General features: G+C 66.0%; 47 protein-coding genes (2 of these 47 cut by a window edge). 25 read left to right on the top strand and 22 right to left on the bottom strand.

All coding sequences use genetic code 11. The annotated features are described in order from the left end of the window. Window positions 1-1,097, top strand: the 3' portion of a protein-coding gene (locus ACQR1F_RS28100) for a GMC family oxidoreductase (protein ID WP_434914239.1). 523 nt of this gene lie to the left of the window's left edge; 1,097 of the gene's 1,620 nt are visible here — the last part of the coding sequence; its start codon lies off the left edge, out of view; it ends in the stop codon at window positions 1,095-1,097. 352 nt (window positions 1,098-1,449) lie between these two features. Here the strand turns inward: ACQR1F_RS28100 and ACQR1F_RS28095 are convergent, their stop codons facing one another. Further along, window positions 1,450-2,622, bottom strand: coding sequence for an acyltransferase family protein (locus ACQR1F_RS28095; protein ID WP_434848254.1), 1,173 nt, complete (start codon window positions 2,620-2,622; stop codon window positions 1,450-1,452). Between the two features lie 223 nt (window positions 2,623-2,845). Between ACQR1F_RS28095 and ACQR1F_RS28090 the strand changes: the two genes are divergently transcribed. From ACQR1F_RS28090 to ACQR1F_RS28075, 4 genes are all read left to right on the top strand, one after another. Next, window positions 2,846-3,790 (top strand): metallophosphoesterase family protein, encoded by a 945-nt coding sequence (locus ACQR1F_RS28090; RefSeq protein ID WP_315801254.1) that lies wholly within the window; start codon window positions 2,846-2,848, stop codon window positions 3,788-3,790. Between the two features lie 12 nt (window positions 3,791-3,802). Then, window positions 3,803-4,117, top strand: coding sequence for a cupredoxin domain-containing protein (locus ACQR1F_RS28085; RefSeq protein WP_316218557.1), 315 nt, complete (start codon window positions 3,803-3,805; stop codon window positions 4,115-4,117). Window positions 4,118-4,214: 97 nt separating this feature from the next. Further along, entirely contained in the window at window positions 4,215-4,763 is a 549-nt protein-coding gene (locus ACQR1F_RS28080; RefSeq protein ID WP_316183628.1) for a sigma-70 family RNA polymerase sigma factor, read from the top strand. 2 nt (window positions 4,764-4,765) lie between these two features. Further along, the gene (locus ACQR1F_RS28075) at window positions 4,766-5,548 is read left to right on the top strand and encodes an anti-sigma factor family protein (protein WP_434914238.1); all 783 of its coding nucleotides are present in this window, start codon (window positions 4,766-4,768) and stop codon (window positions 5,546-5,548) included. A 197-nt stretch (window positions 5,549-5,745) separates the two neighbouring features. On the opposite strand, the gene hpnO is transcribed toward ACQR1F_RS28075, so the two are convergent. Further along, on the bottom strand, window positions 5,746-7,137 hold the full coding sequence (hpnO, locus tag ACQR1F_RS28070) for an aminobacteriohopanetriol synthase HpnO (protein ID WP_315714885.1): 1,392 nt from the start codon (window positions 7,135-7,137) through the stop codon (window positions 5,746-5,748). Window positions 7,138-7,238: 101 nt separating this feature from the next. On the opposite strand from hpnO, the gene ACQR1F_RS28065 reads away from it, so the two are divergent. Further along, window positions 7,239-7,865, top strand: coding sequence for a DUF2147 domain-containing protein (locus ACQR1F_RS28065; RefSeq protein ID WP_409997886.1), 627 nt, complete (start codon window positions 7,239-7,241; stop codon window positions 7,863-7,865). 68 nt (window positions 7,866-7,933) lie between these two features. On the opposite strand, the gene ACQR1F_RS28060 is transcribed toward ACQR1F_RS28065, so the two are convergent. Continuing rightward, window positions 7,934-10,534, bottom strand: coding sequence for an MMPL family transporter (locus ACQR1F_RS28060; RefSeq protein WP_315801258.1), 2,601 nt, complete (start codon window positions 10,532-10,534; stop codon window positions 7,934-7,936). A 486-nt stretch (window positions 10,535-11,020) separates the two neighbouring features. Here ACQR1F_RS28060 and ispH point away from each other — a divergent pair, with 486 nt between their 5' ends. After that, window positions 11,021-11,947, top strand: a complete 927-nt coding sequence (gene ispH / locus ACQR1F_RS28055; RefSeq protein WP_315801259.1) for a 4-hydroxy-3-methylbut-2-enyl diphosphate reductase — start codon at window positions 11,021-11,023, stop codon at window positions 11,945-11,947. A 34-nt stretch (window positions 11,948-11,981) separates the two neighbouring features. Further along, window positions 11,982-13,130, top strand: coding sequence for an adenosyl-hopene transferase HpnH (gene hpnH / locus ACQR1F_RS28050; protein WP_316183626.1), 1,149 nt, complete (start codon window positions 11,982-11,984; stop codon window positions 13,128-13,130). A 271-nt stretch (window positions 13,131-13,401) separates the two neighbouring features. Here the strand turns inward: hpnH and ACQR1F_RS28045 are convergent, their stop codons facing one another. The 5 genes from ACQR1F_RS28045 to ACQR1F_RS28025 form a co-directional block, all read right to left on the bottom strand. After that, a complete protein-coding gene (locus ACQR1F_RS28045) occupies window positions 13,402-14,166 on the bottom strand; it encodes a phosphorylase (protein WP_410051467.1) in 765 nt (254 codons plus the stop codon). A 344-nt stretch (window positions 14,167-14,510) separates the two neighbouring features. Further along, window positions 14,511-15,761, bottom strand: coding sequence for a hydroxysqualene dehydroxylase HpnE (gene hpnE / locus ACQR1F_RS28040; RefSeq protein WP_316183367.1), 1,251 nt, complete (start codon window positions 15,759-15,761; stop codon window positions 14,511-14,513). After that, window positions 15,761-16,600: a presqualene diphosphate synthase HpnD gene (gene hpnD / locus ACQR1F_RS28035; RefSeq protein WP_315801263.1), complete on the bottom strand. Its 840-nt coding sequence runs from the start codon at window positions 16,598-16,600 to the stop codon at window positions 15,761-15,763. The genes hpnE and hpnD overlap by 1 nt, the downstream gene beginning before the upstream one ends. After that, window positions 16,597-17,475, bottom strand: a complete 879-nt coding sequence (hpnC, locus tag ACQR1F_RS28030; RefSeq protein WP_434914237.1) for a squalene synthase HpnC — start codon at window positions 17,473-17,475, stop codon at window positions 16,597-16,599. The genes hpnD and hpnC overlap by 4 nt, the downstream gene beginning before the upstream one ends. A 224-nt stretch (window positions 17,476-17,699) precedes the next feature. Further along, the gene (locus ACQR1F_RS28025) at window positions 17,700-17,936 is read right to left on the bottom strand and encodes a hypothetical protein (RefSeq protein WP_315801265.1); all 237 of its coding nucleotides are present in this window, start codon (window positions 17,934-17,936) and stop codon (window positions 17,700-17,702) included. 477 nt (window positions 17,937-18,413) lie between these two features. On the opposite strand from ACQR1F_RS28025, the gene ACQR1F_RS28020 reads away from it, so the two are divergent. After that, window positions 18,414-18,908 carry a hypothetical protein gene (locus tag ACQR1F_RS28020; protein ID WP_315801266.1) on the top strand — a complete coding sequence of 165 codons (495 nt, stop codon included), beginning with the start codon at window positions 18,414-18,416 and terminating at the stop codon, window positions 18,906-18,908. A 319-nt stretch (window positions 18,909-19,227) separates the two neighbouring features. On the opposite strand, the gene ACQR1F_RS28015 is transcribed toward ACQR1F_RS28020, so the two are convergent. Further along, window positions 19,228-21,585, bottom strand: a complete 2,358-nt coding sequence (locus ACQR1F_RS28015; protein WP_316183365.1) for an efflux RND transporter permease subunit — start codon at window positions 21,583-21,585, stop codon at window positions 19,228-19,230. A 380-nt stretch (window positions 21,586-21,965) separates the two neighbouring features. After that, the gene (locus ACQR1F_RS28010; RefSeq protein WP_434914236.1) at window positions 21,966-23,552 is read right to left on the bottom strand and encodes a B12-binding domain-containing radical SAM protein; all 1,587 of its coding nucleotides are present in this window, start codon (window positions 23,550-23,552) and stop codon (window positions 21,966-21,968) included. A 583-nt stretch (window positions 23,553-24,135) separates the two neighbouring features. On the opposite strand from ACQR1F_RS28010, the gene ACQR1F_RS28005 reads away from it, so the two are divergent. The 9 genes from ACQR1F_RS28005 to ACQR1F_RS27965 all read left to right on the top strand — a co-directional run bounded on the left by ACQR1F_RS28005 (window position 24,136) and on the right by ACQR1F_RS27965 (window position 34,850). Beyond that, window positions 24,136-25,872: a methyl-accepting chemotaxis protein gene (locus tag ACQR1F_RS28005; protein WP_316183363.1), complete on the top strand. Its 1,737-nt coding sequence runs from the start codon at window positions 24,136-24,138 to the stop codon at window positions 25,870-25,872. A gap of 91 nt (window positions 25,873-25,963) precedes the next feature. Next, the gene (gene folE, locus ACQR1F_RS28000) at window positions 25,964-26,584 is read left to right on the top strand and encodes a GTP cyclohydrolase I FolE (protein ID WP_315714899.1); all 621 of its coding nucleotides are present in this window, start codon (window positions 25,964-25,966) and stop codon (window positions 26,582-26,584) included. A 205-nt stretch (window positions 26,585-26,789) separates the two neighbouring features. After that, window positions 26,790-27,335: a sigma-70 family RNA polymerase sigma factor gene (locus ACQR1F_RS27995; RefSeq protein ID WP_315772520.1), complete on the top strand. Its 546-nt coding sequence runs from the start codon at window positions 26,790-26,792 to the stop codon at window positions 27,333-27,335. Next, the gene (locus ACQR1F_RS27990) at window positions 27,332-27,982 is read left to right on the top strand and encodes a ChrR family anti-sigma-E factor (RefSeq protein ID WP_315749232.1); all 651 of its coding nucleotides are present in this window, start codon (window positions 27,332-27,334) and stop codon (window positions 27,980-27,982) included. Before ACQR1F_RS27995 ends, ACQR1F_RS27990 begins: the two co-directional genes overlap by 4 nt. A 161-nt stretch (window positions 27,983-28,143) precedes the next feature. Further along, window positions 28,144-28,737 (top strand): RNA polymerase sigma factor, encoded by a 594-nt coding sequence (locus ACQR1F_RS27985; RefSeq protein WP_315801270.1) that lies wholly within the window; start codon window positions 28,144-28,146, stop codon window positions 28,735-28,737. Window positions 28,738-28,767: 30 nt separating this feature from the next. Beyond that, entirely contained in the window at window positions 28,768-30,294 is a 1,527-nt protein-coding gene (locus ACQR1F_RS27980; RefSeq protein ID WP_434914235.1) for a cryptochrome/photolyase family protein, read from the top strand. A gap of 115 nt (window positions 30,295-30,409) precedes the next feature. Then, on the top strand, window positions 30,410-31,693 hold the full coding sequence (gene nhaD / locus ACQR1F_RS27975; RefSeq protein WP_434914234.1) for a sodium:proton antiporter NhaD: 1,284 nt from the start codon (window positions 30,410-30,412) through the stop codon (window positions 31,691-31,693). Window positions 31,694-31,702: 9 nt separating this feature from the next. Beyond that, window positions 31,703-33,748, top strand: coding sequence for a PQQ-dependent sugar dehydrogenase (locus ACQR1F_RS27970; protein WP_434914233.1), 2,046 nt, complete (start codon window positions 31,703-31,705; stop codon window positions 33,746-33,748). A 199-nt stretch (window positions 33,749-33,947) separates the two neighbouring features. Beyond that, window positions 33,948-34,850 carry an SMP-30/gluconolactonase/LRE family protein gene (locus ACQR1F_RS27965; RefSeq protein ID WP_316238762.1) on the top strand — a complete coding sequence of 301 codons (903 nt, stop codon included), beginning with the start codon at window positions 33,948-33,950 and terminating at the stop codon, window positions 34,848-34,850. Window positions 34,851-35,200: 350 nt separating this feature from the next. On the opposite strand, the gene ACQR1F_RS27960 is transcribed toward ACQR1F_RS27965, so the two are convergent. The 4 genes from ACQR1F_RS27960 to ACQR1F_RS27945 form a co-directional block, all read right to left on the bottom strand. Continuing rightward, window positions 35,201-35,581, bottom strand: coding sequence for a hypothetical protein (locus ACQR1F_RS27960; RefSeq protein WP_315801275.1), 381 nt, complete (start codon window positions 35,579-35,581; stop codon window positions 35,201-35,203). 102 nt (window positions 35,582-35,683) lie between these two features. Next, window positions 35,684-36,562, bottom strand: coding sequence for a transglutaminase family protein (locus tag ACQR1F_RS27955; RefSeq protein ID WP_434914232.1), 879 nt, complete (start codon window positions 36,560-36,562; stop codon window positions 35,684-35,686). Continuing rightward, on the bottom strand, window positions 36,559-39,093 hold the full coding sequence (locus ACQR1F_RS27950) for a circularly permuted type 2 ATP-grasp protein (protein WP_434914231.1): 2,535 nt from the start codon (window positions 39,091-39,093) through the stop codon (window positions 36,559-36,561). The genes ACQR1F_RS27955 and ACQR1F_RS27950 overlap by 4 nt, the downstream gene beginning before the upstream one ends. 30 nt (window positions 39,094-39,123) lie before the next feature. Beyond that, window positions 39,124-42,438, bottom strand: coding sequence for a DUF2126 domain-containing protein (locus ACQR1F_RS27945; protein ID WP_434914230.1), 3,315 nt, complete (start codon window positions 42,436-42,438; stop codon window positions 39,124-39,126). A gap of 434 nt (window positions 42,439-42,872) precedes the next feature. On the opposite strand from ACQR1F_RS27945, the gene ACQR1F_RS27940 reads away from it, so the two are divergent. Further along, on the top strand, window positions 42,873-43,070 hold the full coding sequence (locus ACQR1F_RS27940; RefSeq protein ID WP_008964013.1) for a hypothetical protein: 198 nt from the start codon (window positions 42,873-42,875) through the stop codon (window positions 43,068-43,070). A 236-nt stretch (window positions 43,071-43,306) separates the two neighbouring features. Here ACQR1F_RS27940 and ACQR1F_RS27935 read toward each other — a convergent pair whose 3' ends face one another. From ACQR1F_RS27935 to hpaR, 4 genes are all read right to left on the bottom strand, one after another. Then, the gene (locus ACQR1F_RS27935) at window positions 43,307-44,830 is read right to left on the bottom strand and encodes a UxaA family hydrolase (protein ID WP_316218542.1); all 1,524 of its coding nucleotides are present in this window, start codon (window positions 44,828-44,830) and stop codon (window positions 43,307-43,309) included. A gap of 117 nt (window positions 44,831-44,947) precedes the next feature. Further along, window positions 44,948-45,727 carry an HpcH/HpaI aldolase family protein gene (locus ACQR1F_RS27930; RefSeq protein WP_316183352.1) on the bottom strand — a complete coding sequence of 260 codons (780 nt, stop codon included), beginning with the start codon at window positions 45,725-45,727 and terminating at the stop codon, window positions 44,948-44,950. A gap of 131 nt (window positions 45,728-45,858) precedes the next feature. Next, window positions 45,859-46,944, bottom strand: coding sequence for a malate/lactate/ureidoglycolate dehydrogenase (locus ACQR1F_RS27925; protein WP_316183351.1), 1,086 nt, complete (start codon window positions 46,942-46,944; stop codon window positions 45,859-45,861). Window positions 46,945-47,101: 157 nt separating this feature from the next. Further along, window positions 47,102-47,557, bottom strand: coding sequence for a homoprotocatechuate degradation operon regulator HpaR (hpaR, locus tag ACQR1F_RS27920; RefSeq protein ID WP_409997893.1), 456 nt, complete (start codon window positions 47,555-47,557; stop codon window positions 47,102-47,104). 176 nt (window positions 47,558-47,733) lie between these two features. Between hpaR and hpaH the strand changes: the two genes are divergently transcribed. The 5 genes from hpaH to ACQR1F_RS27895 are packed head-to-tail and all read left to right on the top strand — an operon-like array spanning window position 47,734 to window position 53,035. Then, window positions 47,734-48,540 carry a 2-oxo-hept-4-ene-1,7-dioate hydratase gene (hpaH, locus tag ACQR1F_RS27915; protein WP_315801283.1) on the top strand — a complete coding sequence of 269 codons (807 nt, stop codon included), beginning with the start codon at window positions 47,734-47,736 and terminating at the stop codon, window positions 48,538-48,540. A 24-nt stretch (window positions 48,541-48,564) separates the two neighbouring features. Further along, complete coding sequence (locus ACQR1F_RS27910) at window positions 48,565-48,963, top strand: 5-carboxymethyl-2-hydroxymuconate Delta-isomerase (RefSeq protein WP_315801284.1); 399 nt, start codon at window positions 48,565-48,567, stop codon at window positions 48,961-48,963. Next, window positions 48,956-50,494, top strand: coding sequence for a 5-carboxymethyl-2-hydroxymuconate semialdehyde dehydrogenase (hpaE, locus tag ACQR1F_RS27905; protein ID WP_434914229.1), 1,539 nt, complete (start codon window positions 48,956-48,958; stop codon window positions 50,492-50,494). Before ACQR1F_RS27910 ends, hpaE begins: the two co-directional genes overlap by 8 nt. 12 nt (window positions 50,495-50,506) lie before the next feature. After that, window positions 50,507-51,379, top strand: a complete 873-nt coding sequence (locus tag ACQR1F_RS27900; RefSeq protein WP_434847494.1) for a fumarylacetoacetate hydrolase family protein — start codon at window positions 50,507-50,509, stop codon at window positions 51,377-51,379. Window positions 51,380-51,400: 21 nt separating this feature from the next. Then, window positions 51,401-53,035 (top strand): thiamine pyrophosphate-dependent enzyme, encoded by a 1,635-nt coding sequence (locus tag ACQR1F_RS27895; RefSeq protein WP_434914227.1) that lies wholly within the window; start codon window positions 51,401-51,403, stop codon window positions 53,033-53,035. Between the two features lie 6 nt (window positions 53,036-53,041). Here the strand turns inward: ACQR1F_RS27895 and ACQR1F_RS27890 are convergent, their stop codons facing one another. The 3 genes from ACQR1F_RS27890 to ACQR1F_RS27880 all read right to left on the bottom strand — a co-directional run bounded on the left by ACQR1F_RS27890 (window position 53,042) and on the right by ACQR1F_RS27880 (window position 55,737). After that, window positions 53,042-54,265, bottom strand: coding sequence for an MFS transporter (locus ACQR1F_RS27890; protein ID WP_434914226.1), 1,224 nt, complete (start codon window positions 54,263-54,265; stop codon window positions 53,042-53,044). 74 nt (window positions 54,266-54,339) lie between these two features. After that, entirely contained in the window at window positions 54,340-54,990 is a 651-nt protein-coding gene (gene alkB, locus ACQR1F_RS27885) for a DNA oxidative demethylase AlkB (RefSeq protein WP_434914225.1), read from the bottom strand. 3 nt (window positions 54,991-54,993) lie between these two features. Beyond that, the gene (locus ACQR1F_RS27880) at window positions 54,994-55,737 is read right to left on the bottom strand and encodes a 2OG-Fe(II) oxygenase (RefSeq protein WP_434840186.1); all 744 of its coding nucleotides are present in this window, start codon (window positions 55,735-55,737) and stop codon (window positions 54,994-54,996) included. 191 nt (window positions 55,738-55,928) lie between these two features. On the opposite strand from ACQR1F_RS27880, the gene ACQR1F_RS27875 reads away from it, so the two are divergent. Further along, a complete protein-coding gene (locus tag ACQR1F_RS27875) occupies window positions 55,929-56,726 on the top strand; it encodes a transglycosylase domain-containing protein (RefSeq protein ID WP_434914224.1) in 798 nt (265 codons plus the stop codon). A 15-nt stretch (window positions 56,727-56,741) separates the two neighbouring features. Here the strand turns inward: ACQR1F_RS27875 and ACQR1F_RS27870 are convergent, their stop codons facing one another. Continuing rightward, window positions 56,742-57,671 carry the 3' portion of an amidase gene (locus ACQR1F_RS27870; RefSeq protein ID WP_434914223.1) on the bottom strand. Its footprint extends 423 nt past the window's final position, so 930 of the gene's 1,353 nt are visible here — the last part of the coding sequence; the start codon falls outside the window, past its right edge; the stop codon is at window positions 56,742-56,744.

Below are 57,671 nucleotides of genomic sequence, written 5' to 3'. Positions count from 1 at the left end.
TCCCCGACTTCAACACCGGCGACAATGAGGGCATCAGCTATTTCCACGTCAACCAGAAGCGCGGCCGGCGCTGGTCCTCCGCGCGGGGCTTCCTCAAGCCGGCGCTGAGCCGGCCGAACCTGCGGCTGGAAACGCAGGTGATGGTGGATCGCCTGATCATCGAGAACGGCCGCGCCGCCGGCGTGCGCTTCCGGCAGAACGGCGAGACCATCGAGGCCCGCACCAGGGGCGAGGTTATCCTCAGCGCCGGCTCGATCGGCTCGGTGCAGGTGCTGCAGCGCTCGGGCATCGGCCCGGCCGAGTGGCTCGGCGCGCTCGGCATCGACCTCGTCCTCGACAGACCGGGCGTGGGACGCAACCTGCAGGACCATCTGCAGCAGCGCGCGATCTACAAGGTCACGGGCGTGAAGACGCTGAACGAGACCTACTACTCGCTGGTCCGCCGCGGCCTGATGGGTCTCGACTACGCGTTCCGGCGCCGCGGGCCGCTGACCATGGCGCCGTCGCAGCTCGGCATCTTCACGCGCTCGGATGCGACGCGCGACCGCGCCAACATCCAATTCCACGTGCAGCCGCTGTCGCTCGACAAGTTCGGCGATCCCCTGCATCGCTTTCCCGCGATCACGGTCAGCGCCTGCAATTTGCGTCCGACCTCGCGCGGCAGCGTCCGCATCCGCTCCGCAGCAATCGATGAAGCGCCATCGATCGCGCCGAACTATCTGGCGACCGAGGACGACCGCCAGGTCGCGGCCGACGCCATCCGCGTCACCCGCCGGCTGATGAAACAGAATGCGCTCGCCGCCTACAGGCCGGAAGAATATCTGCCCGGCCCATCGGTCGGCGATGACGACGCGGCGCTCGCCAAGGCCGCCGGCGACATCGGCACCACCATCTTCCACCCCGTAGGCACGGCGAAGATGGGCTCCCCCGATGATCCGATGGCCGTGGTCGACGAGCGGCTGCGCTTCCGCGGCATCGACCGCCTGCGCATCGCCGACGCCTCGATCATGCCGACCATCACCTCGGGCAACACCAACACGCCGACCGCGATGATCGCAGAGAAGGCGGCGATGATGATCCTGGAGGATGGGCGGTGAAGCGCGCGCATGCGATCCCGCTCGTTTTGCGCCGAACTCGCGCGCGCAATTCTCACCATCGGCATCGATGGCGTTGACACAGGGCGCTGTACGATACAGCGCCCTCTCCCCTTGTGAGAGAAGGCATCTTCGGCCTATCCACGCGCGCGGTTGGGTGAGGGTATATCTCGGCGAGCGACGCTCGTTGAGGCATACCCCTCACCCAACCGAGCTTGCTGCACTGTCCTACATGCCCTCTCCCACAAGGGGCCCACAAGAGGAGAGGGCGCATTCACCCGCACCGCGCCTCGTCTTATTGACGCCAAGTGTCACCGTAACGAGTTCGACGGCAGCCACCGCCGCGCGCAACGGATCAGACGATCCGCGCCACCAACGGGATTCGGCGCAACAGCACAGTCGCCAGCCAGCTCACCGACAGCGTGCCCGCCAGCACGATCGCGAACTTCACTCCCGCCGGCCACGCCGGGTCGTAGACCAGATATTGCAGCCACAGCAGCGGCAGGAAGTGCAGCAGATAGATGCCGTAGGCCGACGGCTGCAGGCGATCCATCAGCGCCAGCGGCGCCTTCGCCCAGCGCAGGAAGAAGGTCGGCACGCCGAACGCCATCGCAGCACAGAAGCTTGCCACGGCGCTGCCATAGGCCGCACGCCACCATAGCGGCGGCGAGTCGAAGTCGGCGATCCAGTTGTGATGGGCGTAGGCCAGCAACAGGATCGCGCCATAGCAGCCATAGGAAAGACCGAACCAGATCCACCAGCGCCGCACCAGCGCGCCGTCGGCCGCGAACGGGCCCGCTCGCAGCCCGGCGGCACCGATCGCGACGCCGCCGACGAAGAAGGCCGGATAGAGCAGCACCCGGCTCGCCTGCAGCGGCAGCGGAAAATGTCCGGGCATGAACCAGAAACCGTCACCGAAGCCGAGATGCGGCGGCAGATAGGCCAGGTTGGCGATCACGAGGAAGATCAGGAAGCCAGTGAGCGGATAGTGCAGCAACGTCCCGGCCCAGCGCCCGACTGCGCCGATCGCCTGCGGCGCCAGGACGCAGACGAGCGCAGCCAGTATATCAAACCCCAGCAGCACGCCGAGAAACCAGGCCGAGCCGGACGGCCACGGCCCTTCGCTGATCATGCGCCACCACACCGCGGCGAACTGATCCTCGGCCACGTAGTATCGGTAATAGGCGATCGGCATGATCACGAGGATCGACACGATGTAGGGCACGCCGAGCCGCAGCGCGCGGCGCCCGACATAGTCCGACGCGCCCCGGCCCGCCAGGCTTGCCGGCACGAACAGGCCGGAGATGAAGAACATGCACGACATGAAGTAGCTGTCGTTGAACAGCGCGACGAGGTCGAAGCCGAGCCAGTGCATGCGGTCGCCGCCCTGGCCGAAATGGGTGTAGTTGATGGCGGAGTGATAGAGCACGACCGAGAGCGTGATGAACGTCCTGGCGCGATCGAGCGGCACGATCCGATCGGCAGACAGCTCGGTTCGTTGCAGGTTGGGGATCACGCGCTCATGCATCGACGTCGCATCCATTCCATCAGCCGCCCTTCGGCGGCGCACGCCGCTTGTATATTTCGCGCGGCCCTGCTCCGACATCCTGCGCGAGCAGGTGAGCCGCCGGCCATGGCCGGCATGATCACGAACACGTCATCGCGTTTCGATCGCGAGAAGCCGGGAATAAAACCGGGCCGCCATCGCTCTTCTCACCCGCAAGCCCGATGACGGGCAACGGGAGATGACGATGAGCCTTGGTGATCACGACGAGAACGGCGTCAGCCGTCGCAAGGTGCTGGAGTGCATGACGTGGGCAGGCACCGGCGTGCTCTGGACGCTGTCGGGCGGCGTGCCGCGTTCGCTCGGCCTGGTCGACGCCGCGCGGGCGGCCGAGCAGCCCGCCTCCGGCCTGACCTTCCTGCAGATCAGCGACAGCCATGTCGGCTTCGACAAGCCGGCCAATCCCAACGCGCTCGGCACGCTCGAGGAGGCCGTCAACCGCATCAAGGCGATGCCGGTGAAGCCGTCCTTCATGATCCACACCGGCGACATCTCGCATCTGTCGAAGGCGGCCGAGTTCGACGACGCCGATCGCATCATCTCGCAGACGCGGCTCGACGTGCACTACGTGCCCGGCGAGCACGACTTCCTCGACGAGGACGTCAAGCTCTACAAGGAGCGCTACGGCAAGGGCACGCGCGGCTCCGGCTGGTATTCGTTCGACGCCAATGGCGTACACTTCATCGGGCTGGTCAACGTGGTCGATCTCAAGGCCGGCGGGCTCGGCAATCTCGGCGCCGAGCAGCTCGCCTGGCTGGAGCAGGATCTCAAGGGCCGCTCCAAATCGACCCCGGTCGTCGTGTTCGCGCACATCCCGTTGTGGACCGTATATCCGGAATGGGGCTGGGGCACCGAGGATGGCGGCCGCGCGCTGGACAGCCTGAAGGGGTTCGGCTCGGTGACGGTGCTGAACGGCCATATTCATCAGGTGATGCAGAAGGTCGAGGGTAACGTCACCTTCCACACCGCGCGCTCGACCGCCTTTCCGCAGCCGGCGCCGGGCACGGCGCCCTCGCCCGGCCCGATGAAGGTCGAGGACGCAAGGCTGCGCAGCCTGCTCGGTATCGCCAGCATCGACTTCAAGGTCGGATCCGAGCGGCTCGCCATCATCGACACGCCGCTGGCCGGCTGAGGGACAGACACGATGAGCCAGTCCGTTGTTCGCGGCGCCTGCCTCGCCGCCGCGCTGCTTCTCGCCACGCCGCTGCGCGCCGAGACCATCAAGGTCACGATCGACAACTTCACCTTCACCCCGGCCGCGGTGACGGTGAAGGTCGGCGACACCGTCACCTGGACCAACCACGACGACATCCCGCACACGGTGGTGTCGGCCGGGAAATACCGGTCGAAAACGCTCGATACCGACGACAGCTTCTCCTTCACCTTCGCAGCCGCCGGCGACTACAAATATTTCTGTTCGCTGCATCCGCACATGACGGGGCTGGTCAAGGTTGAGTAGCATCGCGAACCAGGGCATGAGCATCGTCGCATGGACCGGTCGGCGGCGTAGCGCCGGCCGCGCCGTGCGACCGCGAACCGGGCCGGAGACCACGCCGGTGACGACAGCCAGTGACGATCCCGAGAGGGCGCGACGCTTCCGCGAGGCGGCACTGCCGCATCTCGACGATGTCTACACGCTGGCGCGCTATCTGCTGCGCAACGCCGCCGACGCGGAGGACGCGGTGCAGGAATGCTACCTGCGCGCGCTGAAGCATTTCGACACCTACCGTGGTCCGGCGATGAAGCCGTGGCTGTTCGCGATCCTGCGCAATGTCTGCCACGCCGAATTCGCGCGCCGCGCCGGCGCGCCGGTCAAGGCGCTCGACGATGCGCCCGAAGCGGCCGAGCAGCCGCCGCTGTGGCAGGAGAGCACCGAGACGCCGGAAGGCGCCGTGCTGCGCGAGCGCGATGCCTCGGCGATCCGGCGAATGATCGACACGCTGGCCGAGCCGTTCCGCGAGACGTTCGTGCTGCGCGAGGTCAACAATCTGTCCTATCGCGAGATCGCGGAGGCCGCCGACGTGCCGGTCGGCACCGTGATGTCGCGTCTCGCCCGCGCCCGCGCGATGCTGCGCGCCGCCTGGCTCGCGCAGGAGGAGCTCTAGCCATGACCTGCGATGAAGCCGAGATCCTGATCCACGCGCTGGCCGATGGCGAGCTCGACGCCGGCCACGCTCTCGAGGTCGAAGCCCATGTCGCGACCTGCCCGCGCTGCGCTGCGGAGCTCGCTGGAATCCGGGAGATGAAGCAGGTGCTGGCCGGCGCCGACCTCGGCTACGCGGCGCCCGTCGCCTTGCGCCAGCGCATCGAAGCCGCCCTGCCGGCGGCTGAGGCGGCCGTCGTTACTCCGTTTGCCGTCCGGCCGAGCCGCCGCTCGCTGCTGAAGGGCTTTGCGATGGGCTCGGCCGTGTCGGCGCTGGCCGCCACCGGTCTCGTCGCCATCGTGCTGCGCAATGACGACCAGCAGCGGATCGAGGCCGAGATCGTCTCGGCGCATCTGCGCTCGCTGCAGGCGGGCCACCTGACCGACGTGATCTCGACCGACCAGCACACCGTCAAGCCCTGGTTCAACGGCAGGCTCGACGTGGCGCCGCCGGTGATCGACCTCACCGCTGAGGGATTCACCCTGATCGGCGGGCGGCTCGATTATGTCGATGCCCGCCCGATCGGCGCGGTGGTCTATCGCCGCCGCCAGCACGTCATCAATCTGTTCGTGGCGCAGACCTCGTCCACCGAGCGCCGCGCCGCACGGATGGACACGATCCAGGGCTTCAATATCAGGAGTTGGCGCGACCGCGGCCTCAGCTATTGGGCGATCAGCGATATCGGCGGCGACGAGCTCGAGGAGTTCGGCGAGCGGTTCGAGCGGAAGATGGGTGGGAGCAGCTGAGTCGCTCTCGCGCGCTCCGTCATTGCGGGCGAAGCGACGCAATCCCGAGGCGCGAAGGAAGGCTGGATTGCTTCGCTCGCCATGACAAGCCCTTCGTAGGGCGGGCAAAGCGTAGCGTGCCCCACCAAAGGTCCTGCGAGGATCGAGATGGTGGGCACGGCGCGTCGCGCCTTTGCCCACCCTACATGTTCGTCAGCTCACGCCGATTTGCGGATGGCGTTGTCGACCAGGGTCTTGCCGAGCGACCAGATCGCGCCGGGGACCTTGTGGCTCTGCGCGATGACGTCGTCGAAGGCGCGCTCGATCCAGGCGCAGTCCTCCTCGGTGATGGTCAGCGGCGGCAGCAGCTTGATCGTGTGCAGGCCGTGACCGGCGACCTGGGTCAGGATCTTGTGATCCTTGAACAGCGGCACCGTGATGAGCTGGCAGAACAGGCCCTTGTTGGCGCTCTCCAGCATGGTCCACGACGCCTTGAGGCGCAGCGATTTCGGCGGACCGAACTCGACGCCGATCATCAGCCCCTTGCCGCGGACTTCCTTGAGCAGCTCGTAGCCCGGCACCATCCGCGTCAGCGCCAGCCGCAGCTCGGCGCCGCGCTTGGCGGCGGCCTCGACCAGCTTCTCGGCCTTCATCACCTCGAGCGTGGCAATGCCGGCGGCCATCGCGAGATCGTTCTTGGCGAAGGTCGAGCCGTGCACGACGGCGCGGTCCATGCGGTTGAAGATCTTGTCGAAGATCTGCTTGCGCGTCAGCAGCGCGCCGACCGGGACATGGCCGCCGGACAGCGCCTTCGACAGCAGCACCATGTCGGGCTCGACATTCCAGTGTTCCACCGCGAGGAACCGGCCGGTGCGTCCCATGCCGGTCTGGATCTCGTCGGCGATGAAGATGGTGCCGTATTTCTTGCAGAGCGCAGCGGCACCCGGCAGGAACTCGTCGGAGGGCATGTTGACGCCCTTGCCCTGGATCGGCTCGACGATGAAGGCTGCGATCTCGCGCGACGACAGCGCCTGCTCGAGCGCGGCGAGATCGTTGAAGGGGATCGCCGTGCAGCCCGGCAGCAGCGGCTCGAAGCCGTTGCGGAAGTTCGAATCATCGGTCAGCGACAGCGCGCCATAGGTGAGACCGTGATAGGAGTGCCCGCAATAGACGATGCCGGGCCGGCCGGTCGCGCCACGCGCGAATTTGATCGCGGCTTCCACGGTCTCGGCGCCGGAATTGGCGAAGAACACCTTGTCCAGATACGGGACATATTCCAGCAGCCGCTCGGCAAGAACGCCCGCCAAGGTCGAGACGTCGAGCTGAACGAGATTCGGCAGGTCGGTGTCGAGGACGCTTTTCAGCGCGGCGCGCAGTGTCGGATGATTGCGGCCGATTGCAAAGACGCCAAAACCGCTGAGCAGGTCAAGATAACGGGCCCCATCACGATCGTAGAGATATTGCCCTTGTCCCTTCTGGAACCCAACATCATATCCAATCGTTTTGAGAACGCGGACAAGCTGCTCGTTCAGATGCCGAGAGTGCATCGTGCTGCGCTGCGCTTGCCGCTCCACAAACATCTCGGAAACGTCTAGATTGGGTTTTAGCATCGGCTACATACTTCGGTTGATGGACGTGACGTCAACTGAAAACGCGCAATGCGGCGTTTTGCCCTCATTCGCACCATCAAAGCAAGCACGGGTTTCTGCCAATGTTGCATCGCCTTAGATATCTCATGTCGACGACACTAGCATACTCCGCAGTCGTGTTCGCAGCAGGAATTTCTTCCGCGCTCGCGGCCGACCCCACCGGCGACTGGCGGGTTGCCGACGGCGTCGCGAACATCCGAGTCGCACAATGTAATGGCAGCATGTGGGGCGTCGTGGCCTGGGAGAAGACCCCGGGCGGACGCGACAGCAACAACCCCGATCCGGCCCGCCAGAGCCGGCCGACGCTCGGCATGCCGATCCTGATCGACATGAAGAAGAAGCCCGGCGCAGACGCGTGGGAAGGCCAAGTCTACAACGCCAAGGATGGGCAGCTCTACAGCTCCACCATCACGCCGGTCGACCCCGATCACCTGGAGATCAAGGGCTGCGTGCTCGGCTTCCTGTGCGGCGGCGAGACCTGGACGCGGGTTGCTCCGCCGATTCCGTCGAGCCCTGTGAACAGCATGGCCAAAGGTACACAGAAACCAATCGCGCCGGCCCCTGCTCCGGCGGCCAAGACGACCACCGGCGTCGGCAGTGGCGCAACCGCATCGGCCAAGCCGGGACACAAGCCCGCGGACCAGGTCGGCGATATCTGCCTGCTGCCCGAGATCGCGCGCCCCCGCTAACTAACGGGCGTCCGTCACGCGAACAAAAAAAAGCGGCCGAGAGATCGGCCGCTTTTTCTATTCCGTGATCACGAGCCCTCTTGCTCCTTGATCTCGCGAGGCTTGCCCATCAGCGCCGGCTGGAACAGCAGCACGGCGGCGAGCGTGGTGACCAGCGACAGCGCCAGCAGCTTGCCCATGCTGGACGTGCCGGGATGGCTCGACAGCCACAGGCTGCCGAATGCGGTCGCCGTCGTCAGTGCGCTGAAGAAGATCGCCCGGGTCAGGCTGGTCTGGAGCAAATTTGTGCGGCCGCCGCGCCACGCCACCACGTAGTAGATCTTGAACGCGACGCCAATGCCTAGCAGGAGCGGCAGGGCGACGATGTTGGCGAAGTTCAGCGGCAGCTTGATCAGCACGCAGATCTCCAGCGTCACGGCGCCCGCAACCAGCAGCGGCACGATCGTCATGAGCACGTCGCTGAAGCGCTTCAAGGTCACCCACAGCAGGAGGCTGATCACGACCAGCGAGTAGATGCCGGCGTGGATGAATGCCTTCACGATCGTGTCACCGGACTTCAGGATCGAGACCGGACCGCCGATCGCGTTGGGCTCGGCCGTCAGGACGGCGTTGGCGAATCGCCTGAGATTGTCGTTGTCGTTCGGATCGCCCTTGGGCTGCGCCTCGACCCGAATCAGTCCGTCCTTGCTCTTCCACTGCGACACCAGTTCCGGCGGCAGGTTCGCGAGGCTGACCGGCTGCGCCTGGAGAGTGGCGCTGAGCTGCGTCAGCGTGATCTTCCACGGCTCGACGAACACCGCCTGCGCCTTGTTGCGAACCGTTTCGCTGGCGCCCGCGAGCCTGGCAAGCGCGTCGGCGAGCCGCCGCGACGCGACCGCGCCCGGCCCGTTGCTCTCGCCCGCGGTGCGCCGGAGATTGTCGACGGTCGAGTTCAGGGCGTCGACATTCTCCTTGTCGCTCGGCGCCGCATCGACCTGATCGGGGTTGAGTGCAGGCCCCAGCACCTTCGCGCCCTGCGCGATCAGCTTCAATTTGGCCGGCTGGTCCTCGGGGACGAAGCTGTCGAGCGACATCACGCGCGCCACCTCGGGCAACTTCGCCAGCTTGGCCTCGATCGCCTTGGCCTCGGTCTCGGAGCGCGTCAGCACGTCGATCGCATTGGCGCCCGTGTTCGGATCCTTTCGCAGGTCGAGATAGGTCGCGATCGACTCGGCGCGCGGATTGCGCAGGTTCATCGGGTTGAAGTCGAACTTCATGTAATAGAGCAGCGGCAGGCCGGCGACGACCAGGCCGAGCGTGCCGACGATGATCGGCACGCGGTGCTTCTCGAGGAAATGATCGACCGGCGCCAGGAAGGCGTAGCCGACCGGCTCCTTCTCGCCGGGCGGATTGAGGATCCTCAGCAATGCCGGCAGCACCGTGATCGACGACAGGAACGCGATGATCATGCCGGCGCCGGCGATGGCGCCGAGCTCGGAGATGCCCTTGTAGTCGGTCGGCAGGAAGCACAGGAAACCGGCAGCCGTCGCCATCGCCGCGAGCGACAGCGGCACCGCGGAGCGGCGCGCGGCTTCCGCCAGTGCCTCCGGAAGATTGTCGTTCTTGAACCGCTCGGAGCGATAGCGCACGCTGAACTGGATGCCGAAATCGACGCCGAGGCCGATGAACAGCACGGCGAACGCGACCGACAGCAGATTGAGCGAGCCGACCATCATCAGGCCGACGGCCGTGGTGAGCGCGAGGCCGATGAACAGGTTGATGAACACGGCCGAGATGATCTTGGCCGAATGCAGCGCCAGCCACAGGATGATCAGCACGACGACCACGGTGCCGATGCCGTTGACGACGGCGCCTTCCTGCACGGTGGCGTATTCCTCGTTGGCGATCGGCACCGGCCCGGTCAGCCGCACGCGGGCGTGAAAGCGGTGCGGGAAATCGAGCTCGGCCGCCGCCTGACGGATCGCATCCGTCGCCGCCTTGCCGGGCTCCAGGGCCTGGTAGTCGAGGATCGGCTTGAACTGGATGAAGGCGCGCTTGTCGCTGTCTTCGAGCGGCTTGTCGGAGATCAGCTGGCGCCAGGAGAAGGTCGCATCGCCCTTGTCGAGCACGGTCTCGACCGTCTGAGAGATGTAGTCGAACGGCCGCGCGGCATTGTCGAGCTTGACCTGGCCGCGCTTGACGCCGGCAAGGCCGGTCTCCAGCGCACCGGTCAGGCCGCGGATCGAGGGGTCCCCGGCCATGATCTCGACCAGCGGCGCCGCCGCCGTGAACTGGTCCGTGAGCTGCTTGACCTCCTCGGTCGGCAGGAACAGCAGGCCGTTCCTGGCGAAGAACTCGCCGCCGCCGAGCAGCTCGACCGATGAGAAGTTCGCGGTGTCGCCCTTGAGCTTCTTGGCAAGCGCATCAGCCGCCACGCCGGTCAGCTCTGGTGTCGCCGCCTCGACCACGCCCAGGATCATGCGATCGCGATCGAACGCCTGCTCATATTGCTGGTCGCGCTTGCGCCAGTCGAGATCAGGCGAAATCAGCTTGTTGATGTCGGTATTGATCGAGAAATGACGCGCCGTATAGAAGCCCGCGCCGACGGAGAGCAGCAGGGCCGCAATCAATGTCGGCCAGGCAAACCGGGTGCAGGCCTTGACGATCGAGACGACAAACGTGGTCAGCACTTCGTGACTTTCTAATGTTTAGAGAGCTGGGCGGAAACGTCCGCTTCATGGCGGAGTTCCCCGATCAGGGCGAGCCCCGGACGCACACATCCTGAGCGCGCCCCGACCCGGCCTGGCCCAACCTTGAAGACGAGGATGGTCCCTCGACGGCGGATCAAGTTGAACGATGCACGGAACCGTCGGGCCGGCTGATATAGCGGCTGTTCTCGGCGGTAAAGTGACGAACGAGTGAGAGCATAACCAACTCAATTGATTGATCTAATTTATAATTACTAAATTACCTGCAACCTCTCGGGGGCTGCGTGCGACGCATCACATGCGAGCGACTTGCAGACCGGCTTTTCTCTTCGCTCGATTTTTGACACAAAGCCCTGCGTTTCCATCCGTGTGGCGGGCCATTGGGGCACTCGCTGGTGCGATTATTGCAACCCTGTCGCACGCACGGAGGTGCCGGGTCGAAAGTGAGGCAACGTGGCTGGACGTCCCATGCAGGTGTATCTCGCGCAGCCGCGCGGTTTTTGTGCTGGAGTCGTGCGTGCGATCGAGATCGTGGAGCGCGCGCTGGAGAAGTATGGCCCGCCGGTCTACGTGCGTCATGAGATCGTCCACAACAAGCATGTGGTCGAGAGCCTGAAGGCCAAGGGCGCCATCTTCGTCGAGGACCTCTCCGAGGTCCCCCCGCGCGCCGTCACCGTGTTCAGCGCCCACGGCGTCGCCCGGACGGTCGAGGAGGAAGCGGCCGCCCGCGGGCTGCCGGTGCTCAATGCCACCTGCCCGCTGGTGACGAAGGTTCACAACCAGGGCAAGCGCTACATGTCCAAGGGACGTACCCTGGTACTGATCGGTCATGCCGGCCATCCGGAGGTGGAGGGAACCATGGGCCAGGTTCCCGGCCCGGTCTACCTCGTGCAGAACGTGGCCGATGTGGCCGCCCTGCCTCTGCCGCTCGACACCCCCTTGGCCTATATTACCCAGACCACGCTCAGCGTGGACGACACCCGGGACATCATTTTAGCCCTTCAAGCCCGCTTTACAGACCTTCAAGGTCCCGATATCCGGGATATCTGCTATGCGACACAGAACCGCCAATCTGCGGTAAGGGACTTGAGCAAGCTGGTGGACGTCATCCTGGTGGTGGGCGCCGCCAACAGCTCCAACTCGAACAGACTGCGCGAGATCGGCACCGAGGCCGGGGTCGCAAGCTATCTGATCGCTGATGGCAGCGAGCTCGATCCGGTTTGGCTGAAGGGGGCCAAGGCCGTCGGCATCACCGCCGGCGCCTCGGCTCCCGAAGTGCTCGTCGACGACGTCATCGAAGCCCTGCGGCGCATCGGACCGGTCGAGGTCGCGGTGGTCCCGGGGCGGGAAGAAAACATCGAATTCCGCCTGCCGGCCGAGCTGGTCGCGGGCTGATCGGTCCTCGTTTGGTCCAGAAAGAAGAGACGTAATGGCAATCCCCTTCCATAAGGAACTGCGTATCGGGGCCTATCTGATGAAGCAGAAGCTTCTCGGCCGGAAACGCTATCCGCTCGTGCTGATGCTGGAGCCGCTGTTCCGCTGCAACCTGGCCTGCGCGGGCTGTGGCAAGATCGACTATCCCGACGCGATCCTCAACCGCCGCATGAGCGCGCAGGAGTGCTGGGACGCCGCCGACGAATGCGGCGCGCCGATGGTCGCGATCCCCGGCGGCGAGCCGCTGATCCACAAGGAGATCGGCGAGATCGTGCGCGGCCTCGTCGCGCGCAAGAAGTTCGTCTCGCTCTGCACCAACGCGCTGCTCCTGGAGAAGAAGCTCGACCTGTTCGAGCCGTCGCCCTACCTGTTCTTCTCGGTGCATCTCGACGGCCTGCGCGAGCATCACGACAAGGCGGTGTCGCAGAAGGGCGTGTTCGACCGCGCCGTCTCCGCGATCAAGGCCGCCAAGGAGCGCGGCTTCACCGTCAACGTCAACGCCACCGTGTTCGACGGCCACCCGGCCGAGGAGATCGCCAAGTTCCTGGACTTCACCACCGAGCTCGGTGTCGGCGTCACCATGTCGCCCGGCTATGCCTATGAGCGCGCGCCGGACCAGGAGCACTTCCTCAACCGCACCAAGACCAAGCAGCTGTTCCGCGACGTCTTCAAGCTCGGCAAGGGCAAGAAGTGGAATTTCATGCATTCCGGCCTGTTCCTCGACTTCCTCGCCGGCAACCAGGAATTCGAGTGCACGCCCTGGGGCATGCCTGCGCGCAACATCTTCGGCTGGCAGAAGCCCTGCTATCTGCTCGGCGAAGGCTACACCAAGACCTTCAAGGAGCTGATGGAGACCACCGACTGGGATTCCTACGGCACCGGCAAGTACGAGAAGTGCGCCGACTGCATGGCGCATTGCGGCTATGAGGCGACCGCCGCCAATGCGGCGCTGACCAACCCGATCAAGGCGATGTTCGTGTCGCTGCGCGGCATCAAGACCGAAGGCCCGATGGCGCCGGAGATCGACCTCTCCAAGCAGCGCCCGGCGCAATACGTGTTCTCGTCGGAGGTGCAGAAGCGCCTCTCCGAGATCCGCAAGGACGAGGCCGTCGAAGCCCAGCAGAAGGCCTCGACCGCGGCCTGAGGCCGCTGAGATCAGTCCACAACGAAACGGCCGCCGGGCACCGGCGGCCGTTTTTCGTTGAGGTGCTATGGGCTCGTAGGCGCCGCTCCGTTTCGGTGCAGGGATTGCGCCTCTGAGCGAAGCTCTTTCCACACGTCATTGCGAGCGCAGCGAAGCAATCCAGGGCTCCGCACACCACTCTGGATTGCTTCGCTGCGCTCGCAGCGACGGAGCAAGCGGGATTATCGGAGCCTTAGCCGATAAAGCCGACGATCATTCGCCAGCCGGCGCCTTACGCTTCGGCGGCGGCCAGCGTCTCGGTCTCGAGGAAATGCTCGGCCGCCAGCAGGCCGCTCAGCAGCAGGTCGCGGGCGCCGCGCAGCGAGCGCAGGGCGCGATTGAACTCGATGCCCGTCGACACCAGACCACGCAGCACGGCCGGATTGCGGGCGACGCCGCGCAGGATCATCGGCAGGTCGATGTCGCCGTTGGGCTTGATGGCGTCCTTGGCGAGCGACGGGAGGGTGCGATGGGCGGGATCGGAGATCACCCGCAGCGCCGCGAACGGCAGCCCGTACTCGGCGGCATAGGCGGCAGCGATGTGGCTCTCCATGTCGACCGCGGCCGCGCCGGTCTTCATGCGCAGCGCCGCCTTGCGGGCCTGCGCCACCACCACCTCTTCGGCCCCGGCGAGCACGCCGCGCACGACGCGGCGCTTCTTCAGGGCGGCGCGGGCGATGTGCTCCTCGCGCAGCGACAGGCCCGACAGCCAGCGGGCATCGCCGGCGGTCACCTCGGTGGCGACGACGATGTCGCCGGCCTTGAGGGTCGGATCGAGGCCACCGGCCACGCCGAAGCTGACGACGCCGCGGATCGAGGTCGGGTCGAACACGGTGAGCAGCGAGCGCAACTGTCTGGGGTCGCTCGAGCTGCAGATCACCATCATGCCGGGCCCGGCAGCAATCCGGGCCTCCTGCACCAAGCCCGTCACGACCAAGACCGGCCGCGGATCAATCGGGCGATCCGCGGACGTGTCGTCCCCCATCCCCAACTTCACAATCCGACCCCTGACACCTTCTCGGACGTCGCGTGATCCGACGTCTCCGTCTCTTGTTCCAAAGCCTCAGCCGCGGCGGCGCCAGAGCGGAAAGACCTTAACAAACCGAGGATTACGCAGAAAATTTCCACGAGGAAACCCCGTTTGCGCCGCACTGCACCCGCACCCGATGCGTTTTTTGCCGGGTGTTGCCATTTGGCCCCGCCGACCCCTGTTCCGCCCTGGAACAGATCGCGTCAGCGCCTCCGTGCGTGGAACTTTAAGCAAGAACTACGCCACGAAAATGTGAGACTCGCGGCGCAGGCGGCCTGACGGCGCGTCCAGATTCGGCAGCCCTGCGCCCGTCAGCCGTGCCCGAGCAGGAGATTCGCGGCGCGGTCGCCGGAGCGCACCGAGCCTTCGATGGTTGCCGGCAGGCCGGTATCGGTCCAGTCCCCCGCCAGAGCGAGATTGCCGAACGCCGTCTTCACTCCGGGCCGGAGCGCGTTCTGCTCCGGCGTCGCCTCGAAGGTGGCGCGACGCTCGCGCACGATCTGCCACGGCGGCAGCTCGCCCGAGATCCCGGCGGCCTTGCAGACGTCGGCCCAGATCGCGGCGGCGAGTTCCTCGCGCGGCATGTCGACCAGGCGATCGCCATTGCTGATGGTGACCGAGAGCCGCTGCGGGAAGGCGAACAGCCACTCGACCAGGCCGCCGACCACTCCGAGCAGAGCTGGTGCATCGCGCGGCGGCGTGATGCGGAAATGGGCATTGACGATGGCACGATATTTCGTCGGCCCCGTGAGTCCCGGCAGCAGCGCCATCGCCGGCCGCGGCGGCACGGCGAGCACCACGACGTCGGAGGGACCGAGCGCGACGGTTTCATCACCGCCGAACCTGAGCCCGGTGACGCGACCGCCTGCATTGTCGAGGCCGCGCAGCTCGCGGCCGATCCGGACGCTGCCGCCCTTGCCTTCCAGGAATTTCACGGCCGGATCGATCAGCACGCCCGACAACCCGTCGCGCGCGATCAGCGGCCGGCAGGCCTGACCGCCGGCCAACAGCGTCTCGCGGACGATGGCGCCGGCGAGCCCCGCCGAGCCCTCCGGCGGATCGCAGTTCAGCGCCGCGAGCAGCAGCGGCTGCACCAGCCGGTCGTACAGCGCGCCCTTGCAGGGAATCGTGCTGCCGATGGTCTTGGACGTGCCGGCCCAAATCAGCGGCGACAATGCGAGATAGTCGCCGAGCTTGGTATCCGGCACGCGGCGGCCCTCGTCGAACACCCACAGCGGCAGCCGGCCGTTGCCGAGATCGAGCAGCCAGCGCTGGCCGCTCCGGATGTCGACGAATGCGAACTGCGCCTTCTCCGGCCCGACCAGCCCCGCTTCCGAGCCGATCGCACGGGCATAGGACAGCACGTGATGATTGGCCGACAGCAGCAGATGGTTGCCGTTGTCGATCACTAGGTCGGTCGCGGCGTCGTAATAGGACCGGCAGCGGCCGCCGAGCTGCTGCGTGGCCTCGTGGACGTGCACGATGTAGCCCGCGTTGGCGAGCCGCACGCCGGCGGAAAGGCCGGACACGCCGGCGCCGATGATGTGAGCTGTCTTCTGCATCAGATGATTGCGTAACGGAGGATGATGCCGATCTTCGTGAGCTTGCTCACGCGGACGGGCTCGCGCGGCAGCGCGAAGCCGCGTTCGAGCAGGAGGTCGAACACGGCGCGATAATATTTCGACATGATCCGCGGCGCCCGCACGGCGCGCCGACGATTTCGCCGCATGATCTCGTCGGCCTTCTCGAAATGCGTCTTGGCCCTGACCGCTACCGAGTTGCAGACCTTGGGCAGCGCCCGCTCCTGCATCACCTTGACCGGATCGTCGCTGGTGATGCCGGCGAACAGCAGCGCCTCGCGCGGCAGGTAGAGCCGGCCGATGCCGGCATCCTCGTCGATGTCGCGCAGGATGTTGGTGAGCTGCAGCGCGCGGCCGAGATGGTGCGCGAGCAGGATGCCGTCCTCCTCGGGCATGCCGAAGATGCGCACCGAGAGGCGGCCGACCGCGCTCGCCACGCGGTCGCAATAAAGGTCGAGCGTGGCGAGATCGGGCGCGCGGATCTCCGCCGGCACGTCCATCTCCATGCCGTCGATGATGGCGAGGAAGTCCTCGCGCTTCAGTCCGAAGGTCTTCACCGACGCGACATAGTCGCGCAGCCGCGGCGGCGGGTTGCCCTGGTACAGCGCGTCGATGTCGTCGCGCCATTTCTGCAGCGCTGCCAGCCGCTCGGGCCGCGGGCCGTCTGAATCGGCGATGTCGTCGACCTCGCGGCAGAAGCTGTAGACCTGGAACATCGCATCGCGCTGGGCGCGCGGCAGGATGCGCATGGCGGCATAGAACGAGCTGCCGGAGGCCGCCGTGCCGTGATCGACGTTATCCGCGGTCGCCTCGAGGGTCATGCGCCGGCTGCCGATTTGGTCTGGGGATGACGCCCGGCCACGCGGCGGCCGATCTCGCCCATCACCGAGGTGAAGGTGAGACCGAGCATGCCGATGGGCGACAGGTGCACGCGCTCGCTCAGCGGATCGCGCACCTTCAGCAACGCCACGATGCGGTCGGCGAAGGCCTGGATCACGGCGATCTCCAGTCCGAAGCGGAAATCCTTGACGCCGCTGTTGAGGTCCCTGCCCTCCTCGAGCAGCGCCGCATTGCGGACGGCGAGCTTCTGCAGGCAGCTCAAGAGCTGCGGCGACGATTTGGCTGCGCCGAGCATCTCGACCGTGGCGCCGGCTTCGGCCAGCGCGTCGCGCGGCAGATAGACGCGGTTGAGCGCCTTGTAGTCCTTGCCGCAGTCCTGCAGGTGGTTGTTGATCTGAAGGCCGGCGCAGATCGCGTCCGAGGCCGGCCAGGTCGCGGTGGACTCGCCGTGCACATCGAGCATGAAGCGGCCGACCGGCATCGCCGAATAGCGGCAGTAGTGGATGACCTCGTCCCAGTTCTCGTAGCGCAGCTTGGTCACGTCCATCCGGAAGGCAACCAGCAGATCGAGCGCGTGCCGGGGCGACATGCCGCGCCCGGCGAGCGCCCGGCGCAGGCTGACGGCGATGTCCTGGGTCTCGCCCGTTCCCGTCAGCTCAGCCTCGAGCAGGTCGAGCAGCCGCAGCTTCTCGTCGCCCGGCAGGCTCGGATGGTCGGCGATGTCGTCGGCGGTGCGCACGAAATTGTAGAAGGCGAGGATCAGCGCCCGATGCTCAGGACGGATGATCCACGACGCCACCGGAAAGTTCTCGTCCCGGTGTGTCTTGCCGGATCGCAAATCGCTCGCGGTGGTCATGGACGAAACAGCTATCAGGTTGAAGGGGCGCTACCGAAAACAATGCCCGCCGCTTCGCTCATGCGAACGGATTGCTCGCCCCCATATAGGCGAAGATCCCGCCAAAACCAATGCAATCGATGTCGGGCAGCCCATAGAAGCGAACCGCCGTCCTGCCCCGAGGGGGCGGGCCGGCGGTCGTTAACCAAGAGAGTTCGGAAACAACCGTTCCGAACGGCAACCGCTTACTGGTTGTGGGTCTTCAGCACCTGATCGCAGGCCGAGCTGATCTTGGGGCGGTTCTCCTTGAGGCACGCCAGAATCGTGAAGTCACCCTGATCGATGACGGCACGGCAGAACTTCTGAACGTCACGCGTGCAGGCCGCCTGCTCTTCGGGCGTGCCGCCGCGGCCTTGCGCGAACGCACCGGTGGAAACGGACACCGACGACAGCAGGGAAAGTGCCAGGAAAATCTTACGCATCGTGTTCCTTCATTTTGACAGCAGAGGAGACCTCCCGGATCGCCGATGCTGCCCGGGAAACACCTGTTTGGTTTGGCAAGGACCGCAAGCCCCCCAGCGCCGGAGGTACGCTGCCAAATGCGGCCAAATTTGCGCCCTATGATCCCGAGCGGATCAAGCTCGGAGATCACAGCTTTGGCACAAACAAGGCGTTGATACTAGGGCGTTATTCTCGGAACACGTTTTTCGCATTTGGCTGTTGCAAGCATGCCGCGCGGACCGTTAGATGCGGGCGCCGTCGAGGCGGCTTGCGTGCAGCCGTCTTGCGAGGACGACCATTCGGCGCCGACCGGTCGCACGGTATCGGCGGGCATCATGGCATCCGGTCGCAGCGCCCGACCGGCCGTCATTTGAACCTAACCTTCGGCGAGAACACCAAGTGTTCGAAGCGGCGGCATACGCCGACACAGCGGTGTCATTTTGGATGGGAAACTCGATATGAAACTGTTCGGCTCACCTTTCTCTGGGCACGTCGTCAAGGCCGCCGGTCTCGGAGCGGCACTGTTCGTGGCGGCGACCGCAGTTCAGGCTCAGTCGGGCCCGTTCGCCGGCTTCGACGGCTCGTGGTCGGGCAACGGCACGGTCGCGCTGTCGGACGGCACCACCGAGCGCATCCGCTGCAAGGCCAGCTACAAGGTGGCCGGCGCCAATCTGAAGCAGAGCCTGCAATGCGCCAGCGACAGCTACAAGTTCCTCCTGTCCAGTGACGTCACCAGCCAGGGCGACCGCATCTCCGGCAACTGGAGCGAATCCAGCCGCAACGTGAACGGCGAGCTGCAGGGCACCGCCGGCAACGGCCAGATCGACGTGTTCGTGCAGGCCGCCGGCTTCGCCGCCAGCATCACCCTGCGGACCAGCGGCAACAAGCAGGTCGTGCAGATCTCCTCCAAGGGCGAGATTCGCGGCGTCAACATCACGATGTCGAAGACCTGATCTTTGGACCGGAGCGCGTCGCGCGCTCACGGGCAGTCGAATGCGCAAACGGCCCTGACAATGTCAGGGCCGTTTTGTTTTGCGGTGCTTCCGCAGCCGTCGGATACGAATGAGACCCACCGTCGTCGTCGCCCGGCTTGCCGCCTTCGCTCACGCTTCGGCACGCCCCCGAGGTGTTTAGCCGCGTCGAAGCCGAAGGCGCAGACAGGACCGGGCGCCCAGTGTTCCAGAGGCTGTCGTAGTTGAACCGATAGGCCACGGCGTACTGGATCACCCGCTTTCGCGGGTATAACGGCCCTGGTTTACGCAACAGCCTGGGCTAGAGCGGCTTGCGCTTCAGCTTCTGCGACAGGTTGATCAGGAACATCGCGGTCGGGCGGAGGATGAAGAGGTCGGCAAACAGCGCCGCCACCATCGAGAACGCGCTGAGCCAACCGAACAGCCGCAGCGACGGCAGATCCGAGAACACGGTGACGACCAGGCCGCAGGCCAGCACCACGGTGGTGAGGATCAGCGCCGGTCCGACCAACACGGTGGCCCGCTCCACTGCGACCGCGGCACTGACGCCGGGCGCGCTCTCCATCCGCAGCCGGTTCAGGAAGTGGATGGTGGCCGACAGGCCAAGGCCGAAGGAGACCGTGAGCGCCACCACGCTGGCGAATTGCAGCCCCTCCCCCATGGCCCACAGCACGGTGCCCGACATCACGACAGGGAAGATGCCGGGCAGGATGCAGGCGAGCATGACGACCCAGGACCGGAAGGCCAGCCCGATGAACATCGCCACCAGCGCGAACTCGATCGTCAGCCCATGGTTGAGCTTTTCAATCATGCCGGCCGAGTTGCGCGCGGCGATGGCGGCGAGACCGGTGACGGCGATTTCATAGCCGGGATGCTTCTTTCTCACCGCATCGAGCTCGTGGTCGAGCTTGTCGACCACCGGCAGCAGCTGGCTGGAGTCGACATCCGGCACACGGCCGGCGACCACCACCGCATCCTGCTCCTTGTCGATGAAGCGGCGCACGAGGTGCTCGGGGATCAGATTGACGTATTCCTGCAGGGTCGCGGTATCCGACGAGCCGGCCTTCTCGGCCAGCCAGCGCCGGAGCGTCTCGACCGACCAGACGTTGCCGACGCCCGCGGTCTTCTCGACCGTGGCATGGACGTCGGCGATGGTCTGCAGGGTCTCCGGGGCATACAGCGAGGCGCCCTTCGGAAACTGGATGAGCACGTTGACCGGATTGGCGCCGGTCAGCTTGGCATCGAGCCGGTTGCTCGCCGCAACCGCCTGCTGCTTGTCCGGCACCTGGTCGGCGAGGCGATAGCGCGGCTCCAGGGTCGAATACACCACCGCGAGCGAGCCGACGAACAGCACCGCGATCAGGCTGAACAGGCCGGGACGGCCGACCATGCGCACCGCGATCCAGTAGCAGAAATTGCGCAGCGCCTGGACGCCGGCGTCGGCGCCCTGGAATTTGACCGCGAACGTCTTCTCGTTGCGCACCAGCAGCACGCCGAACACCGGCACCAGCGACAGCACCGCGACCAGCGCGATGATGGTGGCGGCGAGCCCCGCCTCGCCGAACTTGCGGATCAGGTCGCTGTCGGAGAACTGCAGGGCGATGAAGGAAATGCCGGCGGTGGCGTGGGTCAGGACGCAAGCCGGGCCGACGACCAGCACGGCGTTCTTGAACGCCGTCACCTTGTCCTGCCCCGCGATCAGGCGGTCGCGAGCGGCGAAGGTGAGCTGCATCGAATCGGAGAAGCTGATGACCATGATGAGCGGCGTCATCACGTTCAGGAACATGTTGAGATTGAAATTGGCCCACCCGAGCGCGCCGAGCGCGAGCATGATCGCGATCAGCGGCGGAAACGCCGCCGCGATCATGAACGAGACCTTGCGGAAGAAGATGATGGCGATGACGCAGCCGGCGAGAATGCCGAGAATGTTGTAGGTTAGCCCGTCACGCTCCACCGCGTTGCGGATCTCGAGCTGCATGACCGGCACGCCGGAAAGCTGGACATTCAGGCCGGTGTCGCCGAGGTCCTCCGCCATCAGCTTCCGGATGTCGCCCACCACCTTCCCGAGATCGTTCGAGGCGACCACCTTGGGCTCGAGCGACAGCACGATCAGGGCCAGCGTGCCGTCCTCCGACAACAGCTTGCCACGGATGATCTCGTTGGACTTCACCGTTTCGATGAACTTGTCGTAGGCCTCGCCCTCCGGCAGATCCGACGGAAACAGCGCGGCCGGCAGCTTGCCGGGCGCCGGCGCCTGACGGGCCGAGAACAGCGACACCAGGCCCCGGGTGCCCTCGACCAGTTGCAGGTCGGTCACGAAGTCACGAAGCTTCTCGAGGTTTTGGCGGGCCAGCAGGGTCTTGCCCTCGACCACGACGAGGACGTCGAATTCCTCGGCCGGGAACTTCTTCGTCACCTCCTCGTACTGGTGGAATTCCTTGCTGTCGGAGCGAAACAGCTGGCTGAGCGAATCGTCGATCTGGATGCGCTTGATGCCGAACACCGCCGCCACAATGAGAACGAGCAGGACGACGCAGGAGAAGATCGGCGCCTTGACCGCGAGGAGGCCGAGCCGCTCGATGCCAAAGGCGATGCTGTCGGCCGGCCGGTGCTCGACCTTCTCGACATGGACTTCGTTGTCGTGCCTGACTTCCAGCATGCGGTGTCCAGTGGTTGGGGCGCGGCCCAATTCGGAAGGCCTGAGCGCATAGGGCAGAAATAAGGCCGCTCAGCGAAGCAGAGATGACCGCATTGTGGCCCGCAGCCGAAGCTAATCCTTGAAAACACGTGAAAATTCGTCGAGGCGGTCTAGCAGGGTTCACTCCCCGGCCGCAACCATGCGCGGCCACACAAGACGGCGAGCCGCGACGGCTTCCGATCACGCCACGATTCTGCCGTGCTTGAAAAGAGGTGGACGGCCCCGACGGACGCGGGGCTCGAAACCTGAACGACTCAAGGACCGGTATCCGACTGAGCCGTCCTTGCCGGAGCAGGCCGCGGCGCCGGCGAGCGCCCCGCTGCCCTGCCCCGGCGAGGCCATCACCCCGCAGGAAGGGCGGCCTCGCGCAGCCGGATCGAGTAGTTCGACGCGTTCTGATGCCCGCGCGAGGCGGCGCGCGCAAACATGATGAGGTGATGCGCGATCAGCGTCACGGCGATGAAATTCTCGATCTCGCCGCGCTTGAGCTGGCTCCAGGCAAAGCGCCAGAACGGCCGCTTGTAGTCGCCGAGCACGCCCACCTTCCAGAAGATCTTGCCCATCATGACCAGGCCGCGCCTGACGTTCGGCCAGCTCTTCATCTCGTCGCTGACCGGCACCTCGATGCGGTTGGCGTAGGTGGTGTCGCATTGGTGCTTGTAGCGCGCGAACAGCCGCTCCGGCTCATAGGCCACCTCCATGCAGCGCCGCCACGCCGTGACCACCTCGTCATAGGGCATCAGGAATTTCACGTTGGAGTCGCGACCGTCGTCGTGGACCAGCCTGCCCTCGCGCTCGAGGCGATCCCACAGGGGCGTCTTCGGGAGCGCCTGCAGCAGATTGATCGTGAGCAGCGGGATCCGGCTCTCCTCGACGAACTGCAGCAGCGCGTCCGCGGTCTGCGGCGTGTCGGTGTCCAGCCCCATGATGATACCGGAGACGACCTCCATGCCGTAGCTGTTGATGGTCCTGATCCCCTCCAGGATCGGCACCATCATGTTGTGATCCTTCTGCATGGCCGTCAGCGCATCCGGATCGGGCGTCTCGATGCCGCAGAAGATGGTGATGAAATAGGCCTCGCGCATCTTCTCCAGGATCTCGGGCCGCTTGGCGATGTTGAGCGTGGCCTCGCAGGCGAGCCGCATCACATAGCCGGTGCGCTTCTGCCATTCGATCAGATGCGGCAGCAGCTCCGTCGCGGCTTTGCGGTTGCCGATGAAATTGTCGTCGACGAAATAGACCGAGCCGGTGACGCCGCATTCCCTGAGCTTGTCGAGCTCGGCGATGATCTGCTGCGGCGACTTGATGCGCGGGTTGCGCCCATAGAGGCCGGGGATGTCGCAGAACTCGCATTGATAGGGACAGCCGCTGGAATACTGGATACTGCCGAGAAAGTACTTCTTCACCTCGGCGAGCTCATAGGCCGGCACCGGGAAATCGGTCATCGCCACCCGCTCGCTGGTCCGCAGCACGACCTGCCGCGCAGGCCGTGACGGATCCCGCGCCAGCCGCGCGATCAGCTCGTCGGTCGCATCGCCAAGCTCGCCGACATGCAGATAGTCGAAGCTCGGATAGTAGTCCGGGCAGGCGCTGACCGAAGGGCCGCCGAGCGCGACCGGCAGGTCGAACGCGTGCGCCCGCTGGCAGATGTCGTTCATCTGCTGACGCTGGATGTGCATGCCGCTGACGAACACCGCTTCGGCCCAGGAGAAATCCTCGTCCCGCGCCGGGCGGATGTTCTCGTCGATGAAGCGCACCTGCCAGGAGCTTGGAAGATAGGCCGCGATCAGCAGCAGCCCCTGCGGCGGCATGAAGGCCTGGATGCCGTCGGTGAGCGGATAGGCATGCTCGAAGGTTCCGAACGACGAGGTGTAGCGCGGAAACACACAGAGAATGCGACGTACCGTTTCGATGCCCTCGAATCTCATCGACTGCCCCTCGCGACAACCCGCTAACTGGTTACCTTACGGCCGAAGACAAGGCTTCGCCACCCCTTCCGGAAAAGTTGAGGTGCGATCGAGTTTTCCGCTCCTGTCGCAAGGCGCGACGTCCCCGCCGCGTGCCCGATGCTCACGCTGCCAGGCATGATCAGACGCGACCTGATGAGGCGACCTGATCCAATGTATCGCAATACGGGTGGCGGAATGCGACGGGCGATCCAAGGTTCCAATCAGATGGATCATCGATCGGTCGAGCGCGACGACCGCTCCCGCCTGTCTCCGATCGGCGACCAATTGCTGAGCGCGCGTGCGCGCGGTCACTGGTTTGCAATGCATTTGCAAGGGAACGAGGGGCCTCGAAAGGGCGCATGCCCTCCGTAGTCAACCGGACGCCCCGGCGCGCGCCCCTGCTGCGGAGCACCAACTAATCGATTGAAACGCCAAGCAAAGTACGCTGTGGTTGTATAATACTGACGGTGTCCACTTAACGCTTTCTCCATGAAGGTTTTGCATAACTATTAACAATCAAGCGCCTCCTCCGTCGCAGCAAAAACTCGCGGTGTCTCACCTCATGACCTCACGCCCGACGTCAACGAAGACGGCCACGCGCCGATCCATCGCAGTCAAGCTCTATGCAATCTTCGCGTTGTTTGCGCTATTGACCGCCGCAATCACCTGGCTGTCCGACTACAACTCGCGGCGGGCCACGGAGCTCATCAAAGCCATCGAGACGGCCAATCTCGCCGCTCACAACGTTCAGCTGGTCAACGGCCTCGTCTATGCCGTCGTGATGGAGTCGCGTGGCGTCTACATGTCGACAGATCCGGCCGTCGTGAAGCAATACGGCAACGGCTTGCTCAAATTCAACGCCGAGATTCTGAAGGTCGTCGACAAGTGGCAGGCGATCGTACAGGCCGACGACGCCCAGCAATTCGCAACGTTCAAGAAGCGGATCGAGCAATTCGTCGAATTCCGCGCCGAACTGGTCCGCCGCGCCAATGAAATCAGCCCGGCTGCGGGACGCGAGTGGGGCGACAACGACGCCAATCGCTCCGTGCGCAAGGCGCTCAACACGGACCTCGAAGCGCTGTCCAAAGTCTATGTCGAGCGCGGAGGAAAGATCGCCGAGAAAGCGGCGCTGAACAACAAGCTCTCGCTCATGCTGACAGGCCTTGGCGGCTTGATGTTGGTTCTGGTCGCAGCCGGCGTGGTGATCATCGCTCGCTCGATCGCTCGGCCGCTGTCTCAGATCACCGAGACGATCCGCCAGGTCGCCACCGGCGCCGAGAACGTCGAAGTGCCGTATGCCGGGCGCGCCGACGAGGTCGGCGAGCTGGCCCGCGCCATCGGCGTGTTCCAGCAGGCGATGGCCCACAACCGCGACCTCAATGTCCAGGTCTCGCAGGACTCCGAAATCCGCGAAGCCCGGGCCCGCCACATCGAAACCGCGGTCGAGGAATTTCGCACCGCAATCGGCAGCGTGATGCGGACCGTCACCGAGAACGCCGCCGCGATGCGCGCCACCGCCGAGGCGATCACACGGCTGACGGCGGACGCCAACGAGCGCGCGGTCACCGCAGCCGGCGCGACGTCGCAGGCCTCGACCAACGTTTCCGCCGTCGCGAGCGCCGCCGAGGAGTTGTCGACGTCCGTCGAGGAGATCGGCCGGCAGATCCGGCAGTCGGCCGGCGCCGTCGAGCAGACCGGCCAACGCACCGAGAAGTCGGTCACGGAGATCGAGGGCCTTGCCGCCGCCACCCAGCGCATCGACGGCGTATTGACCCTGATCCAGACCATCGCCGAGCAGACCAACCTCCTCGCTCTGAATGCGACCATCGAGGCCGCCCGCGCCGGCGAGGCCGGCCGCGGCTTTGCCGTCGTCGCTCACGAGGTCAAGGCGCTGGCCGGGCAGACGGCCAAGGCGACCGAGGAGATCAGCCAGAACGTCGGCCTGATCCAGGCCTCGACCAAGACCGCGGTCGACGCGGTCCGCGAGATCGGCCAGGCGGTCCGCGGCATCAACGAGATCACCTCGAACATCTCCAATGCCATCCAGCAGCAGGACCAGGCGACGCGGGAGATCTCGACCAACGCGCAGTCGACCGCCCAGGGCAACCAGACGCTGGTCATGAACATCGGCTCGCTCCGCGACGCCATCAGTGAGACCTCGACGGCCGCCGCCTCCGTCCTGTCGGCGTCCGGCGACCTCAACGCGACCGCGCAGACGCTCGCCAACGAGGTCGAGAAGTTCTTTCAGAACCTGCGCTCGGGTCCGTCCGCGGAGATGCGGCTGCGCAAGGCGAGCTGACCGGGGCGAGCCCTCGGTTGCGGAAATCGCCCCCCGCAAGACGTGATCCGTTCCGACACCGGAACCGTTTCTTGGTTTTTGGAGAGCCGTCGTGCGCCAGACAGCCAAGAAACTTCCGTTCGCCTGCGACCCGGTCGCGGTCACCCAGGATGACGTCGAGGACGCCATCCGCACCATCCTGACCTGGATCGGCGAGGATCCGTCACGCGAGGGTCTCTCCGAGACCCCGGCCCGCGTGGCGCGGGCCTACAAGAGCTATTTTTCCGGCTATGAGCAGAACCCCGAGGAGTATCTGCGCAAGACGTTCGAGGAGACGGCCGGCTACGACGAGATGGTGCTGTTGCGGAACATCCCGTTCCAGAGCCATTGCGAGCACCACATGGCGCCCATCATCGGCCGCGCCTGGGTCGGCTACGTGCCGCGCAACCGCGTGGTCGGGATTTCCAAGCTCGCCCGGGTCGTCGAGGCCTATGCCAGCCGGCTGCAGATCCAGGAGCGCATGACCGCCGAGATCGCCAACATCATCGACGAGGTGCTGCAGCCGCAGGGCGTGGCGGTCGTGATCAAGGCAGCCCATCACTGCATCAGCTCGCGCGGCGTCAAGAAGCACGGCGTCGATCTCACCACCAGCCGCATGCTCGGCTGCTTCCGCACCGACCCGATGAGCCGCCAGGAGTTCCTGGCGATGGTCAATTCCGACCTGAAGGATTGAAGGGGCCGGAAAATCCTCCGCCCACTGTGATCCAGCCGTCCATGGTCCACGTTATCCAGGGTCAAGCAGCGTGCCGGGGACCATGACCACGCGACTGAGAGCGACTGGATTAGCGCAATGGAACGTGGCATCGTCCCGGCATCGATTTGCACGGGCCTTCAGTGCCCGTACCAGGGTGAATGTGAGCAGAGGGCCGAAGGCGACTGTGGACTGGGCTGAATTGATCGGACGCGTCGCCGCGCGCGGCGATCGCGAGGCATTCAAGGCCCTGTTTGCGCATTTTGCGCCCCGCATCAAAGGTTTCCTCATCAAGACCGGCTGCAACGCCGACGACGCTGAGGAAATCGCCCAATCCACCATGGTGGCGGTGTGGACCAAGGCGGGTCAATTCGATCCGTCGACGGCCGGCGCGGCCGCCTGGATCTTCACGATCGCGCGCAACCAGCGGATCGACGCCGCGCGCAAGGCCGCCCGCGACAGCCGGCTGAGCAGAGAAGTGGGGCGGGACGAGGAAGCCGATCCGACGCCCGCAGCCGACCAGATCGTCTCGCGTGTCGAAGATGCCACACGGGTGGCGGCCGCGATCGAAAGATTGTCGGTGGAGCAATCCACCGTGATCCGCCTGTCGTTCGTTGAAGAACGACCGCATTCGGAAATCGCGGCGGTGCTCGGCCTGCCGCTGGGTACGGTAAAGTCACGAATCAGATTGGCGATGAATCGCCTGAGAGACCTGTTGGACGACGCGACATGACGATCAGCCACCACCCGCCGGAAGACCTGCTGGCCGACTTCGCCACTGGTGCGCTCGACGAGGCCGAGCGGCTGGTCGTCGGTGTCCATGTCGCCGATTGCGGCCGATGCCAGCGCTTCGTCCGCGCCATCGAGCAGCTCGCCGGCGCCTCGCTGGATGCGGCCGAGCCGATCGCGACGGGCGCGGATGCGTTCGATGCCGTGATGGCACGCATCGATCGACGCCCGCAGGCGGCGCCGCAGGTGAGCGAGGTCGCCGAGCACGATCCCGAGCTCGCCGACCTCCCCGAGATGGTCAAGCGCTGCAAGATCGGCAAGCGCCGGCGTGTGGCGCCCGGCATCAGCATGCGCCCGATCCTGCTGCCGGGCACCGGCAAATCGCGCGCCTTCCTGCTGCGCTCGGAGCCTGGGGCGCGGATGCTGGAGCATACGCATTCCGGCAACGAGCTGACCTGCGTGCTGAAGGGCAGCTTCAGCCATCTCGGCGGCTATTACGGACCCGGCGACTTCGACTATGGCGACGACGAGGTCGACCATCGTCCGGTGGTCGGTGACGAGGGCCCCTGCCTCTGCCTCGTCGCCATGACCGGCGACCTGCGCATGCACGGCCTGCTCGGCCGGCTGATCAGCCCATTCGTCCGGCTCTGAATTGCTCCGCCGTCATTCGAGCGCCGCGAAGCAATCCGGAGCGACGCGGAGGGCCTGGATCGCTTCGTCGTTTCGCTCCTCGCAACCATGACCGCAAGCATTCGGGTGATCCGCATCGGACTCTGACCCGTTTCCGCTCAGGAAGCGCATGGAGGAGACAGATGCGATCAGCAAGCGCGGATAAGGGGTACGTCGCGCATCTCGGCGGCTTGCTGGCCCGTGCCGGACGCAACGACGAGCAAGCCTTTGCCGAGCTGCATGCTGCAACGATCTTGAAGATGCGGAAGACCGTGCGCGCCTTGCTGCCCTCCTCGGCCGACCTCGACGACATCCTGCAAGATGGCTACCTGAAGATCTGGCGGCATGCCGCGAGCTTCGACCCGGCGCGCGCCTCGCCCATCACCTGGATGTGCACCATCATGCGCAACACCGCGATCGATGCGCTGCGCGCCACCGGCGTGCCGACCTCGGAGCTCGATGAGGCGCTCGCGATCCCTGATCCCGCTGACAGCGCCGCCGACGACGAGTTCGACTACGCGCTGGCGGAACCGATCGCCCGCGAGGCGCTCGAGCGGCTGCCGGAGGAGCGCCGACGGCTGCTGGCGCTCGCCTATCTCGAGGGCGAAAGCCGGACGCGGCTGTCGGAACGGTTCGGCGTGCCGGTCGGCACCATCAAGACCTGGCTGCATCGCAGCCTGCTCACGGTGCGCAAGGATTGTCTCGGCCAGGCCCACGCGGTTACCGTGGCGGCCTGATCGTCGGCATGGCGCGATGACCAACGTATCATGATCAGGACACGTCCCGTCAGACATCTCGTCGTCGTGCTGGGCGACCAGCTCGATGCGGACTCGGCGGCCTTCGACGGCTTCGACCCGGAGCAGGATGCCGTGCTGCAGATGGAGGTCACCGACGAGGCGAGCTACGTGCCGCAGCACAAGATGCGCATCGCCTATTTCTTCGCGGCGATGCGCCACTTCCGCGCCGATCTCGAGGGCCGCGGCCGTACCGTCCACTATGTCCGGCTCGATGATCCCGCCAACACCGGCACGCTCGACAGCGAGATTGCGCGGCATCAGGCCGCGCTGCAGCCGGCGGCGACGATCGTGCTGGAGCCCGGCGACTTTCGCGTGCGCGAGGGCTTGCGCAAGCTGCTGCAGCGGATCGACATCCGCGCCGACCGCCACTTCCTGTGCACGGCGGACGAGTTCGACGCCTTCACCGAGCGCCATCCCCGCCCGATCATGGAAACGTTCTACCGCGCGATGCGGCGCAAGACCGGCATCCTGATCGACGACAGCGGCCGCCCGGTCGGCGGCAGCTGGAATTTCGACGCCGAGAACCGCAAGCGGTTCGGCAGGAGCCGCCCGCCTATTCCCGTGCCCCGATCCTATGCTCCCGACGCGATCACGCGCGACGTGCTCAAGCTGGTCGCGGCGCGCTTCTCCAACAGTCCCGGCAAGCTCGACCGCTTCGACCTGCCGGTGTCGCGCGTCGACGCGCTGACGGAGCTGTCGGACTTCGTCACCTGGCGCCTGTCTTTGTTCGGCACCTATCAGGACGCGATGCTGAGCGACGAGCCGTTCCTGTATCACTCGCGGCTGTCGGGCGCGCTGAACCTGCACATGCTGAACCCGCGCGAGGTGGTCGCGGCCGCGCTCGAAAGCCGCAACGCGCCGCTGAACGCACTCGAAGGCTTCGTCCGCCAGATCATCGGCTGGCGGGAATTCGTGCGCGGCATCTATTGGCAGCGCATGCCTCACTACGCCGATGAGAACGCGCTCGACGCCAGCCTGCCGATGCCGCGCTTCTACTGGACCGGCGAGACCGAGATGCGCTGCCTGGCGCAGGCGATCGGCCACACCATTGACCATGCCTATGCGCATCACATCGAGCGGCTGATGGTGCTCGGCCTGTTCGCGATGCTGCTCGGCGTCCGGCCCTACGACGTGCACCTCTGGCACATGTCGATGTTCCACGACGCCATCGACTGGGTGTCGCTGCCCAACACACTCGGGATGAGCCAGCACGGCGATGGCGGCGTGGTCGGCACCAAGCCCTATGCGGCGTCGGGCCACTACATCGACCGCATGAGCGACCATTGCCGCAATTGCCGCTACGATCCGAAGCAGGCGACCGGCGACAGCGCCTGCCCGTTCACGACGCTGTATTGGAGCTTCCTCGCCAAGCACCGCCGCCGCTTCGCCAATAATGGTCGCATGCGCAACCAGTACGTCAATCTCGAGCGCCGCAGCGCGGCGGAGATCCGCGCCATCCGCAACCACGCCGACGCGATCGTGTCGGCCCTGGTGTAATCCGGCGTTCGCCGGTCTGAACAGCGCTCACGGCTTGCTGGCCGGACGCCGATCGGTCATATCTTGGGCAGTTCCATCCCGCCCCTCCGCCGATCAAGCCCGGAATGCCTCACTCATGACCGCTGCCATCGTCGCCGTCTTCACGCTCGCCTATGCCGTGGTGGCGCTGGAGCACCCGTTCCGGATCAACAAGGCGGCCACCGCCCTGGTCGGCGCCGGCCTGATGTGGACCGTCTATGCCGTCATGGGCGGCACGGCTCCGGCGGTCGCGGCCGAGCTCAACGAGTCCGTGGCCTCGACCGCCCAGATCATCTTCTTCCTGATCGGCGCGATGACCATCGTCGAGGTGATCGACGCCCATAACGGCTTCGAGGTCGTGACCTCGCTGATCGGCACCCGCAACCAGGTCACGCTGGTCTGGCTGGTCGGCTTCGTCACCTTCTTCCTCAGCGCCATGCTCGACAACCTCACCACCGCGATCGTGATGGTGTCGCTGATGAAGAAGCTGTCCGGCCGCGACGAGGACCGCCTGGTCTTCGCATCGATCATCGTCATCGCCGCCAATGCCGGCGGCGCCTGGTCGGCGATCGGCGACGTCACCACCACCATGCTGTGGATCGGCGGTCAGATCACGCCGCTCGCGATCATGAAGTCGGTCTTCATCCCCTCGCTCCTGAACCTGCTGGTCCCGCTTGCCGTCATCAGCTTCACCCTGCGCGGCAAGCAGCTCGTGCCGCCGGCGAGCACAGGCCTCGCCTCGATCAGCCCGATCCTGCCGTTCGAGCGCAATTTGATGTTCTTCATGGGCCTCGGCATCCTGGTCGCCGTGCCGGTGTTCAAGGCGGTGACGCACCTGCCGCCGTTCATGGGCATCCTGTTCGGCCTCGGCCTGTTGTGGATGGTCGGCGAGATCGTCCATCGCGAGAAGGCCTTCGAGCAGAAGCAGCGCCTGACCCTGGTGCATGCGCTGACTCGGATCGACATGCCCTCGATCGTGTTCTTCATCGGCATCCTGCTGGCGGTGGCCGCGCTCGAGCACACCCACATCCTGGAGGCGCTGGCGCAATGGCTCGACCGCAGCGTCGGCCGGCTCGACCTGATCGTGATCGTGCTGGGGCTCGCCAGCGCCGTGATCGACAACGTGCCCTTGGTCGCGGCGTCGATGGGCATGTACAGCCTGAGCCAGTTTCCGCCGGACAGTTTCCTCTGGGAGTTCGTCGCCTATTGCGCCGGCACCGGTGGCTCGATCCTGATCATCGGCTCGGCGGCCGGCGTCGCCGCGATGGGGCTCGAGAACATCCACTTCTTCTGGTACGTGCGCCGCATCAGCGGCATCGCCCTGCTCGGCTACTTCGCGGGCGCCGCGGCCTACATCATCCAATACAACCTGCTGCACTGAGCGGATCGCATGAGCTGGTCGTGGCGCATTCTGGCAGTCGTCGCGACCCTGCTGCTCGGCGCGGGCGACGGCCGCGCCGACGACGTGACGCTCAAGAGCGGCTACGCGCTCGGCGCGAAGAGCTGCGGCGAAGCGCCCCTCGCCTTTCCACGGCTGCGGATCGACATGAAGGCCGGCTTCTGCGCCGGCCTCGTCGCCAGCCGCGACGACGGCCTGAGATTTCCCCGCGGCATCGTGCAGATCCCCGGCCATCGGCAGTTCGTGATCGCGGACATGGGCGGCTGGGGCCATGATGACGGCCGGCTGCTGATCCTCGATCCCGCGGCGCCGGCCGGCCAGCGCCTCCGCGAAGTGATCACGCGGCTATCCTATCCGTTCGGACTTGCGGCCGGCCCTGGCGGCCGCATCTACGCCTCCACCGACACGTCGATCTTCCGCTTCGATCCGCTCGCGGCCGATCCGAGAGCAACGATCGAGACCATCATCCGCGACCTGCCGGGACGCCGCCTCACGCTGCCCGACGGCACCCGCCTGTCGGAAAGTGCGCATCCGCTGAAGGCATTCGCCTTCGACCGTACCGGACGGCTGTTCGTCAATATCGGCGCGCCCAGCGACAACTGCCTGTCGCCGGCGCCGACCACGCAGCCCTGCGCCGCGGGCGAAGGCACTTCTGCGCTGGCCGCGATCTGGCTGTTCACGCCACCGGCCGGCGGCGTCTTTGCGGCGCTGAAGCCCGGCGATCCCTCGCCGCCGCACCAGGTCTACGCGCGCGGCCTGCGCAACTCGATGGCGCTGGCATTGCATCCGCGCTTTCCCGATCCCGGCACCGCCTTCCTGCAGGGCGAGAACGCGCGCGACCTGCAGGACGTGTTCGCACCGAACGAGGAGATCAACGCGATCGAGCAAGGGCGCCACTATGGCTGGCCCTATTGCTACGACCTCGCCACGCCGAGCCCGGAGTTCAGGCGCGTGCTGCAATCCGGAACGCTCAAGAGCTTCTGCACGACAGCCTCGCACTATCAGCAGCCGTGGTCGCTGCTGCCGCCGCATGGTGCACCGCTCGGCATGCTCTACTACACGGGCGATCGTTTCGAGGAGCTGAAAGGCAGGCTGCTGGTCGGCCTGCACGGCTATCGCCCGACCGGCAGCCGCCTGCTCGCCTATGAAGTCGACGAGCACGGCTTTCCCAAGCTGAGCCCGGCGCCGGTGCGCTATCACGTGAGCTGTGCCGCCGAGCCGACGCGCGCCTTCCAGACCGCGGCCGGTCCGGCGCTCGCGGCCGCGTTCGACGAGATCATCGTTGGCTGGCATCGCGTCAACGGCATCCGGCCGCAGGGCGCACCGGTCGGCATGACCGTGGCCGACGACGGCGCGCTCTGGCTGGTCGAGGACAAGAACCAGACCGTGATCCGCATCGACCGCACCGGCGAGGCCGCGCCCGAGCCGCTGCCCTGCGATGTCAGAAGCGATCAGCTGATCGACCGGCTGGCCGCCTTGGTGATGGGCAATGGCGCCAGCCGCGCGCGGCTGGCGACGGTGCGCAAGACGCTCGTCGAGAGACATTGCAGCGGCTGCCATTCGGATTTCGGCCTCAAGGCCGGACAATCCGACCGAGACAAGGACCTCGCGGTGCTGCGCTTCATGTTGGCCCAGGACGGCTGGATCTATCCCGGCGATCCCGAGTCCGGCCGGCTGCGTCAGCGGCTGCGCGGACTGGGCGCCGAGCGGCAGATGCCGCCCGGTGCAGATCTGATCAAGACGGAACCAGGCTATGCGAAGCTGCTTGATGTTGCCGACGACCTCGTCGCGCGCATGGTTCCCGGCACGCGGATGCGCGTCAAGCCCGGCGGACCGCCGCACCGCAAGTTCTTCGCCGCTGATGGCCGCGAATGCGGCGACATTCCGTTCGGCAAGATCGTCGTGGTGACCGAGAGGTCTGCCGTCAATAAGCCCGGCTTCAGCCGTTTCTTCCGGCCGGCCGACACCTATCTCAACGGCGCCTGCACGGACGATGATGGCTATTACATCCAACAGCAGTTTCTGGTGCCGCTCTGACGACGCCGCGATGAATCGTAGGGTGGGCAAAGGCGCAGGGCGACGCTTCCTCCGCCAAAACGCAATCTCGCGCGCGCCGTGCCCGCCGGCCGCGGGCACCTGTCTCCGTGATGGTGGGCACGGCGCGCACGAGAGCGCGTTGTGGCGCGCGCAGTGGCGTATCGCGCCTTTGCCCACCCTACGCATCTCGTGTTGGGCGATGCTCGTCACGCTCGCCCTCGCGACCGTCCCTGCCCTGGCCACCTCGAAACTGTTCGAGAGCGCGCAGCTCACACCTTCCGGCGAATACACCTTCGGCATCGAGGGGCCCGCCGTCGATCGCGACGGCAATCTCTTCGTCGTCAATCTCGGCAAGCCCGGCACGATCGGCCGGCTCGCACCTGAGGCGACCACGTCAGAGAAATTCACCGAACTGCCCGACGGCAGCGTCGGCAATGCGATCCGCATCGACGCCGCCGGCACGATGTTCATCGCCGACTACAAGAAGCACAACATCTTTGCCATCGCACCGGGCGAGACCGCGCCGCATCTCGTCTTCCATGCCGACGACATGAGCCAGCCCAACGACATCACGCTGTCGCGCGACGGCACGATCTATGCGAGCGATCCGAACTGGAAGGCGCGCAGCGGCCGCATCTGGCGGATCGCGAGGGGGCCCAACGGCGCGCTGCAGGGCGAGGCGATGGCGGCACCGCGGGCGATGGGCACCGCCAACGGCATCGATCTGAGCCCTGACGGCCGCACGCTCTATGTCGGCGAATCCAACAGCGGCGAGATCTGGTCCTATGCGGTCGATGGCGACGCGCTCGCCACGCCCAGACTGATCAGAAGGTTCGAGCCCAACACGATCGACGGCCTGCGTACCGATGCCAGCGGCCGGCTGTTCGTCGCACGCATCCTGAAGGGCAGCATCGCCGTGCTGACGCCCGACGGCCGCGCCATCAGGGAGATCACGCTGCGAGCCAAGGAGCCGACCAACCTCGCCTTCGGCGGCAGCGACGGCAAGACCGTGTTCGTCACCCAGCGTCAGGGCGGCTTCGTCGAGTCCTTTCGCACCGATGTCGAAGGGCGCGAGCATTGCTTGCAGACACAGACGTGCTGACTGCTCAGCCGGGTGGGACACGACCAGCATCACTCGGACACGACGTGTAGCGACACTACTGCAGCATATTCAATGTCTGGCGCTCATGAGAGACCGTGCAACAGATTGGCTGTCGTCCCGGGCAAGCCGTGCCAGCGCGACAGCGTTGGCACGGCGCCGACCCGGGACCCATACTCCGCAGCAGGAGTGATGAGCACGATGTTGCGAGCTGCGTGCCGCCCAACAAAACAGTTGGGGTTATGAGTCCCGGCGTTCGCCGGGACGACACTGGTTGTTGCGCAAGCGCATTCCAACTCACTGGAAACGGAAAGCCCCGCATGCGCGAGGGCCTTCCTGACAACAGCGATCGCTTACCGCCCGTACACCACCGGCGCGCGTTGGACGATCAGCGGCGGCGGCAGGTCGCGCTGCCAGACGCGGCCGTCGTCGAACTGGATACGCATGCCGTCGGGCGAATAGACCGCGCTTTCGTCACGCGCATCGATCCAGAGCCGGCTGTTGGGCGCATTCCAGTCCGGCCAGGCCTGGAGGGACTCGCCGGTCTCGGTGGTCAGGTTCACGGCATCGCCGTTCTGCGTCACGAAGGCCGGCGCGCCGATCATGCCGTCGCGGCACATCTGGATGCAGCGGTAGGTGCCGGTGAGGTTCGCGCTCGGCTGGGCCGAAGCGGTGCCGGCGACGCAGGCGCCGACCAGACCAATCACGATTGCAACACGTTTCATGTCGATCACTCCATCGCTCGAAAGGGTCAGCCAGCCCCCATTCGGGCCCCTCGGGCGGATCAAGTGCGATGCGGGAAAAATGTTCCGGATGTTCCCCTCGAGGGAACCGCCCTACTCGACCCTCACGACGTCGACGGCGACGCCGAGCTTCTGCTTGGGCGAGCCGACGATGATGCCGTCGACCGGCGACACGTCGGAGAAGTCGCGGCCCATGCCGAGGATGATGTGATCATTGCCGACCAGGAGATCGTTGGTCGGATCGAAGCCGATCCAGCCGAGCTCCTCGCCGCACCACAGCGACACCCAGGCATGGGTGGCGTCGGCGCCCTGCAGCCGGGGCTGGCCCTCCGGCGGGATGGTGCGCAGATAGCCGCTGACATAGGCCGCGGGCAGGCCGAGGCCACGCAGGCCGGCGATCATGACATGCGCAAAATCCTGGCAGACGCCATGGCGATTGTCGAACACCTCGCGCAGCGGGGTCGAGATCACGGTCGCCTTCGGATCGTATCTGAACTCCTTGCGGATGCGCCGCATCAGATCGGCGGCGCCGGTGACGATGCCGGTGCCGGCGCGAAAGCTTGCCGCAGCATAGTCCGTCACCAGCTCCAGCACCGGCACCAGCGCGCTTTCGAAGACGTAGCCGATCGGCGACGACGGGCCGAGGCTCGTCGCCTCGAACGCTGCATCGCGCACCTGCTCCCAGTCCGCACTCGGCGCATCGCGCTCGGGCGGCGTGCGCGACAGCCTCACCCGCGAGCGCGAGTCGATGCGCAGGTGGCGGTGCTGGGTGTCGATCACGACGCTCTCGGTCAACGTTCCGAAGAAATCGCGCCGCGCGGTCCGCTCCGAGGGCCGCGGCCGGATGTCGACGCTGTGCGAGATCAGCTCCTGGCCGTCGCCGCTGAGCGGCTCGAGCCGCAGCGAGCAGCGCGCGAAGCTGACGGCGCTCTCATACTCATAGGTCGTGACGTGCCGGATGTCGTAGATCACGCGAGGCCCGTCAGCTTTTCCGGCCGCGTCGCATTCGGACCATGCGGGAAATAATGCTGGCCGATCGCCTCCGCCAGGTTGAGCAGGTCCTGCTCCAGCGCAAACAGGGCGCGGCCATCGAGATGCGCCGCCTCTGCCGCGGTCAGCCGCGCGCCCAGCGAGATCGCGAGGCGCTGCGGCCGCTCGATCAGCCCGTTCTCCTTGAGCACCGGCAGGCTCGCGATGTGCTCGTTGAGCAGCTCGACCTGGAACGCGACCGAGCGCGGATTGTAGAGGTCGAGCACGACGAGGTCGCGGATCGGCGCCAGCGACGGGCCGATCAGATAGCGCGAGCGATAGGTGATCTGGCAGTCGACGAGCGTGAGCAGGACGTCGAGATCCTCGGGCGTCGCCTCGTCATAGCCGAACTGGCGCGCGAAGCGCGCGGTGTTGATGGCGCGTTCAACGCGGCGCCCCATGTCGAGAAACCGCCAGCCGGCGGCGCGGTTCATGTTCTCCTGGGCGAGGCCGGCGAAGCTCGCGAGCCGGTCGAGCGTGAGCTCGGCGATGCTGACGACGGCGTCCTCATCCTCGGCCTCCTGCGCCAGCCGGTTCGGCATCTCGGTGATGACCTGCCAGGCGTCGGGCGAGAGGCGCTCGCGCAGCGAGGTCGCGGTGCGCTGGGCCGATCTGAGCAGCGACAGCGCCGAGCCGAACTGCGCCTCGGCCTGCAGCGCCTCGGCCGCCACCTGGAATCCCTTGCTGCGCGAGGTCTGCCCGACCGCGCCCCACGCCAGCAACAGCCGTTGGATGCGCTCGGCGGTGTTGAGCTGCGCCAGCGAGCCCTTGCCGGGATCGCGATGCTGGGCGGCGAGCGCGCGGATCAGCCGCACGGTGGCCTCGGCGCGCTCCAGATAGCGTCCCAGCCAGAACAGATTGTCGGCGGCACGGCTCGGCAGCACGCCGGCGATGCGGCGGATCCGCACATTGTCGGAGCCCGGCAGCAAGCTGCGCGCCGCGACCGCCTTGTCGGACACCACCCAGACGTCGGCGGCGCGCGCGCCGTCGCCCATCGACACCGCGCGCGCATCGGGCTTGTCGGCGATGCGACAGAAGCCCCCGGGCATGACGGTCCAGCCGTCGGGCGTGGCGGCCGCGAACACCCGCAGGACGAACGGCCGCGGTGCGATCCGGCCCCCCTCCCACACCGGCGTGGTCGACAGCCGCACCACCTCCTGGCCGACATAGTCGATGCCGCGCTGGCTGATCGCCGCGCGCAGCCGCTCGCGCTCCGCGGCCGAGAGCTCGCCGGCCAGCACCGGACCGCTGCTGGCGAAGCCGGGCACGGCGCGGCCATAGGCGCCTTCGATCGCGAACTCTTCGAGCCGCGACAGCACCTCGTCGCGCGCGGACTTCTGGCCGCACCACCAGGTCGCGATGTGCGGGATCTTGAGATCCTCACCGAGCACGCGCCGCGCGAGGCTCGGCAGGAAGCCAAGCAGCGCACGCGCCTCCAGCACGCCGGAGCCCGGCATGTTGGCGATCACCACGCCGCCCTTGCGCACGACGTCCATCAGGCCGGCGACGCCGAGCCGCGAGCCGGCATCGAGCTCGAGCGGATCGAGCGAGTTGGAATCGAGCCGCCGCAGCAGCACGTCGACGCGCTTGAGGCCCGCGACGGTGCGGATGTGCACGCGGTCGCCGCTGACGGCGAGATCGTCGCCCTCGACCAGCAGGAAGCCGAGATAGCGCGCCAAGGTCGCGTGCTCGAAATAGGTCTCGCTGAACATGCCCGGCGTGAGCACGGCGATGCGCGGCTCGTCACGATCGGCGCTGGCGCGCAGCGCATCGCGGAATGCTTCGAAGAACGGCGCGAGCCGCTCCACGTTCATGGACTTGTAGATCGAGGAGAAGGCGCGCGACTGCACCAGGCGGTTTTCCAGCGCGTAGCCCATGCCGGACGGCGCCTGGGTGCGATCATTGAGCACCCACCAGCGCCCGTCGGGGCCGCGGCCGATGTCGGCGGCATAGACGCTGAGGAAGCGCCCGCCCGGCGGTTTGACGCCGCAGACCGGACGCAGATATTCGCTGGAGCCGGCGACGGCGGCCGCCGGCAGCGCGCCGCTCGTCACCAGCCGGCCCTCGCCATAGATGTCCCGCAGCACGCGCTCGAACAGCTCGGCGCGCTGGACGATGCCTTGGGACAGTTGCGCCCATTCGGACTCGTCGATCAGCAGCGGCAGATGGCTGAGCGGCCACGACCGTTCGGCATTGTCGCCCGGCGAGCGATAGGTAACGCCGGCCTCGCGCAGATGGCGATCGGCAGAGGCGAACCGGCGGTCGATATCGGTCGGCGCGAGTGCGGCGAAGGTATCAGCAAAGCGGGTCCAGACCGGCCGCGGCTGGCGATCGGCGCCGATGAACTCATCGGGGATGCCGGGGAGCCGGGCATAATCGCGGGCCCAATGCTCGGCACGGCGCAGCGGAGAACGTGCCGCCGGCCGACCGGCGGCGGGGCTCGCTCCCTGGTCCTGGCCGCTCGAGCCGTCCATACCCTGGTCCTCCGCACAAACTCCGTGCCATCAATGCAGGAGCGGCCTGCGCAAGTCGAGGGTCATCGGGAATTCATTTGTGCGTTCTTCCGGCGGCAGCGCGATTCGTCCGGGAGTGTGGCCGTGATCCTGGAAGCGGGCGAGCCGCCGCGCCTCCGCTTCGTAGGAGTTGATCGGCTTGGTGTCGTAGTTACGGCCGCCGGGATGGGCGACGTGATAGACGCAGCCGCCGAGCGAACGGCCGTTCCAGGTGTCGATCAGGTCGAAGGTCAGCGGCGCATGCACCGGAATCGTGGGGTGCAGGCCGGAGGCCGGCTGCCACGCCTTGAAGCGCACCGCCGCGACCGCCTCGGCGGATCGCCCGGTCAAGGTCATCGGCATCCTCCTACCATTGCAGGTGATGAGGTGGCGGCCCTCGACAAACCCTTCGGCTTTCACTTGAAGCCGCTCGACCGAGGAATCCACGTAGCGCACGGTGCCGCCCGCGGCGCCCTCCTCGCCCAGCACATGCCAGGGCTCCAGCGCCTGCCGCAGCTCCAGGGTCACGCCGCCATGCTGCACGCGGCCGAAGGTCGGAAAGCGAAATTCGAGCTGCGCCTGGTACCATTCCGGCGAGAAGTCGTAGCCGGACGACCGCAGCTCATCCAGCACATCAAGAAAATCTTCCCAGATGAAGTGAGGCAGCATGAAGCGGTCGTGCAGCGCCGTGCCCCAGCGCACGAACCGGCCATCCTGCGGCTCGCGCCACAATTTGGCGATCAGCGCTCGGATGAGAAGCTGCTGCGCCAGCGACATCCGCGGATCCGGCGGCATTTCCAGCGCGCGGAACTCCACCAGTCCGAGCCGGCCCGTCGGTCCCTCCGGCGAGTACAGCTTGTCGATGCAGACCTCCGAGCGATGGGTGTTGCCGGTGATGTCGACCAGCAGATGCCGGAACAGCCGGTCGACCAGCCACAGCGGCACGCTCTGCCCGACGTGGGGCACGTTGGCGAGCGCGATCTCGAGCTCATAGAGGCTGTCGTGGCGCGCCTCGTCGATTCGCGGAGCCTGGCTGGTCGGCCCGATGAACATGCCGGAGAACAAATAAGACAGCGACGGGTGCCGTTGCCAATACAGGACCAGGCTCTTCAGCAGATCCGGGCGCCGCAGGAACGGCGAATCCGGCGGCGAGCTGCCGCCGACGACGACATGATTGCCGCCGCCGGTGCCGGTGTGGCGGCCGTCGATCAGGAAGCGATTGGCGCCGAGCCTCACCTTCGCCGCGTCCTCATAGAGCCCGAAAGTGATGTCGACCGATTGCCGCCAGCTCGCGGCCGGCTGGATGTTGACCTCGATGACGCCGGGATCGGGTGTCACCTTGATCACCTCGATGCGCGGATCGAACGGCGGGGCATAGCCCTCGACGTGAACCTTGATCTGCATCGCCTCGGCCGTCGCTTCGACCGTTGCAACGAGTTCCAGGTAGTCCTCGATGGTTTCGACCGGCGGCATGAACACGCAGAGAATGCCGTCACGGATCTCGACCGACATCGCGGTGCGGACCCCGAGCCCGCCCCAGTACTGATACTGCACGTCCTGCTGCGGCTTCGGCGCGCGATCGAGCTTCGGCAGCGGCGGCACCTGCGGTACGATCACCGGGCGCCCCTGCGTGTAGGTCGGCAGCGGCCCGCGTTCCTCCATCGGGTCCTGCTCGTGGATGTACGGGAAATCCTCCGGCGGAATGTGGGCCAGCGAGCCGATCGGCAGCCGCAGGCCGAGCGGCGAGTCGCCGGGAATCAGGAAAAGCCGCTTGCGCCGCAGGCCCCAGCGCTCGCTGCGCCAGCGCCTGGGCTGTGCATTCCAGCGCTGGATCGGCAGCACGAAGCCGCGCGGAATGTGCAGCCCTTCGTCGAACACCCGCGCCATCCGCGCGCGTTCCTCGGGATCGGCGAGCTTGGAGTCAAGCGCATCGACGTTCTCGGGCAGCGCGGCTTCCTTCTGCAGCCAATGCGCGGGATCTTCGAACGCGGGCAGCACGTAGTCCGGCTCGAGCCCGAGCGTCTCGGCGGCCGTATCGAGGAAACGCTCTGCGTCCTGGATCGTCGCCATGCGCGGGCCATCGACGCTGGCGATCAGATCCGGATTGCGCCAGATCGGCTCGCCATCCTTGCGCCAATACAGTCCGAACGCCCAGCGCGGCAGGCTTTCGCCAGGATACCACTTGCCCTGGCCGTAGTGCAGCAGGCCGCCGGGCGCGAACCGCGCGCGCAGACGTCGGATCAGGCTGTCGGCGAGCCCGCGCTTGGCTGGACCGACCGCCGCCGTATTCCACTCCGCCGACTCCATGTCGTCGATCGATACGAAGGTCGGCTCGCCGCCCATCGTGAGGCGCACGTCGTGCGCGGCGAGATCGACATCGACCGCTTCGCCGAGGCGGTCGAGCCGGCCCCACGCCTCATCCGAAAATGGCCGGGTGATCCGCGGCGCTTCGCGGATGCGCCTCACATTCATCTCGAAGTTGAAATCGACCTCGGCAACGCCGGCACTGCCGCTGATCGGCGCGGCCGAGTGATAGTGCGGCGTAGCCGCGACCGGAATGTGCCCCTCGCCCGCGAGCATGCCCGAGGTGACGTCGAAGCCGATCCATCCAGCGCCGGGCAGATAGACCTCGGCCCAGGCATGCAGATCGGTGAAATCATTCTCGACCTCGACCGGTCCCTCGACCGGATCGATGTCGGGACGGAGCTGGATCAAATAGCCGGAGACGAAGCGGGCGGCGAGGCCGAGATGTCGCAGCGTCTGGATCAGCAGCCATGCCGAGTCGCGACAGGATCCGGCGGCCTGAGACAGCGTCTCCTCCGGCGTTTGAACGCCGGGCTCCATCCGGATGATATAACGAATCTTTTTCTGCAACTGCGCATTGAGTTCGACGAGATAGTTGACCGTGTTGTCCGCGTCACGGGGAATCGACTTCAAGTATTCCGCGAACAACGGCCCCGGCTCGATCGTCTCGAGATAGGGCGCGAGTTCCACCTTGAGGCCGTCCGGATAGGCGAAGGGAAAACTGTCGGCATAAGGCTCGACGAAGAAGTCGAACGGATTGATCACGGTCATCTGCGCCGTGAAGTCGACCTCGATTTTGAGTTCGTTCACCTTCTCGGGGAAAACGTAGCGGGCCAGCCAATTGCCCTGCGGGTCCTGCTGCCAGTTTACGAAATGGTTGGGCGGCGTGACCTTGAGCGAATAGCTCAGCACGGGGGTCCTGGTATGGGGTGCAGGACGCAGGCGGATGGTCTGCGGGCCCAGTTCGACCGGACGATCATATTTGTAATGGGTGACGTGATGTAACGCGACGTAGATTGACACGAGGTTTCGGCGCTCCAGCAACTTTTTTGAGCAGAACATTGCTGTGCTTAGGGATCAAGCACTAACAAAGGGCAAGAGCTGCCTATTGAACTATCCTAAGCCCGAAAGGCGGCATTTGGCGCCGCGCCGTTGGAATGTATCCCCCCTATCAGGTGCCTCCGCTGCACGTACCGGTCGCTTTTCCGGCCGCTGCGCGCCCCAATCGGGGCCGGAACGAAGAACGAGAGAAGAACAAACAACCTATCAGCCGCTCCACGCAGAGTTGTCCACAGGAAGCCGCGGAAGCGCTCACGGAAGATTGACCAGTTCGTCAAAGCAGGGATTAACCCCGAATGATGAACTAACAAGAACTAATAGCGTTGCATTTGCCGCAATCGCTTGATAGCTCGACTACACATGCTATTTAGGACCACCATTGCCAAAAGGAGAATCAAGTGGCGAAGACAGCTAAGAAGGCAGCTACCAAGAAGTTGGCGCGGAAACCCTACACGCCCGCCGACATCAAGCTGCTGAAGCAGCACTCGAAGTCCAAGACCCCGGTTGCCAAGATCGCCAAGGCGATGAAGCGGACCGAAGGCTCGCTCCGCCAGAAGGCTCTGGCGCTCGGCATCGGCCTGGGTCACCAGCGGTAAATTGCTCGGCGCCGCTGTCGTGCGAGCGTCGGCAGGGCCAGCCCATGACGGACTGCCCATAACAGGCTGACCACGACAGCCAGCACATGGCGACGCCCTCACCTGTCATCTGATCTCAGTTGCGATCAAATCTCAGCTAACTTGCGATCTCAGCTGCGATCAGATGCCGGGACATCCAAACCACAGCCCCGATAGGGGCCGTCGAATAGCTGAGTGATCCAGCTACGCCGATCCAGCTACATCGTCGCGCCGAGCACCCAGGGCGCGAACTCGGCCCCGCCGAAATCGAAGCTCTCGCTCTTGGTCGGCTGCCCCGAGGCGGTCTTCAGCATCAGTTCGAAGATGCGCTGGCCGCAGTCCTGAACCGTCTCCTCGCCGTCGAGGATGGTTCCGCAATTGACGTCCATGTCGTCTTCCATCCGCTTGTACATCGGCGTGTTGGTCGCGAGCTTGATCGACGGCGCCGGCTTGCAGCCGAACACGCTGCCGCGGCCGGTGGTGAAGCAGACGAGATTGGCGCCGCCGGCCACCTGCCCCGTCGCCGCGACCGGGTCGTAGCCGGGCGTGTCCATGAACACGAAGCCCTTCTTGGTGACGGCTTCCGCATAATGCAGCACATCGACCAGATTGGTGCTGCCGGCCTTGGCCATCGCGCCGAGCGACTTCTCGAGAATCGTCGTCAGGCCGCCGGCCTTGTTGCCCGGGCTGGGATTGGCGTTCATCTCCGCACCCTCGCGCGCCGTATACTCCTCCCACCAGCGCATCAGGGAAACGAGCTTCTCGCCGACGTCGCGGCTGACCGCGCGGCGCGTCAGCAGATGCTCGGCACCATAGGTCTCCGGTGTCTCCGACAGGATCACTGTGCCGCCATGTCGCACCAGCAGATCGCTTGCCGCACCGAGCGCCGGATTGGCCGAGATGCCGGAATAGCCGTCGGATCCACCACATTGAAGGGCGACTGTCAGTTCGCTGGCCGGAACCGTCTCGCGCTTGACCCTGTTGGCGTCGGCGAGCGCTTCCTTCACGAAGCCGATGCCGGCCTCGACGGTCTTGCGGGTGCCGCCGACCTCCTGGATGTCCATGGCGCGCAGGCGGCCGGCGAGCTTCTGCTCCTCCATCAATCCGCCGATCTGATTGGCCTCGCAGCCAAGGCCGAGCACGATCACAGCGGAGAAATTCGCGTGCCGCGCGTAGCCACCCAGGGTTCGCCGCAACAGCTTCAGCGGTTCGTCCAGCGTCATGCCGCAGCCGGTCTTGTGCGTCAGCGCCACCACGCCGTCGACGTTGGGGTAGTCGGCGAGCGGATCGTCGCCAGTGAACGGATTGCGCTTGAACACATCGGCGACCAGGCCCGCAACATGGGCGCTGCAGTTCACCGAGGTCAGAATGCCGATGTAGTTGCGGGTCGCAACCCGGCCATCGGGCCGGCGAATGCCCTCGAACGTCGCCGGAAGATCGAAATTCGGTGTCGGCTTCACGTCGACCCCATAGGCGTAGTCCTTGGCGAAATCGCCCATGCCGCAGTTCTGTGTATGAACATGCTGGCCCGGCGCGATCGGCGCGGTGGCGAAGCCGATGATCTGGCCGTAGCGGCGGATCGGCTCGCCCTGCGCGATCGGACGCACCGCGACCTTGTGACCGGCCGGAATCCGGTCGGTCGTCGTGACCCCCTCGGCAATCGACAGCCCCGGAGGCAGGCTGGCGCGCGCAATCAGGACGCTGTCCTCGGGATGCAGACGAATGACGGGGGGCGGAGCCATGGCTGTCTCTCTCGTATCAGGACGTCGATCGCGAACAAACATGCGAATGGCGAGCGGCGCATAGCGAAAGGAAACGGATCCTCTTCGCTACGCCCTCCTCGCCATTCGCCTTTCTCGTTACGCCTTGCCGCCGGAGTCCTTGCGGGTCTGCGCGACCTGCTGGCGGGCATAGACCTGCATCAGGCCGACCTCGTTCGACAAGGTCACGAGCTTGAAGCCCATGTTGATGGCGCGGACCGCACCCTCGGCGCCGCTGCAATGAATGCCGGGATTGAGCCCGCGTTTGCCGCATTCCTTCACGATCTTCTCATAGATCTTGAGGATCTCCGGCTCGTCGCGATCGAGCTTCGGCACCAGACCATAGGAAAAGCCGAGATCGGAGGGCCCGATATAGACGCCGTCGATGCCTTCGACATCGAGGATGGCCTCCATGTTCTCGACCGCGGTCCTGGTCTCCATCATCGGCAGCAGCACGATCTCGTCGTTGGCCGTCTTCTGATACTCGCCCGCACTGCCATACATGCCCGAACGAATCGGACCGTTGGAGCGCACGCCCTTCGGCGGATATTTTGAGTAGGAAACGAGGTTGCGGGCTTCCTGCGCTGTGTTGACCATCGGGCAGATGACGCCATAGGCGCCGCCATCGAGCACCTTGCCGATAATGCCGGGCTCGTTCCACGGCACGCGCACCATCGGCGTGACCGGATGGCCATGCATCGCCTGGAAGCATTGGACCATCGACAGATAGTCCTGCACCCCGTGCTGCATGTCCACGGTGACGCTGTCGAAGCCGCACTGAGCCACGACCTCCGCGGAAAACCCCGAGGGGATCGCGAGCCAGGCATTCACCACCGCCTTGCCTTCGGCCCAGAGCTGCTTGACCTTATTGTTCGCCACGACTGCGTTTCCTTCCCTTGTTGTTCAACCGTTCTGTCTCGTTCAAATTCGTTCTCGCCGATGGCGCAACGCAATGCAATCCCGCTCAATCTGCGCGTGGATCGCTCGCGCCACCGGCGATCACACTGATATCACGATGTCGCCCGCTGAATGCTCGCTTCGCTGACACCCACGTCGCGCGCCGTGTTCACTATTGCCGCCCAGGTGTCGTCGGGCAATGGCACGCCATTGGCCGTACGCTCGGCCCGCATCTTGCGCTCGGGGTCGCCCGGCACCAGCACCTGATCGACGCCGGAGACCGGCTTGGTCGCCCGGATGAAATCCGTATAGCGGGTGATCTCACCGTCGAAGAAGCTCGCCGGATCGACCACCTTCGGGTCGATGTAGATCGCGAGCATGCCGTTGGCGAAGCGCCGGTTTGCCGACGTCGCCCCGGTGCCGGTCAAGGCGCCGCCGAGCAGCTCACAGATAAAGGCGAGCCCGGAGCCCTTGTGCTCGCCGAAAGCGCGGATCGCTCCCGTCCCCTTGGTGTGGTCGCGCGTCCCCTCGGTCTCATAGGGTCCATAGAGCACCGCCGGATCCTCGCTGAGCGTCCCGTCGGCATCGATCAAAGCGCCCTTGGGCAGCTTCTTGCCGCCGCGGCTCGCCACCAGGACCTTGCCCTCGGCCACGATCGAGGTCGCGAAATCGAGCACGATGGGATCCTGCCCCTGGCGCGGGATGCCGACACAATAGGGCGCGGTCGAGAACCGCTTCTCGACGCCGCCATAGGGCGCCACCAGCAGGGAGCCCGCGGCCGTGACGAAATGAATGGACACGAGTCCTTCGGCGGCGGCCATTTCTGCCCAGTCGCCGACGCGGCCGAGATGGCCGGAATTGCGCAGCGCCAGCGCAGCCAGGCCGCTCTTCTTGCAGCGCTCGATGCCGATCCTCACGGCCTGCGGCGTCACCGTCTGGCCGTAGCCGAACTTGCCGTCCACGACCACCAGCGACGGCGTGTCGACCACGATGTCCGCCGTCTGGTTGGGCACGATCGATCCCATCTTCTTCCAGCGGATATAGACGGGCACCCGGATCACACCGTGACTGTCATGCCCGGTGAGATTTGCCGTCGTGAGATAGGTGGCGATCCGCCGCGCCTCCTCAGCAGAGGACTCGGCATGTTCGAAGACGTCGGCGACGAAATCGATGAGGCGGGCAACCTTGATTGTGACCATGACAACTCGCGGGTTCGATCAGCATGCAGACAGAGTTAGCATGGAATGCCATGCCTGCGACGCACGCCATCTCCGCTCGACTGCATCGCTTCTTATCAAAACGCCGAACGGCCTGCCAAGTACGAGACCCCTTCCGTTGCGCCTCGTCCGCGGCATATCAGCCGTCACCGCTGTCGTCGGGGGCGAGATCGCCGCCGATGCTCAGCTCGAGCTCGCCAAGCATCTTGTGCAATGCGGCAAGCTTGCGTGTACCGTACCGGCTGGCAATCGATGCGTAGATCGCCTCCGAGCTCGGCGCGACCTGCGCGATCAGCTTCATGCCCTTGCTCGAAATCGACAGCACGCCCCTGCGCATGTCGCGACTATCGACTTCGCGCTGAATCAAGCCACGCGCCTCGAGATCGCGCAGGATGCGGGACAGGCTGGGCCCGAGCAGGAACGCGACCCGCGCCAGCTCGGTCACCTCGATCACGTCGACCGCCGCCAGCGCGCGCAGGATGCGCCATTGCTGCTCGGTCAGGCCGTGCTGCCGCAGATTGGGACGAAACTGCCGCATCACGGCCTCGCGCGCCCGCAACAAGGCCATCGGCAGCGACTGCGAGAAGTCGCGCATCGGCACCTTGCGGGCGTCCTTCGCCGCCGGCCTCGCGACCTTCGCCCTGGTCTCGCTCACATCAATCTCCTGGGGGTCGCCCCGAATATTTGCACTGCAGCAAACGTCCTTTCGGTTTGCCGGCAGAAACTTAACATGTTAATCATCTGCGGCCACCTCTTTTCTGAGCGACAACCATGCCTCTTTCGAGCGACCAGATACATAGCTGCGCGTTACGCCTGGATCAGGCTGAAAAGAGCCGCCACCAGATCAGGCAGTTTTCGCAGGAGTTTCCCGATATCACCATCGCGGATGCCTATGCCATCCAGGAGGCCTGGATCGGCATCAAGGTGGCCGCGGGCCGCGTCATCAAGGGGCACAAGATCGGGTTGACATCGAAGGCGATGCAGAGCGCGCTGAACATCGATGAGCCGGATTCGGGCGTGCTGCTCGACGACATGTTCTTTGCCGATGGCGGGCTGGTGCCGTCCGACCGCTTCATCGCGACGCGGATCGAGGCGGAGCTTGCCTTCGTCATGAAGCACCGTCTGTCGGGGCCGGACTGCACGGTGTTCGACGTGCTCAACGCGACCGATTTCGTGGTACCGGCACTGGAAATCCTGGATACGCGGATCGAGCGGGTGGATCCCGCGACCAAGGCGACCCGCAAGATCTTCGATACGATCGCCGACAACGCGGCAAATGCCGGAATCGTGCTCGGCGGCCGGCCGCTGCGGCCGCTCGATACCGACCTGCGCTGGATCGGCGCACTCTGTTATAAGAACGGCCAACTGGAAGAGACCGGCTTGGCCGCCGGCGTGCTGAACAACCCGGCGACGGCCGTTGCCTGGCTCGCCAACAAGATCGCAGCGCGCGGGCTTGCCCTCGAACCAGGCCAGGTCGTTCTGGCCGGCTCCTTCATCCGGCCGATCGAGGCCCGCAAGGGCGACACCATCCAGGCCGACTACGGCCCGTATGGAACGGTGAGCTGTTACTTCACCTGACGCCTGCACCGGAGCGACCGCATCATGCCGCATTTCAGCATCGAATACTCCGCCAATCTCGACGCCTTTGTCGTGATGGCCAACGTCTGCGAGGTGGTCCGTAAGGCCGCCAGTGAGACCGGGATCTTTCCGATCGGCGGCATCCGCGTGCGCGCGATCCGCTGCGAGCATTACGCGATCGCCGACGGCAAGCCCGATGCCGCCTTCCTCGCCATGCTGCTGCGGCTCGGCGAAGGCCGCGACCTCCCGGCACGGCAGAAGGCCGGCGAATACGTCTTCAAGGCGCTCTCGGATTACCTCGATCCCGTCTTCGCCAGCAGCAAGTTCGCGCTGTCCTTCGACATGCAGATCAACGACGCCGCGACCAGCTGGAAACGCAACAACATCCACGACGCCCTGAAAGCGAAGGCATCCCATGGATAAGGCCAATCCCAAAACCGACATTTACAAGTCCAACCTCGACCGCGCGGCTCCCCTGCTCGCGAAGCTGAAGCACGAGGGCATCGGCCATTTCATCGACGGCAAGGTGGTGCCGGCCATCTCGGGCGCAACGTTCGAGACCAAGTCTCCGATCGACAACACCGTGCTCGCGACCGTCGCACGCGGCAATGCCGAGGACATCGACCGCGCGGCGACATCGGCCGCACTTGCCTTCAAATCCTGGCGCGACATGGCGCCGGCGATGCGTCGCAAGCTGCTGCATCGCGTGGCCGATGCGATCGAGGATCATGCCGACGACATCGCGGTGCTCGAATGTATCGATACCGGGCAGGCCTATCGCTTCATGGCCAAGGCCGCGATCCGCGCCGCGGAAAACTTCCGCTTCTTCGCCGACAAATGCACCGAGGCCCGCGACGGCCAGAGCACGCCGAGCGACGAGCACTGGAACATTTCGACCCGGGTGCCGATCGGCCCGGTCGGCGTGATCACGCCCTGGAACACGCCGTTCATGCTGTCGACCTGGAAGATCGCCCCCGCACTCGCGGCCGGCTGCACGGTCGTGCACAAGCCGGCGGAGTGGTCGCCGATCACGGCGCAATGGCTCGCCAAGCTCGCCAAGGACGCCGGCATTCCCGACGGCGTGCTCAACACGGTGCATGGCTTCGGCGAAGAGGCCGGCAAGGCGCTGACGGAGCATCCCGCGATCAAGGCAATCGGCTTCGTCGGCGAGAGCTCGACGGGATCCGCAATCATGGCGCAGGGCGCGCCGACCCTGAAGCGCGTGCATTTCGAGCTCGGCGGCAAGAACCCCGTGATCGTGTTCGACGATGCCGATCTCGACCGCGCGCTCGACGCCGTCGTGTTCATGATCTACTCGCTCAACGGCGAGCGCTGCACGTCGTCGAGCCGGCTGCTGGTGCAGCAGAGCATCGCCGAGGCGTTCACGGCCAAGCTCGCCGCGCGCGTGCGTGCGCTGAAAGTGGGTCATCCGCTCGATCCGGCGACCGAGATCGGGCCGCTGATCCATGAGCGGCATCTCGCGAAGGTCTGCTCCTATGTCGACGTTGCGCGCGAGGACGGTGCGATCATCGCCGTCGGCGGCAAGCGGTTCGACGGCCCGGGCGGCGGCCATTACGTCGAGCCGACGCTGGTGACCGGCGCGCGCCAGACCATGCGCGTGGCGCAGGAAGAAGTGTTCGGGCCGTTCCTCACCGTGATCCCGTTCCGCGACGAAGCCGACGCGATCGCGATCGCCAACGACGTGCAATATGGCCTCACCGGCTATGTCTGGACCGGCGACATGGGCCGCGCGCTGCGCGTCGCCGACGCGCTGGAGGCCGGCATGATCTGGCTGAACTCGGAGAACGTCCGCCACCTGCCGACGCCGTTCGGCGGCATGAAGGCGTCGGGCATCGGCCGCGACGGCGGCGACTATTCGTTCGACTTCTACATGGAGACCAAGCACGTCTCGCTCGCGCGCGGCACCCACAAGATCCAGCGGCTCGGCGTGTAAGGAGAGATGCCCATGACCTCCCCTCGCCTCGCGACCTACTCCGTCAACGGCTCTGTCCGCTATGGACTTGTCACTGACAAAGGTCTTGTCGATCTCTCGGCGCGCTTCGCCAAGGACTATCCGACCTTACGCGAAGTCATCGCGGCGGGCGCCCTGCCGCGGCTGATCGAGACCGCCGCCGGCCTCTCGCCCGATCACGGCCTCGATGCCATCACCTGGCTGCCGCCCATCCCCTCGCCCGAGAAGATCATCTGCATCGGCGTCAACTATCCCGATCGCAACGCCGAATACAAGGATGGCCAGGACGCGCCGAAATATCCGTCGATGTTCATGCGCACGCCGCGCTCCTTCGTCGGCCACGAGACGCCCCTGGTGCGCCCGCGCGCCTCGCTGCAACTGGACTACGAAGGCGAGCTCGTGCTGATCATCGGCAAGGCCGGCCGTCACATCCCGGAGGCCCAGGCGCTGGATCACATCGCCGCGTTGACGCTGTGCAACGAGGGCACCATCCGCGACTGGGTGCGGCACGCCAAGTTCAACGTCACCCAGGGCAAGAACTTCGACTCCACCGGCAGCCTCGGGCCCTGGATCGTGCGCTACACCGACGAAAGCCAGATTGCCGACATCCGGCTGACGACGCGCGTCAATGGCGAATTGCGCCAGGACGATCGCACGTCGCGGCTGATGTTCGGCTTCCGCTACCTCATCAACTACATCTCGACCTTCACCACGCTCATGCCCGGTGACGTGATCGTGACGGGGACGCCGACCGGCGCCGGTGCACGGTTCGACCCGCCGCGCTATCTGAAGCCCGGCGACGTCATCGAGATCGAAGCCGAGGGCGTCGGTACCTTGCGCAATGGCGTCGTCGACGAAGCTCTATAAAATCAGCAACGGAATGTCAGCATGACCACCATGACCGGCGGCGAAGCCATCGTCAGCGGGCTCGTCGCCCACGGCGTCGACACCGTGTTCGGCCTTCCTGGGGCGCAGGTCTACGGCCTGTTCGACGCCTTCCACCAGGCGCAGCTCAAGGTCGTCGGCGCCCGCCACGAACAGGCCTGCGGCTACATGGCGTTCGGCTATGCCCGCGCCAGCGGCAGGCCCGGCGTATTCAGCGTCGTTCCCGGACCCGGCGTGCTCAACGCCGGCGCGGCGTTGCTCACCGCCTTCGGCTGCAACGAGCCGGTGCTGTGTCTCACGGGCCAGGTGCCGACGGATTATCTCGGCCGTGGCCGCGGCCATCTGCACGAGATGCCCGACCAGCTCGCCACCTTGCGCACCTTCGTCAAATGGGCGGAGCGCATCGAATATCCCGACAGCGCGCCGACGCTGGTCGCGCGCGCGTTCCAGGAAATGCTGTCGGGGCGACGCGGTCCCACGGCCCTCGAGATGCCGTGGGACGTGTTCACGCAGAAGGCCGAGACGGCCGCTGCCAAGCCGCTGCCGCAGTTCGCGCCGCCGCAGCCCGATCCCGACCGCATCGTCAAGGCCGCCGGACTGATTACCTCTGCGAAAACGCCGATGATCTTCGTCGGCGCCGGCGCGATCGAGGCCCGCGAGGAGATCCTCGAGCTGGCCGAGATGATCGACGCGCCGGTCGTGGCGTTCCGGTCCGGACGCGGCATCGTCTCCAACGCGCATGAGCTCGGGCTCACGATGGCCGCCGCCTACAGGCTGTGGCCTACCACCGACCTGATGATCGGAATCGGCACCCGCATGGAGCTGCCGACCACGTTCCGCTGGCCGTTCAAGCCCGATGGTTTGAAGTCGATCCGCATCGACATCGACCCCGCTGAAATGCGGCGCCTGGTCGTCGATGCCGGCATCGTCGCCGATGCCAAGGCCGGGACGGCTGCACTCTCAGCGGCCGTCGGCAAGGCGGGCTACCGCAAGACCTCCGGCCGCCGCGCGACCATTCGCGAGGCCAGCGCCGCGACCTTGCAGGAGATCCAGAAGGTGCAGCCGCAGATGGCCTATCTGAACGTGCTGCGCGAGGTGCTGCCGCACGATGCCATCGTCACCGACGAATTGTCGCAGGTCGGCTTCGCCTCCTGGTACGGCTTTCCGGTGTACGAGCCGCGCACCTTCATCACCTCGGGCTATCAGGGCACGCTCGGCGCGGGCTTCCCGACCGCGCTCGGCGCCAAGGTCGCGCATCCCGACAGACCGGTGGTGGCGATCACAGGCGACGGCGGCTTCATGTTCGCGGTGCAGGAGCTGGCGACGGCCGTGCAGTACAACATCGGCGTGGTCACGCTGGTGTTCAACAACAACTCCTACGGCAACGTCCGGCGCGACCAGCGCGAGCGCTTCGACGGCCGCGTCGTCGCCTCCGATCTCGTCAATCCGGATTTCGTCAAGCTCGCGGAGTCGTTCGGTGTCGCGGCGAGCCGCGTTACCGCGCCCGGTCAGTTCAAAGCCGCGCTGGAGACGGCGCTCGCGCATGGCGGGCCCTATCTGATCGACATCGAGGTGCCGCGCGACTCGGAAGTCTCGCCCTGGGCCTTCATCCATCCGGCGAAGCCTGCAGGGATCTGATCGTCCTCACGGTGGGGACGCGCGGCGTCCCTGCAATCCAGCCGCGGCCATCGCCAGCAGGCCGGCGCCGGCCACGAGCCAGCAGGCGACCGGCGCCCACTGCACCAGCGGCGCATAATCCGGCAGCTTCTGTAGGCCGCCGGCGACGGCGGCGATCCGCGCGAAGGTTGCCAGCGCCAGCGCCGAGAACACGAGCCCGGTCACCTTGCCCTCGGCGCCGGTCGTCCCGATCGCGAGCGCCGCGGAAATGGCGCTCATCATCATGCAGCCCCAGGCGGCCCCGGCGATGAACTGCGCCACGATCAGCACGGTCAGTGCGCCCGCGAGCTCGGCGATCACGATCGCGAGCGCGCCGAGTAGACCGGCGATTCCCATCACCATGAGCCCGCCGCGATGCTTGACGACCACGCTGGCCGGGAACAGCACAAGGTTGAAGCCGATCCAGAACACCGGCATCAGCCAGGACAAGTCCTCCGGCCTGGCGAAGCGGAGATAGAAAGCCGAGCTGTTGATGCTGAAATGCAGCTGGTAGCCGAGCGCAAGGATTACCATGGCGCCGATGAACAGCAGCGGCAGTCCCCGCAGCGGCTTGGGCTCAGGCTTGGCCACTGCTTGCGCTGCCGGACCGCTATCCTGCGGAATGCGCGAGAGACCGAGCGCCGTCAGCAGCAGCACAGCCGATGAGATGACGAACGGCAGGCGCGGATCGTAGTCGCGCAGGATCACGCCGAGATAGGGCGACACGGCGCCGGCCACGCCGTAGCCGAGCATGACCAGCGCTGCCAGGAACGGAATGGCCGGCCGGGCCGCATGACGCCCGAGCAGCGTCAAGGGCGGCGCGCGCAACACTGACGAGGTCAGCGCCCAGATCGCGATCAGTCCGATAAAGACCGCAGGACCCGCCGACGCTGCCGCGAAAGGCAGCGCCACGAAGGCGGCGCAGGATATCGCAGTCAGCAGGCCGATGAAGAGACCGAATCGCGAGGCGATGGGCCCGAGCCGATCCGCGGCGATTCCCATGGCCGTGTCCGACAGCGTGAAGATCGCCTGGTCCAGCATCAGGATCAGAACGACGGCCGAGGGCGCGATGCCGGCCTGGGCCGCAAGCTTGGGCAGATAGATCACATAGGTCGTCCACAGCAGCGTGAACACCAGCTGCAGCAGCGCAAGGTGGAGTCCGAGCCGCGTCGCCGCCGGCGCCCGCTCGTCCGCAAGTTCGACAGTGCTCATGGCCCCTCTCCCGGAGGGCAGCATAGAGCGGGTGGCGGCCGATGCAAAATGACGAAGAGCACACAGCGGCTGGACTACTGCGCGCGGCGGAACGTCAGGTTGATGCGCCGGCGCCCGAGCCGAGCATGCTCGCCGCCGGCGAGCGGCCCGACGCCGTGAAAGGCGAGCCGCGCCGGGCCGCCCCAGACGACGACGTCGCCATGGGCCAGCTGATAGCGTTGCGTCTTGTCGGAGCGCTTGAGGCCGCCGAACAGGAACGTCGCCGGCAGCCCCAGCGACACCGAGACGATCGGCGCGCCGATGTCGCGCTCGTCGCGGTCCTGATGCAGCGACATCTTGGCGCCGGGCTCGTAGCAATTGATCAGGCAGGCATCGGGCGCGAAGGCGGCAAAGCCTGCCTCATTCGCCGCCTGCTCGGCGAGTTGTCGCAACAGCGGCGGCATCGCCGGCCATGGCCGACCGGTGTCCGGATCACATGCATCATAGCGATAGCCGCTGCGGTCCGTCACCCAGCCGACCGACCCGCAATTCGTCATCGCCACCGACATCTGGTGGCCGCCGGGCGTGATCATCCGGCGGAACGGCGCCTGCGCGGTGATCGCCTCGATCGCGGCCAGAAGTTCCGTCTCATGCGGCTGCGCAAAACCACGCAGCAGCACCGCGCCGGGCGCGAGCGGCTGGCGCGCCGGTCCGGCGATCTCAAATCCATCGAACAGATCCGTCATTTGCTACTTCGCATCGTGAAAGATCACCCCGAGCGTATGCCGCCGACCGGAACGCAGCCGGCTCACGCCATGGCGCATGTTGACGCGGTAGCTGCCGCGGGTGCCCTGGACCGGGCGATTGTGGACCGCGAACACCACGGCGTCGCCCTGCCGGAGCGGCACCACCTCGGCGCGCGACTGCATGCGCGGCCGCTGTTCGGTCAGCACGAACTCGCCGCCGTCGAAATCACGCCCCGGCTCGGATAGGAGAATCGCAACCTGCAGCGGAAACACATGCTCGCCATAGAGATCCTGGTGCAGGCAGTTGTAGTCGCCGTCGACATATTGCAGCAAGAGCGGCGTCGGCCTGACCTGGCCGGCCTGATGACAGCGCGCCAGGAAGTCGTCGTGCTCGGCGGGATAGCGGACGTCGATCCCCATGGTCGCATTCCACCGGTTGGCGATCGCGACGAGATGGGAATAGATCCGCGGCCGCAACTCCGCGATCGGATCCGGCAGCGGATAGCTGAAATATTTGTACTCGCCGCGCCCGAACCCATGCCTCGCCATCACCACGCGGCTGCGGAAATGCCGGTCGTCCGGATAGAGAGAGGCCAACATGCGGCAGGTGTCGGGCGACACGAGTTGCTTTAACACCGCGGAGCCGCTGACGTCGAGGTCGCGGTCAACCATCGCCCAATCGATCGCATCGACGCCAGTCGCGGCGATGGAATTGAGGTCGGGCACTGCGTGCTTAAGTCTGGCCATGCAATTCATCCCAGCTGTCATTCCGGGGCGGCGCGAAGCGACGAGCCCGGAATCCATACTCACGATCGTGGTTATGGATTCCGCGCCTGCGCGCAAGGGCGCGCATCCCGGAATGACGAGGATGCGACAGAATGATGAGCGACGGCCACCCGTTTCCTGGCGCTCTGCTGTGATCGTGCTGGAACGCCCTGATGAACCGAAATGCTTCGGGTGGAACTAATGATCTGACGATGCAACGTCTCGGCACCCAACGCGTCTTCATCATCCTGCTCGGCAAGTCGATCCTGGCCGTTCTCTCGCTTGCCGTCGTCCTGCTGCTCTACGCCGAAGCCTACGCGATATGGTACGCCGAATATCATCTTGGCGTCCCTACTGAAGCCGAGATCGCAGCGCTTCCTGCCGCCGGCCATCTTTGTCCGCTCGAAGCGGGATCGCCGCACGTCGCGCTGGCAGACATGCCCCTGCTGCTGCGGCAGGCCGTCATCGCGTCGGCTGGCGCCGACTTTCAGACACGGCCCAATCTCGTTCTGCCGGCGACAATGGCGGCCATCATCGACGGCCGACGGCCCGATACGAGGATTACGTTTACGGTCACCCGCCATTGCCTGCAAGCTTTGGCTCCAGACTGTTGTCGCGGCCTGGATTGGCACGTCGGAAACACGGTCTTCATGGGCCGTCTGGAACGAACCCTGTCGCGCGAGCGAATTCTCGATTCCTACCTGAACGACAGCTATCTCGGCCGCAACGCCTATGGTGTCGCAGCGGCGGCGACCGCGCATTTCGGCAAGCCCCTGGCAGACCTCAACATCGACGAGATCGCCCTGCTCCTCGCGCGTTTCCAGATGCCGAGGCCCTCTGAGCGCGACGGCGAGCGGCGCAACTACATGCTCGACAAAATGCTGTCAGCCGGCCTCATCGACGAGGCCCAGGCGACCGCCGCCAGGGCCGCCCCACTCCCCGCCGTCGACACAACGCCGCGCAGTCCCTGACCGCTGGCGTCCGCCTCAGCCCCGCACCACGCCCTCGATGCCCGCCGCGATCTCCAGCAGCTTGCGGTCGTGGCCGCCGGACTGTGCCAGCATCAGGCCGACGGGCACTTCGCCATGGCGGTGCGCCGGGAGCGAGATGGCGCAGCCGTCGATCATGTTGATGAAGGTGCAGTTGCGCAGCGCACGGACGTTCTCGCGGGCGAAGGCCTGGTCGTCGGCGAGATCGGCGATTTTCGGCGGCGCGTTGGCGGTGGTCGGCATCACCAGCGCGTCGTAGGGCGCGATCCGCGCGGCGGCGCGCGTCACCAGCGAGCGGCGGGCGTTGAGCATCTCGATGTAGTCGGGCACGGTGATCGCCTCGCCGCGCATGATGCGCACCGAGACGCGCGGATCGTAGACGTCGCCCTTGGCCGCCAGCAGGAAGCGGTGCCAGGCATAGCTCTCGGCGGCGGCGAAGCCGCCCTTCGCGCCGATGATGCCGACGTCGAGGAACTCCGGGAATTCGATGCGCGCGATCAGCGCGCCCTGCTTCGCCAGGCTCTCCAGCGCGCGTTCGAACGTCGCGGCCACCTCGGCATCGAGCTCGTCCAGCACGATGGTGGTGGGCACCGCGAGCCGCAGGCCCTTCACCGGGCGTAATGCCAGCGGCCGGATCGGCTCGTCGGCCAGCACGGAATCGAGCACGGCGCAGCACGCCACGGTGTTGGCGAGCGGGCCGAAGCTGTCGAGCGTGGTCGACAGCGGCACGCCGCCGTCGAGTGGCACGCGGGCCTGCGTCGGCTTGTAGCCGACGATGCCGTTGAACGCCGCCGGGATGCGGCAGGAGCCGCCGGTGTCGGTGCCGAGCGCACCATAGGCCATGCGATCGACGATGGAGACCGCGGCGCCCGACGACGAGCCGCCGGGCACGTAGCCAACGTCGCGCTTCCAGGCGCTCTTCGGCGT

The sequence above is a fragment of the Bradyrhizobium sp. HKCCYLS3013 genome, from assembly GCF_051167615.1.
Classification (GTDB): domain Bacteria; phylum Pseudomonadota; class Alphaproteobacteria; order Rhizobiales; family Xanthobacteraceae; genus Bradyrhizobium.
Note: the sequence above shows the minus strand (reverse complement) of the source record. Positions and strands in the feature narration are given on the sequence as shown.

Bases quoted from the DNA above. Each gene is read 5' to 3' on its own strand.
- ACQR1F_RS28095 (WP_434848254.1), bottom strand. From the start codon at position 2,622: ATGCATGAGCGCGTGATCCCCAACCTGCAACGAACCGAGCTGTCTGCC.
- ACQR1F_RS28090 (WP_315801254.1), top strand. From the start codon at position 2,846: ATGAGCCTTGGTGATCACGACGAGAACGGCGTCAGCCGTCGCAAGGTG.
- ACQR1F_RS28085 (WP_316218557.1), top strand. From the start codon at position 3,803: ATGAGCCAGTCCGTTGTTCGCGGCGCCTGCCTCGCCGCCGCGCTGCTT.
- ACQR1F_RS28075 (WP_434914238.1), top strand. From the start codon at position 4,766: ATGACCTGCGATGAAGCCGAGATCCTGATCCACGCGCTGGCCGATGGC.
- hpnO (WP_315714885.1), bottom strand. From the start codon at position 7,137: ATGCTAAAACCCAATCTAGACGTTTCCGAGATGTTTGTGGAGCGGCAA.
- ACQR1F_RS28065 (WP_409997886.1), top strand. From the start codon at position 7,239: ATGTTGCATCGCCTTAGATATCTCATGTCGACGACACTAGCATACTCC.
- ispH (WP_315801259.1), top strand. From the start codon at position 11,021: ATGCAGGTGTATCTCGCGCAGCCGCGCGGTTTTTGTGCTGGAGTCGTG.
- hpnH (WP_316183626.1), top strand. From the start codon at position 11,982: ATGGCAATCCCCTTCCATAAGGAACTGCGTATCGGGGCCTATCTGATG.
- hpnE (WP_316183367.1), bottom strand. From the start codon at position 15,761: ATGCAGAAGACAGCTCACATCATCGGCGCCGGCGTGTCCGGCCTTTCC.
- hpnD (WP_315801263.1), bottom strand. From the start codon at position 16,600: ATGACCCTCGAGGCGACCGCGGATAACGTCGATCACGGCACGGCGGCC.
- hpnC (WP_434914237.1), bottom strand. From the start codon at position 17,475: ATGACCACCGCGAGCGATTTGCGATCCGGCAAGACACACCGGGACGAG.
- ACQR1F_RS28025 (WP_315801265.1), bottom strand. From the start codon at position 17,936: ATGCGTAAGATTTTCCTGGCACTTTCCCTGCTGTCGTCGGTGTCCGTT.
- ACQR1F_RS28020 (WP_315801266.1), top strand. From the start codon at position 18,414: ATGAAACTGTTCGGCTCACCTTTCTCTGGGCACGTCGTCAAGGCCGCC.
- ACQR1F_RS28015 (WP_316183365.1), bottom strand. From the start codon at position 21,585: ATGCTGGAAGTCAGGCACGACAACGAAGTCCATGTCGAGAAGGTCGAG.
- ACQR1F_RS28010 (WP_434914236.1), bottom strand. From the start codon at position 23,552: ATGAGATTCGAGGGCATCGAAACGGTACGTCGCATTCTCTGTGTGTTT.
- ACQR1F_RS28005 (WP_316183363.1), top strand. From the start codon at position 24,136: ATGACCTCACGCCCGACGTCAACGAAGACGGCCACGCGCCGATCCATC.
- ACQR1F_RS27990 (WP_315749232.1), top strand. From the start codon at position 27,332: ATGACGATCAGCCACCACCCGCCGGAAGACCTGCTGGCCGACTTCGCC.
- ACQR1F_RS27985 (WP_315801270.1), top strand. From the start codon at position 28,144: ATGCGATCAGCAAGCGCGGATAAGGGGTACGTCGCGCATCTCGGCGGC.
- ACQR1F_RS27980 (WP_434914235.1), top strand. From the start codon at position 28,768: ATGATCAGGACACGTCCCGTCAGACATCTCGTCGTCGTGCTGGGCGAC.
- nhaD (WP_434914234.1), top strand. From the start codon at position 30,410: ATGACCGCTGCCATCGTCGCCGTCTTCACGCTCGCCTATGCCGTGGTG.
- ACQR1F_RS27970 (WP_434914233.1), top strand. From the start codon at position 31,703: ATGAGCTGGTCGTGGCGCATTCTGGCAGTCGTCGCGACCCTGCTGCTC.
- ACQR1F_RS27965 (WP_316238762.1), top strand. From the start codon at position 33,948: ATGCTCGTCACGCTCGCCCTCGCGACCGTCCCTGCCCTGGCCACCTCG.
- ACQR1F_RS27950 (WP_434914231.1), bottom strand. From the start codon at position 39,093: ATGGACGGCTCGAGCGGCCAGGACCAGGGAGCGAGCCCCGCCGCCGGT.
- ACQR1F_RS27935 (WP_316218542.1), bottom strand. From the start codon at position 44,830: ATGGCTCCGCCCCCCGTCATTCGTCTGCATCCCGAGGACAGCGTCCTG.
- ACQR1F_RS27925 (WP_316183351.1), bottom strand. From the start codon at position 46,944: ATGGTCACAATCAAGGTTGCCCGCCTCATCGATTTCGTCGCCGACGTC.
- hpaR (WP_409997893.1), bottom strand. From the start codon at position 47,557: ATGCGCGACTTCTCGCAGTCGCTGCCGATGGCCTTGTTGCGGGCGCGC.
- hpaH (WP_315801283.1), top strand. From the start codon at position 47,734: ATGCCTCTTTCGAGCGACCAGATACATAGCTGCGCGTTACGCCTGGAT.
- ACQR1F_RS27910 (WP_315801284.1), top strand. From the start codon at position 48,565: ATGCCGCATTTCAGCATCGAATACTCCGCCAATCTCGACGCCTTTGTC.
- hpaE (WP_434914229.1), top strand. From the start codon at position 48,956: ATGGATAAGGCCAATCCCAAAACCGACATTTACAAGTCCAACCTCGAC.
- ACQR1F_RS27900 (WP_434847494.1), top strand. From the start codon at position 50,507: ATGACCTCCCCTCGCCTCGCGACCTACTCCGTCAACGGCTCTGTCCGC.
- ACQR1F_RS27895 (WP_434914227.1), top strand. From the start codon at position 51,401: ATGACCACCATGACCGGCGGCGAAGCCATCGTCAGCGGGCTCGTCGCC.
- ACQR1F_RS27890 (WP_434914226.1), bottom strand. From the start codon at position 54,265: ATGAGCACTGTCGAACTTGCGGACGAGCGGGCGCCGGCGGCGACGCGG.
- alkB (WP_434914225.1), bottom strand. From the start codon at position 54,990: ATGACGGATCTGTTCGATGGATTTGAGATCGCCGGACCGGCGCGCCAG.
- ACQR1F_RS27880 (WP_434840186.1), bottom strand. From the start codon at position 55,737: ATGGCCAGACTTAAGCACGCAGTGCCCGACCTCAATTCCATCGCCGCG.
- ACQR1F_RS27875 (WP_434914224.1), top strand. From the start codon at position 55,929: ATGAACCGAAATGCTTCGGGTGGAACTAATGATCTGACGATGCAACGT.